The following is a 57,671-nucleotide window of genomic DNA, read 5'->3' as shown; positions in this document are numbered from 1 at the left end:
TTATATCGTTGACGAAGTGCAGGACGTTTATCGTCTGCAGGGCGTGAAGATTAACGACAAGCACATTGAAGTGATTGTGCGTCAGATGCTGCGTCGCGTTCAGATCGTCAATGCCGGCGACACCAACTACATCGTTGGCGAGCAGGTTGAGCGTTCGGAACTGCTGGATGAAAACGATCGTGTGAATGCGGAGAATAAGATCCCTGCAACCTACGAAAACGTTCTGCTGGGTATTACCAAGGCATCCTTGTCGACCGATTCGTTTATCTCGGCCGCATCGTTCCAGGAAACCACCCGCGTTCTGACGGAAGCCGCGATCATGGGCAAGCGCGATGGTCTGCGCGGTCTGAAAGAAAACGTCATCGTTGGTCGTCTGATTCCAGGCGGCACCGGTCTGGCATTCCACCGCGCTCGCAAAGAGAAAGAGCAGTGGGAAGTGGAAGAGCGTCAAGCTCTGCTGCTGGCAGAAAAAGCCTCGATGTCCGGCGGCGATGTGGAAGCGACCGAAACGGTTGCCCCGCACGACGGCGAAGCGTAATAGAAATAAAGCGCAATATAGAACGGCACCTTCGGGTGCCGTTTTTTATGCCCGCGTTATTTAGATTTGCCCATAGAAAGGCTATCCGCAAAAGCGGTTAAATGGCCTACGGAAACAAAGAACAAACACCACGGAAACCCCAAAAAAACAAACACCAAGTAGGCCCCCAAAAACAAACACCAAGGAAAGCAAAACCACCACGATTCCACGTAGGGCGGATTAGGCGGACCGCCGTAATCCGCCAAGCGCCGCCGACACCGTCAACCGCGCCGCGCGCGCCGTCCTACGGCATAGTTCGTGTAGCATTGTTAGACTTGACCCCCGAGTGATGATGGACCTGACCCCGGAGTTTGCGCCAGCAATTAGTTCGTTCATGCTAAGATCTGGCTCATGATCGCCCAAGCCCTCTTCACTCCCGCCCAGCAAAAACTGCTGGGCTTGCTGTTTGTACGTGTCAATCAAGGTTTCCACTTGAACGAGATCATGCGCCTGACCGGTCTGGGCAGCGCGTCGGCCCAGCGCGAACTCAAACGCCTGCACGAGTCCGGCGTGATCACGTCCGAACGCATCGGCAATGTGCGCCGCTTCAAACCCAATAAGGATTGCATCGTCTTCGGCGAATTAAGCAGCCTGGTGAAGAAAACCTTCGGCCTCGTCAGCGTGCTTAATTCGGCGCTGTCGCCGCTCCAGCATGTGCTGAACGTGGCCTTTGTTTATGGCGCGACGGCCAAGGAGCACGAGGGCATGGATACGCCGGTGGAGTTATTGTTGATTGGAGATAACACCAGCTACGGTGAATTGTTATCCCGCTTGCCGGTCGCCGAGCGTTTATTGCGGCGCAAGATCAATCCCAACCTGTATTCGATCCCGGACTTTAAGCGCCGGTTGCGCGAGCAGCAGCCTTTTATTCTGCAGGTATTACGCGAGCAGAAAATATATGTGTTGGGCGATGAAACCGATCTGGAAAAAGTCAGCAGCGATGAAGCGCCGGTTTAACAGGCATCTTTAATATTCCATCGCTTGCTCATTCGCCCACCCGGCTGAAACCTGTTTTTGCGGGAACGATAAGGAAAACCGCGTGTAACGTCCGGCCTGCGATTCGCAATGAATCTTTCCGCCGAATGCGGTAATCACCTGCTGGCAAAACGCCAGACCCATGCCGGTGCCGCCGCCATTATGCCGCGTGCTGTAAAACGGTTCAAAGACGTGGGGCAGCACATCGGCCGGAATTCCGGAGCCGGTATCGGTGACCAATAACCTTTTATCGGCGCCGTCGATAAAGAACGATATCTCCAGTTCCCCCCGGCCGGCCGATTTGATCGCGTACAGCGCGTTCTTGAACAGGTTGTACAACACGTAGACCAGCAGCACGTCCGAGCCGAAGAACGTGAAATCGTGCCCGGCCTTGACCACCACCTTGTTCCGCATCGAACTCTCGAACGGATAGCAGGCCAGCGCTTCTTCCACGCATTTCTTTATTGAATGATTGGCGAAATCACTACGGCTGAGCATGCCTGCGCGCGCCGAAGCGAGCATCATGTCGACCACGAAGTTCGAGCGGCTGATCTCGGCGTCGATGTGCTGGGTCAGCTTGCCGAGGTAGTTCAGTTGTGCCGGTTGCATCGTTGGCTCGATCAGCTTGTGCTCGACCGCCAGGTGGTAGCCGGCCAGCAGTTCCGGCAGCGATTTGGCCAGCACCCGCGACTGGCTGCGAATGGTCGCCAGCGGCGTGCGCATTTCGTGCGCGATCGAGGCGGCCACCTCCATCGGGTCGGCCAGCAGGTTGTGCCGCACCATCGCCTGGGCGATCAGGCCGAGGCTGGCCGCGACGAACAGCACCCCCGGCGGATAGAATTGGACGCCGTAGTTGCACAGATAGTCGACCGAGGCGAAAAAATAAATCAGCATGCTGACCAGGCAATAGCGCAACCGGGTCTTTTCGGTCGAGACGGCTAATTGCTGGCGCCGGTACAGCAGCCACAGGCCGCGCCCGATGACGATGGCCGTGTGCAGCAGGTGCACCACGTGCAGCGGGCCGGCCTTGGGATAAAAGCCGAAAAAATAGGTGTAGAGGCCGGCGACGATCCAGTTGCTGCTCAGCAGGATCACGCCCAGCAGGCCGGCGAACAGGTAGGACAGTTCGACCCAGCGCCGTTCGCCCCGGTGGGCGGTGAGCTCGGCGATGAAGTGGTACAGGGTAGTGGGCAGGAACAGGATCAGCAGATAACCGAGCTTGGCCGCCGCCAGCGCTTCGTCGGGGTCGCGGATCTGGAACAGGATGGCCCAGGAAAATTGCCAGCAAAAGGTGGTGGTGCAGAGCAGAAACAGTGTCAGGCTGATGCGGCTGACGCCTCGCGAATGCAGCACGTAGACCCCGTAGCTCAGGAACAGAAGCGAGACGACGGCGGGCAGGAGAGAGTGCATGTGCGCATTCAACAGGCAATGATGATAGTCGCAGTATTGCGCGAGCCGGAAGTGAGCGCTTGTATTTCGGGATGGTTCTTGCGTTAGATCAAAGTGGCGCCATAAAGCGTCCAGGACGAAACAGGGGGCCGTCGCGATGTCCTCCGCGACGGCCGGTGACGCTTAGCGCTGCGAGGCGATCCAGCGATCGACTTTTTGCTCCAGCAAGTCCAGCGGCACGGTGCCGTCGCTGAGCACCACCTCGTGGAATTTCGGCAGGCTGAAGCGGTCGCCCAGGGCGTCGGCCGCGCGCTGGCGCAGTTCGGCGATCTTGAGCGAGCCGATCTTGTAGCCCAGCGCCTGCGCCGGCCATGCCATGTAGCGCTCGGTTTCGGTCTTGGCGTAGTCGTCGTAGCCCAGGGTGTCGCGCATGTACTGGATGCTTTGCTCACGCGTCCAGCCCTGTGCGTGCATGCCGGTGTCGACCACCAGGCGCGTGGCACGCAGCAGCTCGTCGTTCAGGTGGCCGAAATATTGCGCCGGATCGTCGAACAAGCCCATTTCCTTGCCCAGGGTTTCCGCGTACAGCGCCCAGCCCTCGGTGAAGGCGTTGTTGCCGCCATATTTGCGGAAGTCGGGCAGGTTCAATTCCTGCATCAGCGCGATGTGGAAGTGGTGGCCCGGCTTGCCCTCGTGCAGGAACAAGGTCGTCATGCCGGTGCTGCCGTACTTGACTGGATCGTTGACGACCGACCAGAACACGCCCGGCCGCGAGCCGTCGCCGGCCGGCGCCGTGTAATGGTCGGACGCGGTGGCGCGGCTCAGCTCGGGCTCAAGACGCAGGTCCAGCTTGGCCTTCGGCATCAAGGTGAACATTTGCGGCAACTTGGTGTCGAGCACGTCGTTCAGCTTGTGGAACACGGCCTGCACTTCCTGCTCCGTCTTGAACGGGCGGAACTTGTCTTGCGCGGCCACCCACACCGGCAAGCCCTTGGCCGGGCCGTTGTAGCCGAGCTTGGGACCGAGCACGGCGAACTGTTGCTGGATGCGCGCGACCTCGCGCAGGCCGATGGCGTGGATGGCGTCGGGCTTGAGCGTGGTGGTGGTGGCGTTGGCCACGCGCGCCTGGTACCAGGCGGCGCCGTCGGGCAGCGCGCCCAGGCCGGTCGAGGTGCGGCAGGCCGGCAGGTAGTCCTTTTCCAGGAAGGCGGCCAGTCGCGCCAGCGCCGGCATGACGTCGTCGCCGACGGTCTTGCGGTAGGCGGCCGTCAGGCGCTGCTTGTCGGCGTCGCCGAAGCTGGCCGGCAGTTTCTTGATCGGCGTGTAGAAGATATTGCTTTCCGGCGTGTCGCTGAGCAGTTTCTTGAACTGCGGCAGCGCCGACACCATGATGGCCTTCGGCTGCGTGATGCCTTTCTTCATGCCGTCGCGCATGTTGGCGATGGCTTGGTCGATCCAGGCCGGCAGCTGCGCGACGCGGCTCAGGTAGGCGTCGTATTCCTTGACCGTGGCGATCGGCTGCGAGGCTTCGCCGCCGGCGTAGTTGGCCAGCACGACGGGCACGCTGTCCATCTGGTTGATAGGCAGCAAGTGCTCGGGGAAGCGCTCCATCGCCAGCAGGCCGCGCAGTTCGTAGGCGAGGATGTCGTAGTTGAGGCGGTCGTCGGCGTTCAGGTTGGCGCGCTTGATGGTCTTGAGGCGCTTGCTGAAATCGCGGTACATCTTGAACTGCAACGCGCGCTTGCCCGGCGAGATGCTCAGGCCCAGCTGGTCGTCGTAGCGGTTGTCGCCGTTTTCGGTCGCGGCGATCGGCTCGTAGCGGGCCACGGCGTCGTAGTATTGGTCGGCGATGGCCAGCAGCGCCTGATGGGCCGGGGTGGCGCTGACGCGCGGCACGGCTGTGGCCGGGGCCGCCATGCTATTGCTGATTGGAACGAACACCAGCGCGAGCGCGGCCGCGACGCTGGCAAGACGGGATGCATGCTTCATGTTTTGTTTCCTGGTCGATGAGAACTCTGGCGGCGACTAGCATAAGCGATAGCGCCGCCGGGCCACGAAACAAATTGTATCAAGCAGGATTCGGACTCGTCTGATCGTCTGAACCACGTAGGGCGGATTAGCGCAGCGTAATCCGCCATTGCGTGCGTCATCGGCGGCGCATGCAATGGCGGATTACGGCGTTCCGCCTAATCCGCCCTACGTGTTTCAGATGACGCCGCCAGCCGCGTTACGCCGCCGCTTCGGCGAAGCGGCTTTCGTACAAGGCCGCCACCAAATCCGATTGCGTGATGATGCCGGCGAAGCGCTGCTCGGCATCGACCACCGGAATGTGGTGGAAGCCGGAGTCGGCCATCAGCGGCACCAGGTCGACGATCGGCGTGTCGAGCCGCGCCGTGGTCGGGTGGTGCGTCATGATCTGGCCCACCACCTCGGCTTTTTCGGTGTGCGTCACGCCGCTCTTGCGCAGGAAGCGCTGCAGCTGCCGGCGGATGTCGCCGTAGCTGTCGAGGCCGCCGTGGTCGAGGAAGTCGGTCTGCGTGACGATGCCGATCACGCGGCGCGCGCGGTTGAGCACCGGCAAGGCCGCCACGTGGTGGCGCCGCATCAGCTGCCATGCCTCCTCCAGCTCGGTGGCGAATTCGGCGCTGACGATGTCGCGCGACATGATGTCCTCGCAATTGATGATGCCGAAGCGGCGCTGGTAGGCGCGCTGCTCGGTCTTCATGAACAGCGATTCGAGGTCGTCGCGGCTGATGTCGAGCACCTGGTCGTGTTGCTTGAGCACGGCGTCCAGATCCTCGGGCTTGAAGCCCAGCCGGACGGTCGGCACCGCGTCCTTGGTGCCATGCGGATTCGGATGGGCGGCTTGCTGCGTGTGCGGATAGCGGCGGCCGGTCAGGTTGTTGTAGATGATCGCCATGCCCACCAGCAGCGAGGTGTTGACCAGCACCGTCAGCAGCGCGAACTCGAAGCCGGCCGCGTGCACGGCCGGGCCGCCGATGACGGTGGTCAGCGCCACCGCGCCGCCGGGCGGGTGCAGGCAGCGCAGCGCGAACATGGCGGCGATCGCCGCGCCGGCGGCCACCCCGCACAGCAGCGGCAGCGGCAGGCTGTCGCCGAACCAGCGCACGCAGGCCGCGCCCACCAGGCCGCTGACGACGTTGCCGCCGATGGCCGACCACGGTTGCGCAAGCGGGCTGGCCGGCAGCGCGAACAGCAGCACGGCCGAGGCGCCCACGGGCGCGACCATGAAGATCGTGGCGCTGCTGGACGACAGCACAAAGTGGCTGAGGACGGCGGTGATCAGCAAGCCGGCCAGCGCGCCGGTGGCCGCGCGCAGCCGTTCGGCGCCGCTGGCGGTGGTGGGGCTGGGCAGCCAGCGTTGCAGGAAAGCGCGCATGGGGCTTAATGAGTATTTGAAATGGGACTATTATCCCACGCCGAGGCCGCTCGTGCAGCGTTGTTGCACCTTATTGGTGCGACACCAATTCGAGCGGCAACGCCGTCGTGAATTTGATCTGTTCCATCGAGAACGCCGACGACACGCCCGTCAACTGGCCGACCTTGATCAGGCGCTTGTAAAAGGCGTCGTAGCCGTCGATGTCGGTGGTGACGACCTTGAGCAGGTAGTCGACGTCGCCGCTCATGCGGTGGAATTCCTGCACTTCCGGCAACGCCATGACGGCGGCGGCGAAGCGGTCGAGCCACTTGGCGTCGTGCTGGCCGGTGCGCACGCTGACGAACACCGTCACCGGCAGCCCGACCTTGCGGCGGTTGACGATGGCGACGCGGCTTTCGATATAGCCTTCCTCCTCCAGCCGCTTGACGCGTTTCCAGCAGGGCGTGCTGGACAGGCCGACTTTCTCGCTGAGGGCGGCGATCGACAGCGTGCCGTCGACCTGCAGCGCGGCCAGGATGGCACAGTCGAATTTGTCGAGTGAGTTCATGGATGGGAGCGCAAGATAAGATTCATTCTCCATTCTACGATAAAGCAGCATGAAAATGCTTGCAGAGTAGAAATGACAGGGCAGTTTTGGCATATTTTCTCCAGCGCGGCTAGTTAAACTGTTCACTTGACCGAACCTTCCCCGCAGCCCACGCCATGACCACTGAAATCTACCTCGACGGCAACGCCACCACCGCTGTCCTGCCCGCCGCCATCGATGCCGCCATCGACGCCATGGGCCGCCGTTTCGGCAACCCCAGCAGCACCCACGCCACCGGGCTGCAGGCCAAGGCCATGCTGGACCAGGCGCGCGCGTGCGCGGCGCGGCTGCTGGGCGTCGGCGCCGGCCGCCTGATGTTCAACAGCGGCGCCACCGAAGGCATCCAGACCTCGGTGCTGTCGGCGCTGGTGGCGGTGCGCGAGCGCCGGGCGCGCGGCGAGGCCGTCGGCGATCTGCTGGTCTACGGCGCCACCGAGCACAAGGCCGTGCCGGAAAGCCTGGCGCACTGGAACCGCCTGCTGGGCCTGAATCTGACCTTGCATAAATTGCCGGTCGACGGCGACGGCGCGCACGACCTGGCGCACCTGCGCCACGTGGCCGGCTCGGCCGCGCTGATCTGCACCATGGCGGCCAACAACGAAACCGGCGTCGTCAGCGACCTGGCCGGCATCGAGGCGGTCATCCGCGAGACCGGCACGGCCGCCTACTGGCTGGTCGATTGCGTGCAGGCGCTGGGCAAACTGAGCCTGGAGCTGGCGGCCACCCGCATCGACTACGCGCCGTTCTCCGGCCACAAGCTGTACGCGCCCAAGGGCGTGGGCATGCTGTACGTGCGCGCCGGCGCGCCGTTCACGCCGCTGGTCATGGGCGGCGGCCAAGAGTCGGGCCAGCGCTCCGGCACCGAGAACATGGCCGGCATCGCCGCGCTGGGCGTGGTGCTGGCCGCGCTCGAACGGGGCGACACCTTCCGCACCCATGACGAGCTGTGGGGTTTCCGCGCGCGCCTGGCCGACAGCCTGCGCGCCGCCTTGCCGGGCGTGGTGTTCAACAATCCGTTCGACAAGGCCTTGCCGACCACGCTCAACTTTTCCGTGCCGGGCCTGTCGAGCCGCGAGCTGATGGACGTGTTCGACGCGGCGCAGGTGCGCGTCAGCGCCGGCAGCGCGTGCTCGTCGGCCAAGGCCGCGCCCAGCTACGTGCTCGACGCGATGGGCGTGCCGCTGTGGCGCAGCGCCGGCGCCATCCGCATGTCGTTCGGCCCGCTGGCCGACGAGGCCACCATCAGCGCCGCCTGCGCCCGCATCGAGCGCTGCGGCGCCGCGCTGCGCGCCGCTTGCCTGATTCCGTCCGAACGCGCCGCCGTGCCGCACGACGGGCTGCTGCAATTGGGCGTCGAGGGCGCCTGTTGCTGGCTGGTGCTGGACGCGGCCAGCAGCAGCTGCGTGGTCATCGATCCGTTGCCGGAGATGACTGCGCGCATCGCCTCGTATGTGCGCTGCCAGAACTATCGGGTGCTGGCCGTGGCTGGCACCTCGGCCGGCGCCGGGCGCCAGCCGCTGATCGAGGCGCTGGGCGGGCACTATGTCGCCGGTCCGGTCGACCAGTACGGCTGGCCCGCCGCCGCGCGGGCGCTGACGCTGGAAAACGGCGCGGCGGCGACGGCCATCGACGTCGGCGCGCAAGTGCTGGCCGGAATGTCCGCCGGCGCCGACGCGTCGCGCGCCTATCTGCTGGGGACGGTGGACGGCGGCCGCTTGCCTGCCTCGGCCGTGCGCTTCGCGTTCAGCGCCGGTCCGCTGGACGAAGCGACGCGCGCCGCCGCCAGCGCGCAAACGCTGCTGTGTCCGACCCGCGACGACCACAATCAGTTTTGCGCGAGCATGACGCAGCACTCCGCGGCAATCTTGACTGCCGAGGCGCAACGCGCGCCGGCCGACATGCAACTCGATAGCGCCGAGCTCGATGAATTCCTGCGCGCCCATCCGGAAGCGTTGCTGATCGATGTGCGCGAGCCGTACGAGTTCGCGGCCACCGCCGCGCCCGGTCCCGGCGGCCGCGCCGCCCGCAGTGTTCCGTTGAGTCAGATCGCCGGACAAGCCGCCGAATGGTTGCGCGGCGAGCAGCGGCCGCTAGTGTTTTTCTGCCGCAGCGGCAATCGCAGCATGAAAGCGACGCAATGCCTGCGCCGCCTGGGCCACCAGCAATCGTACAGCCTCAGCGGAGGCCTGGCGTTGGCCGCGTGACACGCGCAACCGCAACAACGCAAGTCACTCCAAGGGCCCGCGCGGCCCTTTTCTTTCGCCCCACACCCCACACCAGCGCCTGTATGTTCGCCACCGTACAGTCCCCTGTCGTGCGCCCCAGTACGATGCCTTAGCACATAATTTCCCATTCGCAGATTCGTCGCGCCCTCAGCCGGAGCGCGGCCGCGTCTCGCACGCAATAAAGCGAGGTATAAGTTGAAAAAGTCCAATCCCCTACTGCCCGAGATGACGCTCGGCTTCCGCGAATCGACCACGGCCTCCCTGGTCTCCGACGAAGATGACGAAGACCTGCCGCTGCGCGCCGAGCTGTTCAGCGCTGCGCAAATGGGCGCGCACGGCAAGACGCTGGCGGCCCACCACGAGCTGAGCACGCGCGGCGGTCCCGACCAGTTGCTCTCGCGCCTGTCGGAAAACGCCGACTTCATCAACACCACCTGCGACGAATTGACCGAGGCCGTCAAGGCCGGCCGGCAGATCACGCCGGCGTCCGAATGGCTGCTCGATAACTTCTACCTGATCGAAGAGCAGATCCGCATCGCCCGCCGCCACCTGCCCAAGGATTACAGCAAGGAGCTGCCGCGCCTGAGCCGCGGTGCGCCCGAGGGCTGCCCGCGCGTCTACAAGATCGCGCTGGAGATCATCTCGCACGGCGACGGCCGCGTCGATCCCGAATCGCTGTGCCGCTTCGTCGACGCCTACCAGGAAATCGCACCGCTCAAGCTGGGCGAGTTGTGGGCCATTCCCATCATGCTGCGCCTGGCGCTGATCGAGAACCTGCGCCGCGTGGCCGTGCGCGTGGCCGACAACCGCGCCGACCGCGATCTGGCCAACAGCTGGGCCGACCAGATGACCGAGGTGGTGGAGAAAAATCCCAGCGGCCTGATTTTGATGGTGGCCGACATGGCCCGCTCCAATCCGCCCATCACCAGCGCCTTCGTGGCCGAACTGGCGCGCCGCCTGCAGGGCCAAAGCTCGGCGCTGACCCTGGCGCTGTCGTGGATCACGCACCGCCTGGCCGAATCGGGCCACACCATCGAGCAGCAGATCCAGGCCGAGATCCAGCAGCAGGCGGCCGAGCAGGTCTCGATCGCCAACAGCATCGGCAGCCTGCGCTTCCTCGGCACCATGGACTGGCAGGAGTTCGTCGAGACCATGAGCGTGGTCGAACAAACGCTGCGCCAGGACCCGGCCGGCGTCTACGGCCGCATGGAGTTCGCCACGCGCGACAACTACCGCCACTCGGTCGAGAAGATCGCCAAGCATTCGCGCCTGTCCGAGGTGGAGGTGGCGCAGCAAGCCTTGCAACTGGCCGTCACGCACGCCAACAGCGGCGACGAGCGGCACAGCCACGTCGGCTTTTATCTGATCGGCGGCGGCCTGGCCGCGCTGGAAAAGCAGACCGGCATGCGCCGTCCGTGGCGCGAGGTGTTCCGCCACACGTCGGGCGCCTCGCCGCTGACGTCCTATCTGGGCGCGATCGCCGCCATCACCTTCGTCGCCACCGCGCTGCTGCTCGAGCGGGCCTCCTTCCACGGCGTGCACGGCGCGGTGCTGGTGGCGCTGGGCGTACTGGCGCTGCTCGGCAGCAGCCAGCTCGCGCTCAGCCTCGTGAACTGGGTGACGACGCAGATCACCCATCCCAATCCGCTGCCGCGCATGGACCTCGAGGGTGGCATTCCGGCCGAGGGCCGCGCGCTGGTGGTGGTGCCGACGCTGGCCTACAGCAAGGACAACATCGAGGACCTGTGCGAGCAGCTGGAGGTGCGTTTCCTGGCCAACCGCGATCCCAATCTGGTGTTTTGCCTGTTGACCGACTTCGCCGACGCCCCCGCCGAGAGCTTGCCGGGCGACGCCGCGCTGCTCGAGCAAATGGCGTACCGCGTCGAACAGCTCAACCGCAAGTACGCCTTCCATCCGAACGGCGAGCCGGCCACCCCGTTCCTGCTGATGCACCGCCCGCGCCTGTGGAATCCGCAGGAGGGCGCGTGGATGGGCTATGAGCGCAAGCGCGGCAAGCTGCAGGACCTGAACCGCTTCCTGCGCGGCGGCGCGCGCGACAAATTCTCGCTGGTCGTCGGCGATGTCAGCGCGCTCGAAAGCATCAAGTACGTCATCACGCTCGACACCGACACCCAGCTGCCGCGCGACGCGGCGGCGCAGTTCATCGCCACCATGATGCATCCGCTGAACCGCCCGCGCGTGGACGCCGCGCGCGGCTGTGTGGTCGACGGCTACGGCATCCTGCAGCCACGCGTGGCCGTCAGCCTGCCGAGCGAGAACGCCTCGCGCTACGAAAAACTGTGTGGCGGCGAACCGGGCATCGATCCCTACACCCGCACCGTCTCCGACGTTTACCAGGACGTGTTCCTGGAAGGCTCCTTCATCGGCAAGGGCATCTACGACGTCGACGTGTTCGAGCAGGTGCTGGGACACCGGCTGCCCGACAACCAGGTGCTCAGCCACGACCTGCTGGAGGGCTGCTACCTGCGCGCCGGCCTGCTGAGCGACGCCCAGCTGTACGAGGAATACCCGAGCCGCTACAGCGACGACGTCAGCCGCCGCCAGCGCTGGATACGCGGCGACTGGCAGTTGATCTCCTGGCTGTTCGGCCGCGTGCCGGGACCGGGCCGCAAGCGCGAGAAAAATCCGCTGTCGCTGCTGTCGCGCTGGAAGCTGTTCGACAATCTGCGCCGCAGCCTGACCGCGCCGGCGCTGGTGCTGTCGCTGATCGTCGCCTGGCGCTGGCTGCCCGACCCGTGGCTGTGGACCGGCGCCGTGCTGACCGTGATCTTCCTGCCGCCGTTCGTGAGCGCGCTGCACGACCTGCTGCACCGTCCCAAGGACACTTTGTGGAGCCAGCACCTGCGCGCCACGCTGCGCCGCACCGGCCTGCAGTTCTCGCACGCGATGCTGATGCTGGTGTTCCTGCCGTACGAGGCCTACTTCAGCATCGACGCCATCACCCGCAGCGTCTACCGCATGCTGGTGTCGCACCGCCACCTGCTCGAGTGGCGCGCCTCGGCGCTGTCGCGCGCGGCCTCCGGCAAGACCAGCACCTGGGTGACCATGTGGCCGGCGCCGGTGCTGGCGCTGTTCATCGGCGGCATGCTGCTCGGTTGGCGTCCCGCCAGCCTGGCGCCGGCCGCGCTGTTCCTGCTGGCGTGGCTGGTGGCGCCGGCCGTGGCGGACTGGATCAGCCGTCCGATCAAACGCAAGGACGCGCAGCTGTCGCCGGACCAGCAGGTGTTCCTGCACAAACTGGCGCGCCGCACCTGGGCCTATTTCGACCGTTTCGTCGGCCCGGACGACAACTGGCTGCCGCCCGATAACATGCAGGAGCAGCCGGTGCAGGTCATCGCGCACCGCACGTCGCCGACCAATATCGGCATGGCGCTGCTGGCCAACCTGAGCGCCTGCGACTTCGGCTACATCACGGTGGCGCAGCTGATCGCGCGCACCACCGCCACGATGGCGGCCATGGATAAGCTGGAGCGCCACCAGGGCCACTTCTACAACTGGTACGACACGCAGACCCTCAAGCCGCTGCACCCGATCTATATTTCGACGGTCGACAGCGGCAATCTGGCCGGCCACCTGCTGACGTTGCAGCCCGGCCTGACCGGCATGTTCGAGCAGCCGATCGTCGGCCCGCAGATCGTCGACGGCCTGCTGGCCACGGTGCGCGTGCTGGAGGAGACGCTCGGCGAGGCCGCCAGCACCGGCGCCGTCGTGACCAACGCCTCCGGCGCCGACGGCGCAGCACCGGCCCTCGCCGCCAAGGGCGCCGAAGCGGAAGCGGCGACACTGGACCTGGCGCCGATGCTGGCGCTGCTGGCCGCCAGGCCCGACGCCGGCCACCTGCAGCAGCTGAACGCGTGGCTGACGCTGGCCGCGCAGGCGGCCGAGGCGTTGCACGCGCAGGTCGATCCGCAAGGCGACGCCGCGATGTGGACCGCTTCGCTGGTCCGGCAAAGCCACGCCGCGCTCGACGAGCTGGCGTTGCTGACGCCTTGGGTCAACCTGTCGGCCGACACGCTGTTCGACACCAGCATGACGCGCATGCCGACCCTGCGCGAACTGGCCAGCCTGGCCAACGCCACCGCCGCCATTCCGCTGACCGACCTGGCGCCGGTCGAGCGCGAGCGCCAGCAGCAATTGGCGCAGTTGCTTGAACAGGGCAGCGCCGCCGCGCATGAGCGCATGCGGGTGCTGGCCGAACTGGCGCAGCGCAGTTGCGCGTTCGCCCAGATGGAGTACCGCTTCCTGTACAACCCGACCACCAATCTGCTGGCGATCGGCTACAACGTCAGCGAACGCCGGCTCGACGCCAGCTACTACGACCTGCTGGCGTCCGAGGTGCGCCTGGCCAGCTTCATCGCCATCGCCCAAGGCCAGCTGCCGCAGGACCACTGGTTCGCGCTGGGCCGCCAGCTGTGCATCGTCGCCGGCAAGCCGGTGCTGCTGTCCTGGAGCGGCTCGATGTTCGAGTACCTGATGCCGCTGCTGGTGATGCCGAACTATCCGAGCACCTTGCTCGACCAGACCTACAACGCCGTCATCGACGCGCAGATCGATTACGGCAAGCGCCGCGGCGTGCCGTGGGGGATCTCCGAATCTGGCTACAACACCGTCGACGCCAGCCTCAATTACCAGTACCGCGCGTTCGGCGTGCCGGGCCTGGGCCTCAAGCGCGGCCTGGCCGACGACCTGGTGATCGCGCCTTACGCCACCATGATGGGACTGATGGTGCAGCCGGAGGCGTCGTGCCTGAACCTGCAGAAGATGGCGGGGCTGGGCTTCATGGGACGCTACGGTTTCTTCGAGGCGATCGACTACACCGCCGCGCGCCTGCCACGCGGGCAGAGTTTCGCCGTGGTGCGCTCGTTCATGGTCCACCACCAGGGCATGGGCCTGCTGTCGCTGAGCTATCTGCTGCACGACCGGCCGATGCAGCGCCGCTTCGAGTCCGATCCGCTGCTGCAATCGACGCTGCTCGTGCTGCAGGAGCGCAGCCCGCAGGCCGGCGCCTTCTACTCCAACACCACCGACCTGGCGGTGCTGCGCTCGGCCGCGCCGGACCAGCAGGCCGCGCCGATGCGCGTGCTCACCCAGCACAGCACACCGGTGCCGGAAACCCAGTTGCTGTCGAACGGCCGCTATCACGTCATGGTCACCAACGCCGGCGGCAGTTACAGCCGCTGGCGCGACCTGGCCGTGACGCGCTGGCGCGAGGACAGCACCCGCGACAACTGGGGCAACTTCTGCTACGTGCGCGACCTGGACGACGGCCAGTTCTGGTCCACCACCTATCAACCGACCCTGGTCGACCCGCGCAACTACGAGGTGATCTTCTCCGAGGGGCGCGCCGAGTTCCGCCGCTCCGACCGGGGACTGGACCTGTACACCGAGATCGTGGTCTCGCCGGAAGACGATATCGAACTGCGCCGAACCCGCATCACCAACAAGAGCGACAGCGTACGCACCATCGAGGTGACCAGCTACGCCGAGGTGGTGATGGCGCCGGCGGCGGCGGACGCCGCCCACCCCGCGTTCAGCAAGCTGTTCGTGCAAACCGAGATCCTTCGCGACGAGCACGCGATCCTGTGCACGCGCCGTCCGCGCGGCGCCGATGAAGCCATGCCTTGGCTGATGCACTCGATGACGGTGCACGACGCGCCGGTGGTGGCGGTGTCGTACGAGACCGACCGCTCGCGCTTCCTCGGCCGCGGCAACACCGCCGCCGCGCCGCGCGCGCTGCTCGAAAGCGGCGCCCTGAGCGGCGCCGAGGGTTCGGTGCTCGATCCGGTGGTGGCGATCCGCTACACCATCACGCTCAAGCCCGACCAGACGGCCATCGTCGACATCGTCACCGGCATGACCGAGCAGCGCGACGCCGCGCTGCACCTGGTCGACAAATACCAGGACCGCCATCTGGCCGACCGCGTGTTCGAACTGGCCTGGACCCACAGCCAGGTCGTGCTGCGCCAGCTCAACGCCAGCGAGGCGGACGCGCAGTTGTACGGCCGCCTGGCCAATTCGGTCATCTATCCGAACGCCACGCTGCGCGCCGACGTCGGCACCCTGGTCAAGAACCATCGCGGCCAGTCCGGCCTGTGGGCGTACGCCATCTCCGGCGACCTGCCGATCGTGCTGTTGCAGATCAAAGACCCGGCCAACATCGATCTGGTGCGCCAGATGGTGCAGGCGCACGCCTACTGGCGCCTCAAGGGCCTGGTGGTCGACCTGGTGATCTGGTACGAGGACCAGTCGGGCTACCGCCAGCTGCTGCACGAACAAATCATGGGCCTGATCGCCTCCGGCATCGACGCCCAAGCGGTCGACCGTCCGGGCGGCATCTTCGTGCGCCTGGCCGACCAGATCTCCAACGAGGACCGCATCCTGCTGCAGTCGGTGGCGCGCGCCATCCTCAGCGACAGCCGCGGCACGCTGGCCGAGCAGATCAAGCGTCCCGGCCAGCAAACCATGCGCATGCCGCCGTTGCTGGCGGACGGCCGCGGCGACTATGGCGACGCGGTTCCGGCGCCCCGTCCGGCGCGCGCGCTGATGCTGGAAAACGGCATCGGCGGCTTCACGCAGGACGGCCGCGAATACGTCATCACCACCCGCGAGGGCCAGCGCACACCGGCGCCATGGTCCAACGTGCTGGCCAATCCGCAGTTCGGCAGTGTGATCTCGGAAAGCGGCCAGGCCTACACCTGGCACGAGAACGCCCATGAATACCGGCTCACGCCATGGCACAACGATCCGGTCAGCGACGCCAGCGGCGAGGCCTTCTACCTGCGCGACGAGCAGACCGGCGAGTTCTGGTCGCCCGCCGCGCTGCCCGCGCGCGGCATCGGCGACTACGTCACGCGCCACGGCTTCGGCTACAGCGTGTTCGAACACAGCGAAAACGGCATCGCCACCGAGATGACCACCTTCGTCTCGACCGACGCGCCGATCAAGTACACGGTGCTCAAGGTGCGCAACGATACGCTGGTGGCGCGCAAGCTCACCGTCACCGGCTATGTCGAATGGGTGCTGGGCGATATGCGTTCCAAGTCCGGCATGCATATCCTCACCGAGGTCGATCCGGTCAGCGGCGCGATGTTCGCGCGTAATCCGTACAACACCGAGTTCACCGGCCGTGTCGCCTTCTTCAATTGCGACGCCAGCCTGCGCTCGATCACCGGCGACCGTGCCGAATTCCTGGGTCGTAACGGCTCGCTGGCGGCGCCGGCGGCGCTGCGCCGCGCGCGCCTGTCCGGCAAGGTCGGCGCGGGGCTCGACGCCTGCGCCGCCATCCAGGCGCCGTTCGACCTGCTGCCCGGCCAGGAGCGCGAGATCGTCTTCGTGCTGGGCGTGGCGGGCCGCCGCAACGCCGACGCCAGCGGCATGGTGCAAAAACACCGCAGCGCCGGCGCCGCGCAGGAAGCCCTGGCCGCCGTGCACGCGCACTGGGAGCAGACCCTGGGCGCGGTGCGCATCGACACGCCGGAACCGGAGCTCGACGTCATCGCCAACGGCTGGCTGATGTACCAGACCATCGCCTGCCGGATTTGGGCGCGCAGCGGCTACTACCAGTCCGGCGGCGCGTTCGGCTTCCGCGACCAGCTGCAGGACGCGATGGCGACCATCCACACGCAGCCGCACCTGCTGCGCGACCAGCTGCTGCTGTGCGGCGCGCACCAGTTCATCGAGGGCGACGTGCAGCACTGGTGGCATCCGCCGTCGGACCGCGGCGTGCGCACGCATTGCTCGGACGATTATCTGTGGCTACCGCTGGGGGCCTGGCGCTACGTCGCCACCACCGGCGACATGAGCGTGCTGGAGGAAAGCCTGCCGTACCTGGAGGGCCGCGCCGTCAAGCCGGAGGAGGACTCCTACTACGACATGCCGAGCCGCTCGGGCCAGAGCGGGACCCTGTACGAGCACTGCGTGCAGGCGATCCGCCATGGCCTGCGCTTCGGCGAGCACGGCCTGCCGCTGATCGGCTCCTGCGACTGGAACGACGGCATGGACAAGGTGGGCGAGCATGGCAAGGGCGAGAGCGTGTGGCTGGCCTTCTTCCTGTGCGAGGTGCTGCAGCGCTTCGCCGACGTCGCCGACATGAAGGACGACACGGTGTTCGCCGCCGAGTGCCGCGAGGAGGCCAGGAAGCTGGCCGCCAACGTCGAACTGAACGCCTGGGACGGCGAGTGGTACCGGCGCGCCTATTTCGACGACGGCACGCCGCTCGGATCGCACACCAACGAGGAATGCCAGATCGATTCGATCTCGCAGAGCTGGGGCGTGCTGTCGGGCGCCGCCGATCCGGCGCGGGTGCGCGGCGCCATGGAGCAGGTCAACCAGCGCCTGGTGCGGCGCGATTCGGGCATCATCCAGTTGCTCGATCCGCCGTTCGACAAGGCCGGGCCCAACCCCGGCTACATCCGCGGCTACGTGCCGGGGGTGCGCGAAAACGGCGGCCAGTACACCCACGCCGCCATCTGGACCGCGATGGCGTTCGCCCGCCTGGGCGACACCGAGCGGGCTTGGGAGCTGGCGCGCATGATCAATCCGGTCATGCACGGCGGGACGGCGGAGGGCACGGCCAAATACAAGGTCGAGCCGTACGTGGTCACGGCCGACGTCTATGCGGTGGCGCCGCACGTCGGGCGCGGCGGCTGGAGCTGGTACACCGGCTCGTCGGGCTGGATGTACCGCTTGATCATCGAGTCGCTACTGGGCCTGACGCGCAGCGCGCAGCAACTGACGCTGGCGCCGCGCATGCCGGCCGGCTGGACCACCTTCACGCTGACGTACCGCTATCGGACGGCGACGTACGTGATCCGCGTGCTGCACGACGAAGGCGCCGGCTTGGTGCCGTCGCTGACGGTCGACGGCGTGCCGCAGCAGGAATCGGCGATCGCGCTGGTCGACACCGGCATGACCCACCAGGTCGAGCTGCGCCTGCCGGCGCGGCCGGCTATTCCCTGAAAGGAACTACCGTAATGATTTACTCAATTTAGTGGCTTAATGTATCAATAGGCAATAAAAATCGAATTTGTCGGTCATATTCCCGTCATGCATAGTTGGCAGAATTTTAGGATTCCCAACCGCTGAAAGAAGATGACATGAACAAGTTCGCGCCGCTGTCGAAGTTGATGTCGAAGTTGATATACACGCTGATGCTGACCGCCGGTTTCGCCGGCGCGGCGCAGGCGTCCAAGGCCGACCACCAGGAATTCGAGGCGACGCTGCACGCGCCGTTCCTGGCCGACGCCAGGGCCACGTCCGAGCTGCCGGAGGCGCGCACGTTCACGCTGTCGTTCGATTATCCGTTCCTGGAGCAGGCCAAGTCGGTCAGCTGGACGCTGGAGGTGGTCAGTCCGGACGGCGTGACCGTGCAGCGCTGGACGGGCCAGCGTGCGCTGGCGGCCAAGCCGGTCGACGTGCGCGTCGACTGGGACGGGCGCGGCGACGGCGTGATCCTGTCGGACGGCGTCTACCAGGTGCTGCTGCGCGCCAGCGACGGCGACGGCGAGATCGAGCAAAGCTGGGAGATCGGCATCGGCAAGCGCGCGGCGCAGCCGATGCCGGCGTTCGCGCCGCTGCCGGTCTCGCGCCAGCGCGGCGGCGGCAAAGTCAAACCCGGCGCCGCCGCCACGACCCAGGCGACGCTCGACGGCGCGGACGGCGCCGCGACCGTGAACTCCGTGGCGGCGACCGGCTCGCTGCCGTACACCATCTACCTGGGCAATCTGCACAGCCAGACCAACCATAGCGACGGCGGCGGCCCGCTGGCCAGCTGCACCGGCGCGCAGAATCCGCAAAGCGCGGCGCTCGGCCCCGCCGACGCCTATGCCTACGCGCAGGGCAAGGGGCTCGATTTCCTGATGGCCTCCGAGCACAATCACATGTACGACGGCTCCGACGGCACCAACGCCTCGGCCGATCCGGCGGTCGCCAAGGCCTTGTTCCAGTCCGGCCTGACGGCGGCGGCGAACTACAACAGCGCGCACCCGGGCTTCCTGGGGATGTACGGCCTGGAATGGGGCGTCATCAACAACGGCGGTCATATGAACATCTTCAACACCACCGAGTTGCTGGGCTGGGAGAGCAACAGCGCCGGCCAGCTGATCGCCGACACGCTGACGCCGAAGAACGACTACGCCGCCATCTACACGCTCATGCGCCAGCGCGGCTGGGTGGGCCAGTTCAACCACCCGGACAGCTCCGGCCAGTTCCTGGTCAACGGCACGCCGTTCGGCTTCACGGCGGACGGCGACCAGGCCATGGCCCTGTGCGAGGTGCTCAACACGTCCGCCTTCTCGACCAACACCAGCGAGACCGAGACCAGCCGCAGCACCTACGAGGGCGCCTGCAACAAGGCGTTGGAGGCGGGGTACCACGTGGCCTTCTCCACCGACCAGGACAACCACTGCGCCAACTGGGGCGCCTCGTACACCAACCGCACCGGGGTGCTGATCCCGACCGGCACGGCGTTGTCGTCGGCCAGCATGATCGCCGCGATCAAGGCGCGCCGCGTGTTCGCGACGATGGACAAGAGCTCGCAGCTGATCCTGACCGCCAATGGCCACGTGATGGGTGAGCGCTTCAGCAACAGCGGCACGCTGAACCTGGTCGCCAACTTCGCCAGCAGCGGCGGCAAGACGGTATCGGCGGTGAAGATCTACGAAGGTGTACCGGGCCGCAACGGCACGGTGACGCAACTGTCCGCCACCGCCAGCACCACGATCACGCCGGCGGCCGGCGAGCATTTCTACTACGCCAAGGTGACGCAGAACGATGGCAACATCCTGTGGTCGGCGCCGATCTGGGTCACGCAGGGCAGCGGCGGCGGCACCACGCCGCCGGCGGCGACGGAGCTGATCGTCAACGGCGGATTCGAATCGGGCGCCGCGTCTTGGACGGCGACGTCCGGCGTGATCACGTCCGATTCGGGGCAGGCCGGGCATGGCGGCAGCTACAAGGCCTGGCTGGACGGATACGGCAGCGCGCACACCGACACGCTGTACCAGACGGTGACGATTCCGTCGTCGGCCACCAGCGCCAACCTGTCGTTCTGGCTGAAGGTGGTCTCCAGCGAAACCACCACCACCACCGCCTACGACACGCTGAAGGTGCAGGTGCGCAGCACGGCCAACGCCGTCCTGGGCACGCTGGCGACGTACTCGAACCTGAACAAGGGCACCGTCTATGCGCAGAAGAGCTTCGACCTGTCGGCCTACAAGGGCCAGACGGTGCGCATCTACTTCGAAGGAGTGGAGGGTTCGACGGTATCGACGGCCTTCCTGATCGACGACGTCAGCCTTATCGCGCAGTAACAAACATCTCCGTGGGGTCAAGTCTAACAATCGTACACGGCCCCATCCTAAAAAGCGCGGCCATGGCTGAGGCCGTGTATGAATGTTAGACTTGACCCCCGGGGTTAGATGCCGAGGCGGGCGCCGGCGCCCAGCAGGGTCGCCACGCCGAGCAGCGCGAAGACGGCGGCGGCGATGCCGTGCACCAGCTTGAGCGAGACGCGCCCGGCGATCCTGTCGCCCAGGTACACCGCCGGTACGTTGGCGATCATCATGCCCAGCGTGGTGCCGCAGACGACCGCGATCAACGCGTCGTAACGCGCCGCCAGCGCCACCGTGGCCACCTGCGTCTTGTCGCCCATCTCGGCGACGAAGAAGGCGATCAGCGTGGTCAGGAACACGCCGTAGCGGGCCAGCTTGGTGTCCTCGTCGTCCAGCTTGTCCGGCACCAAGGTCCATACGGCCATCGCCAGGAACGAGGCGCCCAGCACCCAGCGCAGCGTGTCGGGACCCAGCAGCCCCGTGATCCAGGTGCCGATGGCCGCCGCGAACGCGTGGTTGGCGACGGTGGCGACGAAGATGGCGGCGATGATCGGCAAGGGACGGCGGAATTTGGCCGCCAGGACGAAGGCGAGCAGCTGGGTTTTGTCACCGATTTCCGCGAGAGCGACGATGCCGGTGGAGACGAGGAATGCTTCCATGAGGATGTGTGAGGTACGCGGGCCGGATACGATTAACCAATGATCCAGGCGCGACTCCGGCCCATCATGGCCGCCCCTCGATCATGGTCTCGTCAAGTTTTTCAACCACCTGCACCACGGTCTGCGGACCGATTATGTTGACACAGGTTCCCGCACCGGGCGGCGCGGGCCGACTACTCCCCAATTACGGCCCGTATTCTAACACAGCCGTTCGGCGAAACATCGGCCGCGCGCGGTGGGTCCGTACACATCCCTGATACATGGCTGTGATATTCTGCATCGCGCTTCAGACCAACATTGAAAAGATCACCATGGCTATCAAGAAGACACTGTCCGCGTTGGTGCTTACCGCACTGATGTCGCTCGCCGCCCACGCCGATCCGCTGAGCTACGCGCGCTACGATCAGGTCCGCACCAGCGACCTGTATCTGGACCTGAAGGCCGATTTCGGCCGCAAGACGCTGGGCGGCTACGCCGAGCTGACCTTGAACTGGATCGACAAGTCGGCCCGCACCCTGGTGCTCGACACGAACGAACTGAGTATCGCCAAGGTGCAGGTGCTCAACCCGAACGGCCGCTGGACCCCGGCCTCCTTCATGCTCGACAAGCTCGATGTGCAGAAGGGCCGGGCGCTGCGCATCGCGCTGCCGTTCCAGCCGCAGAAGGTGCGCGTCTACTACCGCACCGCGCCGTCGGCCGCCGCGCTGCAATGGATGTCGCCGGCGCAGACCATGTCGGGCAAGCGTCCGTTCATGTTCAGCCAGTCGCAGGACATCAACGCCCGCTCGTGGGCGCCGGTGCAGGACACGCCGGCCGTGCGCTTCACCTACAGCGCCCGCATCGACGCGCCGGCCGGCCTGCGCGTGCTGATGAGCGCCGACAACGACCCCGCCGCCACCGGCGACGGCGGCTGGAAGTTCAAGATGGCGCAGCCGATTCCATCGTACCTGCTGGCCATCGCCATCGGCGAGATCGAGGTGCGCAAGCTCGGTCCGCGCTCGGCGGTCTACGCCGAACCGGCCCGCATCGAGGCCGCCGCCAGCGAGCTGGCCGACACCGAGAAGATGATCAACGCCGCCGAGAGCCTGTACGGCCCATACCGGTGGGAGCGCTACGACATGATCGTGCTGCCGCCGTCGTTCCCGTACGGCGGCATGGAAAACCCGCGCCTGACCTTCCTCACGCCGACCATGATCGCCGGCGACCGCAGCCTGGTCGACCTGATCGCCCACGAACTGGCGCACTCGTGGTCCGGCAACCTGGTGACCAACGCCTCGTGGAAGCACATGTGGCTCAACGAGGGCTTCACCACCTACGTCACCACCCGCATCGTCGAAAAGATCTACGGCCCGGAGATCGCCGAGATGAACCTGCAGGTCGAGCAGGAGGAGGCGCTGGTGTCGCTGCTGACGGTGCCGGCCTCCAAGCAGGCCTTGTCCTCGCGCGGCCCGGACACCGATCCGTCGACCTACGCCGACGGCGGCCTGATTTATCCGAAGGGCGCCTGGTTCCTGCGCACCATCGAGCAGCGCGCCGGGCGCGAGGTGTTCGATCCCTTCCTGCGCGGCTGGTTCGACCAGCACGCGTTCAAGTCCGCCACCACCGAGGAATTCGTCGACTACCTGAAAAAGAACCTGCTCGACGCCCACCCCGAGTACATGCCGCAGGCGGAGCTGGAGGAGTGGCTGTACGGCCCCGGCATCCCCGCCAGCGCCGCGCGCGCGGCCTCGCCGCGCCTGGCCGCGCTCGACGCGCAACGCGCCGCGTGGCTCAAGGGCGAGCTGCCCACCGCCGATTTGGGCGGCAAGGATTGGATCGCGCTCGAGTGGATGCACTTCCTGAACGATATCGAGGGCAAGGCCAGCGCCGAGCAGATGCGGGAGCTGGACCAGACCTTCGGCCTGGGCAAGAGCGGCAACAACGAGATCGCGTACCGCTTCTACCTGGGCTCCATCAAGGCGGGCTACAACGTGCGCGAGCCGCTCAACAAGTTCCTCATGAGCGTGGGCCGGCAGAAGTTCGTCGTGCCGCTGTATTCGGCGCTGCTGAAAAACCCGGCCGACAAGGACTGGGCGCGCGCCGTCTACGCCAAGGCGCGCGAACATTATCATCCCGTCACCCAGGCGTCGGTCGATAAACAATTCAAGATTAACCGCTGATGACATTCAACCGCACTTTCGCCGGGGCCGCGCTGATGGCCGCGTTGGGCACGGCGTTTGCCGCCCCCCTCGCCGCTCCCCTCGCCGCCACCGACACCGCCGCCGCGCCGGCGGCGGTCCCCGCCTTCAACCTCGACGCCGACGTCAACCGGGTCCTCAAGACCTTCGACGTGCCGGGCATCGCCATCGCCATCGTCAAGGATGGCAAGGTGGTCGCGACCAAGGGCTACGGCGTGCGCAAGCTGGGCGAACCCCAGGCGGTCGACGGCAAAACGCTGTTCGAGGTGGCCTCCAACTCCAAGGCCTTCACCGCCGCCGCGCTGGCGATGCTGGTCGACGAGGGCAAGATCGCCTGGGACGATCCGGTCACCAAGCACCTGCCGGGCTTCCAGATGTACGACGCCTACGTCACCGGGGCGATGACGGTGCGCGACCTGCTCACGCACCGCAGCGGCCTGGGACTGGGCGCCGGCGATTTGCTGTGGTGGCCGACCACCAGTTTCAGCACCGACGAGATCATTTCGCGGCTGCGCTACATCAAGCCGGCCACCAGCTTCCGCAACAGCTACGCCTACGACAACCTGCTGTACATCGCCGCCGGCAAGATCATCGCCGAGAAGGACGGCAAGCCGTGGGGCGACGCCATCCGCGACCGCATCCTGACGCCGCTGGGCATGGACGGCACCACCACCAGCCAGGCGGCGATGCTGGCCAGCGCCGACCACGCGGCGCCGCACAGCAAGGTCAATGACAAGGCGGTGGCGGTCAAGCCGATCCCGGTGCCGAACGCGGTCGGCGCGGTGGGCATCAACACCAGCGCGGAAGATGTCGCGCGCTGGATGACGTTGCTGCTCAATGACGGCAAGACGGCGGGCGGCAAGCAGCTGATCAGCGCCAAGCAATTGGCCGAGATGTGGACCCAGCAAACGCCGATGCGCATCCGCGAACCGAAACCGGCGCTGGCGGCGACCAAGCCGCAGTTCGCCGCCTACGGCCTGGGTTTCAACCTGCGCGACTACAAGGGCCGCAAGATCGCCATGCACGGCGGCGCGCTGGTCGGCTTCTATTCGACGGTGCTGATGGTGCCCGAGGAAAAACTGGGCATCGCCATCCTCACCAACGCCGAAAACGGCCCGGCGATGGCGGCGCTGTACTGGCGCATCCTCGACCAGTATCTGAACGTGCCGGCCAGCGACTGGATCGCGCTGTACGCGGCGCAGGAGGCGGCGGCCCACAAGGAGGAGCTGGAACGGCAGGGCAAGGAGCGCACGGCGCGCGCGGCCCGGTCGTCGCCGTCGCTGCCGCTGGCGTCCTACGACGGCGCCTACGAGGACCCGTGGTATGGCAAGGTGACGATAGCCGCCGAGGGCGGCAAACGCATCATGCGCTTTGGCCGCACGCCGGACCTGACGGGGGAGCTGGAGCACTTCCAGCATGACACCTTCATCGTGCGCTGGAAGGAGCGCAGCTTCAACGCCGACGCCTATGTCACGTTCGCGCTCAACCCGGACGGCAGCATCGAGCGCATGAAGATGGCGCCGATTTCGGCCGAGACGGACTTCAGCTACGACTTCCGCGACCTGAACTTCACGCCGGTGCCGACGAAGTAGGGGCTAAATCGCCGCCTGAGTCCGGCTAGTGATATGATATCGCCCTCGCATTGCACCGGGTCCCGCAAAGACACTTTGGCAAGCTTGAATGATCATTAATCGAGGGATGAAGAAGATGTCTATGCAACGAGTTATGCTGCGTGCCAAGCTGCACCGGGTTACGGTCACGCAGGCGGATCTGAACTACGAGGGTTCCTGCGGTATCGACATGGATCTGCTGGAGGCGGCCGATATCCTGCCGAACGAGCATATCGATCTGTATAACGTGAACAACGGCGAGCGTTTCGCGACCTACGCGATTCCCGGCCTGCGCGGCACCGGCGAGATTTCGCTCAACGGCGCGGCGGCCCGCAAGGCGCACCTGGGCGACCTGCTGATCATCTGCACCTACGCACCGATGACCGAAGAGCAGATCGCCGGCTACACGCCGAAGATCGTGTTCGTCGATGGCCAGAACAAAATCACCGGCATGAAAAAATAAAGACCGCATCGCGGTCTCGGAAAAAGCGCCCCATGGGGCGCTTTTTTTTCGTCTTGCGGTCCGGCCGGACCGCAAGGCGCGATTACTTCGCTTCGGGCTTGCCGATGAAGCGGTAGATGGCCGCGCCCAGCAGCGCGCCGGCGATCGGCGCGACCCAGAACACCCACAACTGCGCGGTGGCCCAGTCGCCGACGTACAGCGCCACGCCGGTGCTGCGCGCCGGGTTGACGGAGGTGTTGGTGACCGGGATGCTGATCAGGTGGATCAGGGTCAGCCCCAGGCCGATCGGCAGCGGCGCGAAACCCTTCGGCGCGCGTTCGTCGGTCGCGCCCAGGATGATCAGCAAGAACATCATCGTCATCACGACCTCGGTCACCAGCGCGGCCGTCAGCGAGTAGCCGCCCGGCGAGTGCGCGCCGTAGCCGTTGGAGGCGAAGCCGCCGGCCACGTCGAAGCCGGCCTTGCCGGAGGCGATCACGTACAGCACGCCGCCGGCGACGATCGCGCCGAGCACCTGCGCCACGATATACGGCAGCAGCTTATTGGCCGGGAAGCGGCCGCCGGCCCACAGGCCGATCGACACCGCCGGATTGAGGTGGCAGCCGGAGATGTGGCCGATGGCGTACGCCATCGTCAACACCGTCAGGCCGAAGGCCAGCGACACGCCCAGCAGGCCGATGCCGACACCGGGAAAGGCCGCCGCCAGCACCGCGCTGCCGCAGCCGCCGAGCACGAGCCAAAACGTTCCAAAAAATTCCGCGCCATATTGTTTCATTTTCTTCCTTTGATTGAGTGAGGGGTGCGACGCTGTCATGGCAGCTGTGCAACCTTGCCAATTTACATCGAAAGTTAAAGATTGTCGAGTTCGCCACCCCCGCAGCGGTCCGCGCGAAAGTACCGTTTTGCTAGTCTCCATAAGGCTCCGTTTGTGGTTGCGTAGGTGCAACAGGATGTTGCAATCGGCCTATCGGATTTAAACTTTATGGGAACAAACGCCGTTCAAGTGCGATAGAGTTGGACCTTCAGGCGCACCCATCGGCGCGCCTTCGAGCGCTCAGCGAGGTGGGGTTTGGTGAAGACAGATTCGGTTGTATTGGACAGGGGCGTGGTGGTGCCGTTCGCGCTGGCCGGCGCCGGCGCGGTGGGGACGATGGCCGCCGGTTGGGGCGCGTGGGGCTGGTACACGGTGCTGTGGGCCGCGCTGCTACTGGGCGCCGCCGCCTGGTGCGCGTTCGGCCGCAGCGCCACGGACGGTGGCGGCGGCGCGCCGATGATCGACCAGTATCTCGACGGGCGCGAACGCTTCGGCGACGCCGTGCTGCCGATCTGGTGCCGCCATATCGAAAACTCCCGCACGCAGATGGAGGAAGCCGTGGCCGACCTGGCCGGGCGTTTTTCCAGCATCGTCGATAAGCTCGACAACGCGCTGCACGCCGCCAGCCTGGAGGGCGACAAGGGCGCGCCGTCGATGACCGAGGTGTTCGCGCACAGCCAGTCGCAGCTTGGCTCCGTGGTGACGTCGATGAAATCGGCGATGGCGTCCAAGCACTCGATGCTGGCGCAGATCAAGGACCTGGAACGCTTCACCCGCGAGCTGCGCGACATGGCCGAGGGCGTGGCCAGCATCGCCGCGCAAACCAATCTGCTGGCGCTCAACGCCGCCATCGAGGCGGCGCGCGCGGGGCCGGCGGGACGCGGCTTCGCGGTGGTGGCGCAGGAGGTGCGCAACCTGTCGAGCCGCTCGGCCGAGACGGGCCGCAACATCTCCAACCGGGTCGGCTTGATCAGCAGCGCGATCCTCGCCGCCAGCCAGGCGGCCGAGCAGTCGAGCGAGCAGGAAGACCGCTCGATGCAATCGGCCGAGGGCATGATCGAAACCGTGCTGGCCGACTTCCGCGCGATGACCGACGCGCTGGTGCAGTCGTCCGAACTGCTCAAGCAGGAAAGCATCGGCATCCAGGGCGAGGTGGGCCAGGCGCTGGTGCAGCTGCAGTTCCAGGACCGCGTCAGCCAGGTGATGGCGCACGTGCGCGAGAACATGGAACTGCTGCCGGCGCTGCTGCGCGAAAACCGCGGCCGCTACCAGGCCGAACGCGTGCTCGAGCCGCTCGATCCGGCGCCGCTGCTGCAGGAGCTGCAAAAGACCTATGCGATGGCCGAGGAGCACGCGGTGCACAGCGGCTCGAAGCACGCCGCGCCGGCCGCCGCCGAAGCCGACGAGATCACTTTTTTCTGAACCACTGGTAGACAACAAGGTAGATAGAACATGGCAAAAACGATTATGGTGGTCGACGATTCCGCATCTTTGCGCCAGGTGGTGGGCATCGCGCTCAAGGGCGCGGGCTACGACGTCATCGAGGGCCGCGACGGCGTCGATGCGCTGTCCAAATGCACCGGCCAGAAGATCCACCTGGTGGTGTGCGACGTGAACATGCCCAATATGGACGGCATCACCTTCGTCAAGGAGTTCAAGCAGCTGCCGAACTACCGCTTCACGCCGGTCATCATGCTCACCACCGAGTCGCAGGAGGGCAAGAAGGAGGAGGGCAAGGCCGCCGGCGCCAAGGCGTGGGTGGTCAAGCCGTTCAAGCCCGAAGTGCTGCTTGGCGCCGTCGCCAAGCTGGTGCTGCCTTGAGCCTTGCCGCGATCCCGTTCGACCACTGTCCGATTCCGTCCATTCGCCAGGAGAGATCCGCATGTCCCAAGACTCCGACCACGGTGACGCCAATGAGGTCACCCGCATCGCCATCGACGGCGAGCTGACGATCTACCGCGCCGCCGATCTGAAGGTCACCGTGCTGGAGGCGCTGCGCAAGTCGCGCGTGCTGGAGGTCGATCTGTCCGGCGTCACCGAACTCGATACGGCCGGCCTGCAGGTGCTGATGCTGGCCAAGAACACCGCCGCCGCCGACAAGCGCGAACTGCGCCTGCTGAACCACAGCCCCGCGGTCGTCGAGATCGTCGAAATGCTCAACCTGGGCGCCTTCTTCGGCGACGCCCTGCTGATCCACAGCTAATTTTTCATCGAGGGCCCGTCATGAACCTGGACGAAGCGCTACAGACCTTTATCACCGAAAGCCGCGAACTCCTGGAAGACATGGAGAACGCGCTGCTCAACATCGACATCGACGGCGACCAGGGCGAGGCGATCAACGCCATCTTCCGCGCCGCCCACACCATCAAGGGCTCGGCCGGCTTGTTCAGCCTCGATCACATCGTCGCCTTCACCCACGTGGTGGAAAGCCTGCTCGACGAGGTGCGCGACGGACGCGTGGTGCTCAACGACCAAATGATCGTGCTGCTGCTGTCCTGTTGCGACTATTTGTCCGGCATGACCGACGCGCTGGCGGCCGGCCGGCTGGAGGCCGATCCCGACACCGCGCCGGAAGGCGAGATGCTGCTGCACCAGCTGCGCCAACACATGTCGGGCGGCCACGGCGAGGCCGGGCAGGGCCAGGCCGCCGCGCCCGCGCAGTCGCTGACGGTGCGCCCGGAGCCCGGCGTCGAGCGCATCGACAAGGTGGCCGGCGACAGCGACTACTGGCATATCTCGCTGCGCTTCGGCCGCGGCGTGCTGCAGAACGGGATGGACCCGATCGCGTTCCTGCGCTATCTGGCCAAGCTGGGCAAGATCGTCGGCATCGCCACCGTTCCCGACGCGCTGCCGGCGGCCGAGGAAATGGACGCGGAGCTGTGCTACCTGGGTTTTGAAATCGCCTTCGACAGCAACGCCGACCGCGAGGCCATCGTCGGCGTGTTCGAGTTCGTGCAGGACGATTGCGAGATCCGCATCATCCCGCCGCACAGCAAGGTGTCGCAGTACGTGGATCTGATCCGCGCCCTGCCGGAGCTGCCGGCGCGCCTGGGCGAGATACTGGTGATGTGCGGCAGCGTCACCGCCTCCGAACTGCAAGGCGCGCTGCAACAGCAATCCAACAACGAGGCCAAGGGCGAGGACGAGCCGACCCCGCGCCTGGGCAGCATCCTGGTCGCCGCCGGCAACGTGCCGCCGGTGGTGGTGGAGGCGGCGCTGGCCAAGCAGAAGCAGGTGGTCGAACAGAAGGCGCAGGAGAGCCGTTCGATCCGCGTCGACTCCGACAAGCTCGATCGCCTGATCGACCTGGTGGGCGAGTTGATCATCGCCGGCGCGCGCGCCAGCATGATCGGCCAGCAGATACACAACACCGATCTGCAGGAGTGCACGTCGACCCTATCGGGGCTGGTGGAGGAGGTGCGCGACGCCGCGCTCGAGCTGCGCATGGTGAAGATCGGCGCCACCTTCAACCGCTTCCAGCGCGTGGTGCACGACGTCGCGCGCGAGTTGGGCAAGGACATCGGCCTGATGGTCGACGGCGAGGATTCGGAGCTCGACAAGACCGTGGTGGAGAAGATCGGCGATCCGCTGATGCACCTGGTGCGCAACGCCATGGACCATGGCATCGAGCCGGCCGATGTGCGCATCGCGGCCGGCAAGCCGGCCAAGGGCATGATCAAGCTGAACGCCTTCCACGAATCGGGCAGCATCGTCATCGAGGTGAGCGACGACGGCGGCGGCCTGCGTAAGGAGAAGATCCTGGCCAAGGCGGTCGAGCGCGGGCTGGTCGACCCGGAGCGCAAACTGACCGATTCCGAAATCTATAACCTGATCTTCGAGGCCGGATTCTCGACGGCGGAAAAAATCACCAACCTGTCCGGGCGCGGGGTCGGCATGGATGTCGTCAAGCGCAACATCACGGCGCTGCGCGGCAGCGTCGACGTCGGCAGCCGGGAGGGCGCCGGCACCACCGTCACCGTGCGCCTGCCGCTGACCTTGGCCATCATCGACGGCTTCCTGGTGCAGGTCGGCGGCTCGGTGTTCGTCATCCCGCTCGACATGATCGAGGAGTGCATCGAGTTCGCCACCGAGCCGGGACAGGATTACTGCAACCTGCGCGGCCAGGTGCTGCCCTTCATCCGTCTGCGCTCGCTGTTCCGCATCGACGGCGCGGCCACGCGGCGCGAGAGCATCGTCGTGCTCAAGCTGGGCAACACGCGTGCCGGCCTGGTGGTCGATACGCTGCTGGGCGAATTCCAGACCGTCATCAAGCCGCTCAGCCCCATGTTCAGCGAGGTCAAATGCATCAGCGGATCGACCATCCTTGGCAGCGGCGAGGTGGCGTTGATCCTGGACGTGGCCGCGCTGATGCAGGCCGTCGGCGGCAAAGGCACGGTGGCGCTGGCCGCCTAGTGAAACGAGGAGACATATGCACATGGCTAACCAAGCGGCCGCCCCGGCGGCCAACAACATCGTCACCTACGGCAGCAGGGCGATCGCCGCGCTGCAAAGCGGGGCCGCGCTGCCCAGCCAGTACCTGACCTTCATGCTGGCCGAGGAGCAGTTCGCCGTCGGCATCCTGCACATCAAGGAGATCATCGAGTACGGCAGCCTGGCCACCGTGCCGATGATGCCGGCGTGCGTGCGCGGCGTGATCAACCTGCGCGGCGCGGTGGTGCCGGTGATGGATTTGTCGGCGCGCTTCGGCCGCGCCCCCAGCGCCATCACCAAGCGCAGTTGCATCGTCATCGTGGAGGTCGAGGGCGCCGGCGGCGAGGGCAAGCAGGTGCTCGGCATGCTGGTCGACGCCGTCAACGCGGTGGTGGAGATCGCCGCCGGCGATATCGAGCCGGCACCGTCGTTCGGCACCCGCATCCGCCCCGACTTCATCGGCGGCATCGGCAAGGTCAATGGCAAGTTCGTCATCCTGATGGCGATCGACCGCGTGCTGTCGACGGCGGAGGTGGTGGAGATGATGCGCGGCGGCGCCGACGCCGTATCCACGCCGCTGCTTTCCTGATTATTCAGAGTTTTTTGATTGTGACGCATCATGCCTTTGGTAGCCATTTCCGACCGTGAGTTCATGCAGTTCCAGCGCTTCATCTACGACGCCGCCGGCATCACCATGTCCAACGGTAAGCAGGCGCTGGTCAGCGGCCGTCTGGCCAAGCGCCTGGCGCATCACCAGCTCGATAGCTACAGCGATTATCTGCGCCTGCTCGAGAGCCGCTCGGACCCCTCCGAGCTGCAGATGGCGGTCGACCTGCTGACCACCAACGAAACGTATTTTTTCCGCGAGCCGAAGCACTTCTCGCTGCTGCGCGACCTGGCCGTCGACGCCCGCGAGAAGCGCCAGACCATGCGCGTGTGGAGCGCCGCCAGCTCCAGCGGCGAGGAGGTCTACAGCATCGCGATGGTGCTGGCCGACGTGCTGGGCGATGCCGCCTGGGAGGTGCTGGGCACGGACATCAGCATGCGCGTGCTGCAGCGCGCCCGCAGCGGCCACTATCCGATGGAGCGCGCCAGCCAGATGCCGCAGGATTACCTCAAACGCTTTTGCCTGAAGGGCCAGGGCAGCGAGGCGGGCACCATGCTGATCGACCGCTCGCTGCGCCAGCGCGTCCAGTTCCAGCAGGTGAACCTGAACGAGCCGCTGCCCAAGATCGGCTGCTTCGATGTGATCTTCCTGCGTAACGTGATGATCTACTTTAATCTGGAGACCAAGCGCCAGGTGGTGTCGCGGCTGTTGTCGCAACTGCGCCCCGGCGGCTACTTCCTGATCGGCCACTCCGAAACGCTGAACGACATCAACGACACGATGACCGTCGTGGCGCCGTCGATCTACAGGAAGGCTTGAGCGAGCGCCATGCCCGATTCGACATTCACCGATATTTTCCTCATGCCCGGCGATTATTTCGTCGGCGACGAGCGCTATCGCGTACGCACGCTGCTGGGGTCCTGCGTCTCGGTCACGCTGTGGCATCCGTCGCTGCGCATCGGCGCCATGTCGCACTTTCTGCTGCCGGGCACCGCGCATCGGAAAGCGCACGAGAAACCCGGCATGTACGGCGACGACGCGATGCGCCTGCTGCTCGACGGGCTGGCACGCCACGGCGTGGAGCCGGGCCGCTGCCAGGCCAAGATCTTCGGCGGCGGCGCCATGTTCCCGCGCAGCGACAAGGTGCGCGACATCGGCCAGCAGAACGGCGACTTCGCGCGCCGGATGCTGCACAAGCACGGCATCCACGTGGTGTCCGAAAGCCTGTTCGGCGAAGGACACCGCCAACTGATCTTCACCATCCGCAGCGGCGAGGTGTTGAGCCGCCAGATTCCGCCGGAACCGGCAACCGCCCGCGCCAGGGAAAACGCATGAGTGAAATTAACGTGATGATCGTCGACGATTCGGCCGTGGTGCGGCAGGTCCTCAGCGGCTTGCTCAACGCCTCGCCCGGCATCACCGTCAGCTACGCGGTGGCCAATCCGCTGCTGGCGATGGAGCGCATGAAGGTGCAGTGGCCGGACGTGATCGTGCTCGATGTCGAGATGCCCAAGATGGACGGCATCACCTTCCTGCGCAAGATCATGGCCGAGCGGCCGACGCCGGTGGTGATCTGTTCGACCCTGACGGAGAAGGGCGCGCAGACGTCGGTCGAGGCGCTCGGCGCCGGCGCGGTGGCCATCATCACCAAGCCGCGCCTGGACCTCAAGCAGTTCCTGCACGACAGCGCCGACGAACTGGTGTCGGCCGTGCGGGCGGCCGCCGGCGCGCGCGTCGGCAGGCTGGCGGGGCGGACGCCGGCGCCGCCGGTGGCCGCCAAGCTCAATGCGGACGCCGTGCTGCCGCCGGCCGACGCCAGGCCGATGACCGCCACCACCGAGCGCGTGGTGGCGATCGGTACCTCCACCGGCGGCACGCAGGCGCTGGAGGAGGTGCTGACATCGCTGCCGCGCGTCTGTCCCGGCATCGTGGTGGTGCAGCACATGCCGGAGAAATTCACCGCCGCCTTCGCCGCGCGCCTCGACAGCGTGTGCCAGGTGCGGGTCAAGGAAGCGGCCAACAACGACCGCGTGCTGCAGGGCCAGGTGCTGATCGCGCCTGGCGGCAAGCACATGCTGCTGCGCCGCACCGGCGCGCAGTACTTCGTCGAGGTGATCGACGGTCCGCTGGTCAACCGCCACCGGCCGTCGGTCGATGTGCTGTTCCGCTCCACGGCGCGCGCGGCCGGCGCCAACGCGCTGGGGGTGATCATGACGGGCATGGGCGACGACGGCGCCGCCGGCATGCTGGAGATGCTCAAGGCCGGCGCGCGCACCGTGGCGCAGGACGAGGCCAGCTGCGTGGTGTACGGCATGCCCAAGGAGGCCGTCAAGCGTGGCGGCGTCGAAAAAACTGTAACGCTCAATGCGATTTATCGCGAAATCCTGCAGCAGCTATCTTAATAAATCGCGTTTTCAACGAAGGAAAATCATCATGCTATCAACTTTGACGGTCAGGACCAAGATCCTGGCATTGCTGGCGGTGGCCGTTCTGGCGCTTATGGCCGTGGTCTTCATCGCTTTCACCGGATTGAAGTCGCAAGGAGACATGCTCAATGAGCTGGGCAAGAACCGCATGCCCTCCGTGCAGTCCCTGATGGTGATGAACGAGGGCCAGACCGCCCTGCGCTCGTCGAGCCGCTATATGGACGCCATGAGCATGTTCCCCGAGGACGCGAACGAGATCGGCAACGAGGTCAAACGCAAGCAGGACCTGTGGGCCAAGGTCGATGCCGCCGCGAAGGTCTACGAGGCCCTGCCCCAGGAGCCCGAGGAGGCCGAACTATGGAAGACCTTTCTCAAGCAGTGGGATGCGTGGAAGACCCGCGATGTGGTGATCACCGACATCGCGGCGCAGATTGCGCGCGCGGAGCCCGGCAAGCGCAAGGAGCTTTTCGTGAGCCTGCACAAGACGCTGCAGGAAAACCGGCCCGCCTTTGCCGCGGCGTCGGAGAGCCTGACCAAGCTGGTGGCGCTGAATGTCCAGTATGGCGAGGGTAACGTCAAAGCTGCCGACGCTTCGTCGGCCAAGGCGATGACCAGCATGTACACCAGCGCCGCCGTGGCGCTGGCGCTGCTGGTGGCGATCGGCCTGTTCATCCTGCAGGGCATCATGCGCCAGCTCGGCGGCGACCCGTCGTACGCGGCGGAGATCGTGCGCAAGGTGGCCGGCGGCGACCTCAGTGCCGAGGTGCGCATCAGGGCGGGCGACACCAGCAGCCTGCTGGCGTCGATGAAGGACATGATCGACAAGCTCTCGCAGGTGGTGCAGGACGTGAACAACGGCGCCGAATCGCTGGCCAGCGCCTCCGAGGAGGTCAGCGCGACGGCGCAGTCGCTGTCGCAGGCGGCCAGCGAGCAGGCCGCCGGCACCGAGGAGACCAGCGCCTCGGTCGAGCAGATGACGGCGTCGATCTCGCAGAACACCGAGAACGCCAAGGTCACCGACGGCATCGCCAGCAAGGCGGCCGTGGAGGCGGTGGAGGGCGGCGACGCGGTCAAGTCGACGGTGGCGGCGATGCAGCAGATCGCCAAGAAGATCAGCATCATCGACGATATCGCCTACCAGACCAACCTGCTGGCGCTGAACGCGGCGATCGAGGCGGCGCGCGCCGGCGAACATGGCAAGGGCTTCGCGGTGGTGGCGGCCGAGGTGCGCAAGCTGGCCGAACGCAGCCAGATCGCGGCGCAGGAAATCGAGCAGGTGGCCAGCAGCAGCGTCGAACTGGCGGAGAAGGCCGGCAACCTGCTCGACGAGATGGTGCCCAACATCCGCCGCACCTCGAACCTGGTGCAGGAGATCACGGCGGCGTCGGAGGAGCAGTCGGCCGGCGTCGGCCAGATCAACTCCGCCATCACGCAACTGAGCCAGACCACCCAGCAGAACGCCTCCGCCTCGGAGCAGCTGGCCGCCACCGCCGAGGAAATGAGCGGTCAGGCCGAGCAACTCCAGGAGACGATGGCCTTCTTCAAGTTGTCCGGCGCGTCGCGGCCGTTGCGGACGGCGCGCGCGCCGTCCGCACCGGCCAGGGCGGCCAACGGGCGTGCGCGGCCTGGCCGCGGGAGCGGCAAACAGATGATGGAGATGGCCGATCCGGACGAGTCGCATTTCGTTAAATTCTAAGCGAGGCCGATGATGACCACAGTGGAAGGCTCCGAGCCGCAGTTCCTCAGCTTCATGCTGGGACAGGACATGTTCGCGATCGGCATCCTGGCCGTGCGCGAGATACTGGAGTACGCCGGCGTGACGCCCGTGCCGCAAATGCCGGCTTGTATCAGCGGCGTGATCAACCTGCGCGGCACGGCCGTGCCGGTGCTCGACCTGGCGTGCCGGCTCGAGCGCGAGCCGGTCCCGGTCAGCAAGCGCACCTGCATCATCGTGGTCGAAGTCGACGGCGAGCATGGCGCCTTCGTGATCGGCATCCTGGTCGACGCGGTCAACGCGGTGCTCGACATTCCGTCGTCCGAGGTGGAGCCGGCGCCGAGTTTGGGCGCGCAGGTGCGGGCCGAGATGTTGCAGGGCATAGGCAAGGTCAATGGCCGCTTCGTGTTGCTGTTGGATGTGCGGCAGGTGGCGTCGGTCGGCGATCTGGCCGCCATCGCGCCCGCCGCTCTGGAGCACGTGTAGGCCGCGCACCGCGGCCGTACTGACGCATCACCCTGGAGGAGTGCCATGTTTAAACGGATGAAAATGGAGACCCGGCTGCATGCCGGATTCGGCGCCGTCGTGCTGCTGGTGGTGGCGCTGGGGCTTATTGCTTTCGCCAAGCTGACGGCGCTGCATGAGCAGTGGCATAGCTTCGAAACCGTCACCTTGGCGCGCAAGAACGCCGTGCTCGAAGGCGTCATTTCGCATGGCCACGCGGTGCGGCACTTCAAGAACTACGTTCTGCGCGGCGGCGACAACAACACCCAGTTTCGCGCCGAACTGGCCAACATCGACAAGGAGATGGTCAACTACAAGGCGGGCGGAAATCTGAGCACGGAAGAACAGGTGCTGCTCGACGAGGTGTCGGCCGCCGTGAAAAGCTATGTCGAGAGCATGACGCAGTTGGAGGCCATGCAGGCGAAGGGCATGACGCCGGTGGAAATGGACAAGGCCATCAAGGGCGCCGATGCGGCCATCGCCGGCGCCTTCCGCAAGCTGCTCAAGGTGAACGAGAGCGAGACCAAGAGGGAGTCGGCGGCGATGACGGAGGTGACCGATTCGGCCAAGCGGCTGATCCTGTCGGTCGATATCGCGATCGCCATCCTCGGTTGCGTGCTGGCGGTATGGCTGGCGCGCAGCCTGTCGGGCATCGTGCGCGAGGTGCAGCTGGTGGTGGGCGGCCTGTCCGGGGCGTCGCAGGAAGTCAGTTCGACGGCGCAGTCGCTGTCGCAGGCGGCCAGCGAGCAGGCCGCCGGCGTCGAGGAAACCAGCGCCTCGATCGAGCAGATGACGGCGTCGATCGCGCAGAACACGGAGAACGCCAAGATCACCGACGGCATCGCCACCCAGGCGGCGGTGGACGCGGCGCGCGGCGGCGAGGTGGTCAAGGCGACGGCGGCGGCGATGCGGCAGATCGCCAGCAAGATCGGCATCATCGACGATATCGCCTATCAAACCAATCTGCTGGCGCTGAACGCGGCGATCGAGGCGGCGCGCGCGCATGAACACGGCAAGGGCTTCGCGGTGGTCGCGGCCGAGGTGCGCAAACTGGCGGAACGCAGCCAGGTGGCGGCGCAGGAGATCAGCAAGGTGGCGGCCGACAGCGTCGATCTGGCCGAGCAGGCCGGCCAGATGTTCGATGCGCTGGTACCGAACATCCGCAAGACGTCTGACTTGGTGCAGGAGATATCGGCGGCGTCGGAAGAGCAAAGCTCCGGCGTTCGGCAGATCAACAGCGCGGTCAGTCAACTGAGCCAGACCACGCAGGTCAACGCGGCCAGCTCGGAAGAACTGGCGGCGACCTCGGAGGAAATGAGCGCCCAGGCCGAGCAACTGGGCAGGTTGATGGAGGTGTTCAAGCGCTATGCGGTCGACGAGCACGCACCCGCGCGCAGGCCGGCCTCCGCGAAAGGCGGCGCCGGGGCGGCGCCGCTGCCGCGCGCCGCGCGCTCCGTATCGGTGGCGGCCCAGGGCGCGCCGGACGAAAACAAGTTCACCCGGTTCTAAACGGACCGGCGTAATCCCCCCAAGCGCCGCCACCGGCGCTCTTTACATCACGGCTTGACGAACCTGAGCGTCATACGGTCGCTCTCGCCGATGGCCTGATACTTCGCGCGGTCCTCGTCCTTGTTGGCGTAGGTTGGCGGCAGCGCCCAAACACCGCCTTTGTGGTCGGCGGTGTCTTTCGGGTTGGCGTTGACCTCCGACTTCGCCGCCAGCTTGAAGCCCGCCGCCTCGGCCAGGCCGATCACATACTTCTCATGCATGTAGCCGCTGCTGGCCGTATCGTCCTGGGTCTTGTTGGCCGGCAGGCGATGCTCGACCACGCCGAACACGCCGCCCGGCTTCAACGCCGTGTACACGCTGGCGAACAGCGCTTTCATGTTCTCGGGCCCCGCCGGTATCCAGTTGTGGATGTTGCGGAAGGTGAGCACCATATCGACGCTGCCGGCCGGCGCGAATTCATATTTGCGCGGCGGCGAGAACACGCCCAGCGCCACCTTTTTGTACACCGGATTGGCGTTCAGGCGGGCCATGAAGCGCTCGGCCGCCTTGCGTTCGCGTTCGTCCGGCGCGGCCAGGTCGTTGCCGGCGACGATCAGCTTGCCGCTGTCGCGCAGATACGGCGCCAGGATCTCGGTGTACCAGCCGGCGCCCGGCGCCAGCTCCACCACCGTCATGTTCGGGCGGATGCCGAAGAACGACAGCGTTTCGTACGGATGGCGATAGACGTCGCGCTCCACGTTGGCCGGCGTGCGCGTGCTGGCGGCGATGGCGGACTTCAGTTTTGCGTCGGTGGCTTCGGCGGCGGCGATCGCGCCGCCCGCGGCGAACAGCGTGGTGGTGGCCAGGGCGGCCACGAGATATCTCTTCATGCAAACTCTCCTGAGGGTCGAAGGGCGGCGCGCGCTCGCCCGCCCTGCGCGATCATCGGCCATGCATGCGAAGAGGTCAAGCGAATTGCGACGACCGCACCAGCGAAGTGCGCCGCCGCGCCGGGCCGCGACCGGCGGACACTCGCGGACACCGGCCGGACACTTCACGGACACTTTTTCGGACACTTTTCCCCGCTCGGACGGGGCGCGAGGGGACTCTTGTAACACAGTGTTTCGTTGTGGTGGATGGCATACATTTTGCCTATCCCGATTCTTAATCCGGCGCTAATATTGGCAATCCACTGAAAACGGCGACGGATATTCAGGTGTCACGTAAAGAAGCAAGCGCTATAAGAGTTGTACACGCTAGAAGAGCAAATAAAAGCAAAGCATAACCTTGGGCGGTTGGCCCACAATCATTGCCTTACGTTTGGAGATACGATGGAACGACGTGCATTCCTCAATATTAGTAGTCTGGCCCTGGGCACGATGCTGCTGCCCGCCTTCGGCCGCGCGATAGCGGCGGAGGAGCTGCTCGCGCCGGTCGCCCTGCAGTTCAAGAAAATGCTGGCCGATACCGCGATGACGGCGGCCACGCAGGCGGGCGCCACGTACTGCGACGTGCGCGTCGGCCGCTATCTCAATCAGTTCATCACCACGCGCGACCTGAATGTCGAAAACGTCGTCAACACGGAATCGGCCGGCGTCGGCGTGCGCGTGATCGCCGGCGGGGCCTACGGCTTCGCCGCCACCAACGACATGACGCCGGACGGCGTGGCCGCCGTGGCCCGCCAGGCGGTCGCCATCGCCAAGGCCAACTCCAAGCTGCAGACCGAGCCCGTTATCCTGGCGCCGGTCAAGGGCGTCGGCGAAGTGTCGTGGGCGACCCCGATCGTCAAGGACTGGCGCACGGTTCCGATCAAGGACAAGGCGGAGCTGCTGATCGCCGCCAACAAGGCCGGCATGGACGGCGGCGCGAGCTTCATGCAGTCGTTGCTGTTCCAGGTGAACCAGCAGAAGTACTTCGCCTCCACCGACGGCTCCTACATCGACCAGGACCTGCACCGCCTGTGGATGCCGGTGTTCGCCACCGCCGTCGACAAGAAGACCAACAAATTCCGCTCGCGCCAGGGCTTGTCCTCGCCGGTCGGCATGGGTTACGAATACCTCGACGCGCGCCCGGAGCACAAGATCAAGGCCGCCGGCGGCGTGACCACGCTGTACACCGGCTCCTATGATCTGATCGAAGACGCGCGCGCCGCCGGCAAACAGGCCAAGCAAAAGCTCACCGCCAAGTCGGTCGAACCGGGCAAGTACGACATGGTGCTGTCGCCGGAACACCTGTGGCTGACCATCCACGAATCGGTCGGCCACCCGACCGAACTCGATCGCGTGCTGGGCTACGAGGCCAACTTCGCCGGCACCAGCTTCGCCACGCTGGATAAATGGCAAAGCAAGAAGTTCAAATACGGCTCCGACATCGTCAACATCGTCGCCGACAAGACCACGCCCGGCTCGCTGGCCAACGTCGGCTACGACGACGAAGGCGTCAAGTGCAAGCGCTGGGACATCATCAAGGACGGCATCCTGGTCAACTACCAGGCCACGCGCGACCAGGCCCACATCATCGGCGAAAAAGAATCGCACGGCTGCTCGTACGCGGACAACTGGAGCAGCGTGCAGTTCCAGCGCATGCCCAACGTCTCCCTCCAGGCGGGCAAGAAGAAGATGACGCCGGACGAAATGATCAAGGACGTCAAGAAGGGCATCTACATCGTCGGCGACGGTTCCTTCTCGATCGACCAGCAGCGCTACAACTTCCAGTTCGGCGGCCAGCTGTTCTACGAAATCAAGAACGGCAAGATCGGCCAGATGCTCGAGGACGTGGCCTACCAGTCCAACACGCAGGAATTCTGGAACGCCTGCGCCGGCATTTGCGACGAGCGCGATTGGCGCATGGGCGGCTCCTTCTTCGACGGCAAGGGCCAGCCTTCGCAGTCGTCGGTGGTGTCGCACGGTGCGAGCACCGCGCGCTTCAACGGCATCAACGTCATCAACACCGCACGCAAAATCGGCTAAGCCTGGAGAACAGAGAATATGAAGAATTTGAGTCAAGAAGAGACCAAGCGTATCTGCGACAAGGTGCTGTCGCTGACCAAGGCCGACCAGTGCGAGGTGAACCTGACCGGCAGCCGCAAGGGCAATATCCGCTATGCGCGCAACGCGGTGTCGACCGCCGGCTTGATCGACGACACCCAGCTGATCGTGTCGGTCGGTTTCGGCAAGAAGCAGGGCATCGCCACCATCAATGAGCTGGACGACAAGTCGCTGGAAAAAGCGGTGCGCCGCGCCGAGGACCTGGCCCGCCTGGCGCCGGAGAATCCGGAGTACATGCCGACGCCGTCCAAGCAGGAGTACAAGGCCAGCGAAACGTTCTTCCAGAAGACCGCCGATATCGATCCCGAGTTCCGCGCCCAGGTGGCGGCGTACAGCATCGAGAACAGCAAGAAGAACAACCTGGTGGCGGCCGGCTTCTTCACCGATACGTCCAGCTTTACCGCCATCGCCAACTCGAACGGCGTGTTCGGCTACCAGCGCGATACGGGCCTGGACTTCAGCGTCACCGTGCGCACCGAGGACGGCCGGGGTTCCGGCTGGGCCAAGCGCAGCGTCGGCGACGCTAGTCTGTTCGATGCCCGTGAAGCGTCCAATGTGGCGATCGAGAAGGCGCTTAGGTCGGTCGAGGCCAAGGCGCTGGAGCCGGGCCGCTATACGGTGATCCTGGAGCCGGCCGCGACGTCCGACCTGCTGGCCTACATGTTCAGCGGATTCGACGCGCGCCAGGCCGACGAGGGCCGCAGCTTCCTGTCGAAAAAGGGCGGCGGCAACCGCATGGGCGAGAAGCTGTTCGACGAGCAGGTCAACGTCTGGGCCGACCCGTGGGACAAGAACGTGGCGGTGCTCCCTTGGGACAACGGCACCATGCTGGCGCGCGAGCGCCAGGACCTGATCAAGGACGGCAAGATCAGCGCCTTGAACTATTCGATGTACTGGGCCAAGAAGCAGGGCAAGCGCGCGGTCGGCGCCCCCGGCAACATCATCATGGCCGGCACCAACAAGTCGACCGAGGAGCTGATCGCCAATACCAAGAAGGGCGTGCTGGTCACCCGGACATGGTACATCCGCATGGTCGACCCGCAGTCGGTGCTGCTGACCGGTTTGACGCGCGACGGCACCTTCTACATCGAGAACGGCAAGATCAAGCACCCGATCAAGAACTTCCGCTTCAATGAAAGCCCGGTGACGATGTTGAACAACATCGATGAACTGGGCAAGCCGGAGATCTTGTCGGGCGACGAGTCGGAGTACCAGCTGCTGATCCCGGCGATGCGCGTGCGCGATTTCAACTTCACTTCGTTGTCGGACGCGGTGTAGCGCACGCATTGGCGGATTACGGCGTTCCGCCTAATCCGCCCTACGCAAGGATATTGTTTTCGGCGCGGCGTGCGTCACGCGGAGCCACGTAGGGCGGATTAGCGCAGCGTAATCCGCCATCTACGCGCCGTCGGCGGCGTATGTATTGGCGCCGCCCGGCGCGGCCCCAATAAATTTTTCAGGAGTTTTTGTGGAACGTCGTTCATTTCTAAAAGTCGGCGCGGCCGCCGGCGGCAGCTTGTTGATACCGGTGTTCGGCAACGCCATCGCGGCCGAGGATCTGCTCAATCCCATGGCAGTACAGTTCAAGAAATCGCTGGCCGACGCCGCGATGAACGCTGCCACCAAGGCCGGCGCCAGCTATTGCGACGTACGCATCGGCCGCTACCTGAACCAGTTCATCACCACGCGCGACCTGAACGTGGAAAACATCGTCAACACCGAATCCTCCGGCGTCGGCGTGCGCGTGATCGCCAACGGCGCCTACGGCTTCTGCTCCACCAACCTCATGACGTTGGACTCGGTGGCGGAAGCGGCGCGCCAGGCGGTCGCCATCGCGCGCGCCAACGCCAAGCTGCAAACCGAGCCTGTCGTGCTGGCCCCCGTCAAAGGCGTGGGCGAAGTCGCGTGGGCCACGCCGTTCAAGAAGGACTGGCGCACGGTACCGATCAAGGAAAAAGCGGAGATGCTAATCGCCGCCAACAAGGCCGGCATGGACGCCGGCGCCAACTTCATGCAGTCGATGCTGTTCCAGGTGAACCAGCAGAAGTACTTCGCCTCCACGGACGGCTCCTACATCGACCAGGACATGCATCGTCTGTGGTCGCCGCTGACCGCGACCGCCGTCGACAAGGCCACCAACCGCTTCCGCACACGCGACGGCCTGTCGTCGCCGGTCAGCATGGGCTACGAATTCTTCGACGCCAAACCGGAAAACAAATTCAAGGCCGCCGGCGGCGTCACCACGCTGTACAAGGGCGCCTACGATCTGATCGAGGACGCGCGCGCCGCCGGACGCCAGGCGCGCGAAAAACTGACCGCCAAATCGGTCGAACCGGGAAAATACGATCTGGTGCTGTCGCCGGAACACCTGTTCCTGACCATCCACGAATCCGTCGGCCACGCCACCGAGCTCGATCGCGTGCTCGGTTACGAGGCCAATTACGCCGGCACCAGCTTCGCCACTCTGGATAAATGGCAAAGCAAAAAATTCAAATACGGCTCGGACAGGGTCAATTTCGTAGCCGACCGCACCACGCCAGGCTCGCTGGCCTGCGTCGGTTACGACGACGAGGGCGTGCCGGCCAAGCGCTGGGACATCATCAAGGACGGCATCCTGGTCAACTACCAGGCCACGCGCGACCAGGCCCACGTCATCGGCGAGAAGGAGTCGCACGGCTGCTCCTACGCGGACAGCTGGAGCAGCGTGCAGTTCCAGCGCATGCCCAACGTCTCCCTGCAGGCCGGTAAGAAGCCGCTGACGCCCGACGACATGGTCAAGGATGTCAAGAAGGGTATCTATATCCTGGGCCGCGGTTCGTTCTCGATCGACCAGCAGCGTTACAACTTCCAGTTCGGCGGGCAGCTGTACTTCGAGATCAAGAACGGTAAGATCACCAATCCGCTGGAGGACGTGGCCTACCAGTCGAACACCCAGGAATTCTGGAACGCCTGCTCGGCGCTGTGCGACGAACGCGATTGGCGCATGGGCGGATCGTTCTTCGACGGTAAGGGCCAGCCCAGCCAGGTCAGTTGCGTCTCGCACGGCTCGCCGACCACGCGCTTCAACGGCATCAATGTGATCAACACCGCCCGCAAGATAGGATAAACGATGAAGATGCTCAATCAGCAGGAAGCGAAAGCCGTTTGCGACAAGGTCATGGCGCTGTCCAAGGCCGACGAGTGCCGGGTCCAAATCAGCGGCAACCGTCGCGGGAATATCCGCTACGCGCGCAACAGCGTGTCGACGGCGGGCTTGGTGGAGAACACCCAGTTGACCGTCAGCGTCGCCTTCGGCAAACGCCAGGGGACGGCGTCGGTCAATGAGTTCGACGACAAGTCGCTGGAAAAGGCCGTGCGCCGCGCCGAGGAAGTGGCGCGGCTGGCGCCGGAGAATCCCGAGTTCATGCCGGCGATTAAAACGCAGCTGTACAAAGGCTCGGCCACCTACAGCGCCGCCACCGCCGCCATCGATCCGGAATACCGCGCCGAAGTGGCGGCGCAGAGCATCAACTCCGCACGCAAGAAGGGACTGGTGGCCGCCGGCTTCTTCAGCGACACCACCGGGTTCGAGACCGTGGCCAACTCAAACGGCGTGTTCGGCTACCAGACCCTGACCAATCTGGGCTTCACCGTGACCACCCGCACCGAGGACGGTCGCGGCTCCGGCTGGGTGACCCGCTCGGCCAACGACGCCGGCAAGTTCGATGCGCGCGAAGCATCCGATATCGCGATCGAAAAGGCGTTGAAATCGGTGGACGCCAAGGCCTTGGAACCGGGCCGCTACACGGTGATTCTGGAACCGGCTGCGACATCGGAAATCATCGGCCGCATGTTCGGCGCCTTCGATGCGCGCCAGGCCGACGAGGGCCGCAGCTTCCTGTCGAAAAAGGGCGGCGGCAACCGCCTGGGCGAGAAGCTGTTCGACGAGCAGGTCAACCTGTGGGCCGACCCGTGGAACGCGGACGTGCCGGTGTTGGCGTGGGATAGCGCCTCGATGCTGGCGCGCGAGCGCGCGGACGTCATCAAGGGCGGCAAGATCGAATCGCTCGATTACACGCAGTACTGGGCGCAAAAGCAGGGCAAGCGCGCCGTCGGCCGCCACGGCAATATGATCATGTCCGGCGGCGACAAGTCCATCGAGGAGTTGATCGCCTCGACCAAGAAGGGCGTGCTGGTCACGCGCACCTGGTATATCCGCATGGTCGACCCGCAATCGCTGCTGCTGACGGGCCTGACGCGCGACGGCACCTTCTACATCGAGAACGGCAAGATCAAGCACCCGATCAAGAACTTCCGTTTCAACGAAAGCCCGGTGACGATGTTGAACAATATCGACGAACTGGGTAAGCCGGTCGTCATCGGCGGCGACGAGGTGCGCTTCCAGATGATGATCCCGCCGATGAAGGTTCGCGATTTCAACTTTACCTCGCTGTCGGACGCGGTGTAAGGGCGGGGACCGCGCGTGGCCAACTACGATTTCTACTTCACCCGCCTGACTTACGAGTCGGGCGACTGGGACGTCGATGTCCGCATGCCGAGCAATGTGCTCAATTCGCTGGTCGAATACACGACCTTGCGGGTCGATCCGGTCGAGCGCATCGTCGCGCTGTCCGACCCCAAGATGCTGGAGGCACCATTCTGCTATTTCGCCGGCCACAAGCTGGTGCAGTTCACGGCCGCCGAACGCAAAAACCTGGAGCGTTATATCAAAGGCGGCGGCTTCCTGTTCGTCGACGACTGCAATCACGACATCGACGGCCTGTTCGCCAAGTCGTTCGAGGGAGAGATCGCCAGCATCTTCGGCAAGAGGGCGTTGCAGAAGATCCCGAACAACCATCCGGTGTATTCGAGTTTCTTCAAGTTCGACGGCCCGCCCAACACCAGCGTGGAGCTGAACGGCTGGGGCGACGATCTGGTGCACGACTATTTGAAGGCGGTGGAGATCGGCGGCCGCCTGCGGCTTTTATACAGTAACAAGGACTACGGCTGCGAGTGGGACTATGACTTCCGCAACAAGCGGTTCCTCGCGATCGACAACACCCGCTTTGCGGTCAATATCATTCAATATGCTTTGGGAGCTTGAAGATGGGCGCAATCGCCTGGAGTGAAAGTGAAATCGGCGCGCTGGGCGCCAAGGTGGCGGCGCTGAAGGCAAGCATGTCGAAGGTGATCATCGGCCAGGAGAACGTGATCGATTCGCTGATCATCTGCCTGCTGGCCGGCGGCCATGCGCTGGTGGAGGGCGTGCCTGGCCTGGGCAAGACGCTGCTGGTCAAGTCGCTGTCGCAGGCGACCGAGATGGACTTCCACCGCGTGCAATTCACGCCCGACCTGATGCCGTCCGATATCGTCGGCACCGAGATCCTCGAGGAGGACCACGCCACGCGCAAACGCGAGTTCCGCTTCCAGCAAGGCCCAGTGTTTACGCAGGTGCTGCTGGCCGACGAAATCAACCGCGCGCCCCCGAAGACGCAATCGGCGCTGCTGGAGGCGATGCAGGAACGCAGCGTGACCTTCGCCGGCCAAACGCACGTGCTGCCCAAGCCTTTCTTCGTGCTGGCGACCCAGAACCCGATCGAGCAGGCCGGCACCTATCCGCTGCCGGAAGCGCAGTTGGACCGCTTCCTGCTGCGCATCGACGTGGTGTATCCGACCGAAGCGGAAGAGATCATGATGGTGTCGGCCACCACCAACGCCGGCCTCAAAGACGCCGAGCCGGTGATGGACGTGGCGACCCTGCTGCGCCTTCAGCAGCTGGTGCGCGATATCGAGATCGGCGACCATCTGCTGGCGTATGCCACGCGGCTGGTGCGCGCCACGCGGCCCGCGCTGACCACGGTGCCGGCGGTGAAGAAGCATGTCGGCTGGGGCGCGGGTCCGCGCGCGGGACAGGCGCTGGTGCTGGCGTCGAAGGCGCGCGCGTTGATGCACAACCGGCTGGCCGTCACGCGCGAGGACATTGGCGAGATGCTGTTGCCGGTGCTGGCGCACCGCGTTATCCGCAACTTCGAGGCGGAAGCCGATGGCGTGGCGATCGCCGACATCCTGCTGGCGCTGCGCGAGCATATTCGTCCGGACTGATATCAGTGACCACAAAGTTGTCCGACGCCGCCAACCTCGCCGCGATGATGGCGCAGACCAAGGATCTGGAGCTGGTGATCCGTCACGTGCTGGCGGGCCTGGGCCATGGCCTGCACGCGGGCAGGGAGCGCGGCGCCGGCGTCGAGTTCTCCGAGTACCGAGCGTACGCGCCTGGGGACGAGTGGCGCCGGGTCGACTGGAAGCTGCTGGCGCGGGCCGACCGCTATTTCGTCCGCGAGGCGGAGCGCGACAGCCACGTCGCCACCTGGCTGTGGCTCGACGCCACCGCGTCGATGGCGGAGCCGAGCCGGGAGATCAACGGCATCAATAAACTCTGGTTCGCGCGCACCCTGCTCGCCTGCGTGGCGGCGATCGCGCAGCGCCAGGGCGACGCCTTCGGATTGGTGGTATGCAGCGGCGGCAAGGTCGAGTTCACGCAAGCTTCGCGAGGACCGCGCCAACTGCAGCGCGTGCTGGCGCAACTGGCCAAGGCCAGGCCGGAGGGCGTTTTGCCCAGCGCGGAGGTGTTGAGGGCGAACCTGCACTTCGCCCGGTCGCCGAGCCTCATCTTCGCCGCCAGCGATTTCCTCGACTGGCCGTCGCCTCTGAGCGAAGCGCTGCTGCGCTTGCGCAAGCTGCGCCACGATGTGCGTTTGCTGACCCTGCGCACGCAAGCGGAGGTCGATGCCAGCTTCAAGTCCGGCGCCGGCTATCGCGATCCGGAACAGAGCGACGGGTTGCACCGCATGAGCAATCGCGACCGCGAAAGCTATCAACAGCAAAGCCGCGCGCACTTCGACGCCGTGGCGAGCGGCTGCCGTCAAAACAATATCGTCCACTACGAGGCGCGCATCGAGCAGACGCTGGGCGCGGTGCTGAGCAGCTGGCTGCGGCTGGCGGGGGCGCGCGCAAAATGAAAAATGTGATGGGTCGCCGATGCTGAGTTCTTATCCGTTCTGGTGGTTCGCGCTGCCGGTGTTGCTGTTGCCGATATGGTGGCATCGCCAGAAGCGGCAGCGGTTAAAGGCCGAGCCGCTGGCCACGGCGCGTTTTCTGCCCGTCGCCGCGCCGGAGCAGCTACGCGTATGGCGGTGGCGCGACCGTATCCTGCTGCTGGTGCGCTGTCTGCTGCTGATCGTGTTGATCGCCTGGCTGGCCGCCACCATCTTCCCGTGGCGCGGCGATACCGTCTTGCTCGACGCCGGACTCGATAAGGCGTGGGCGGCGCGTGAGATCGGACGCGCCGGTTTCGCGGACGCGGCCCGCATCGAGCTGCCGCCGGACGCGCTTCAGTGGCTGCGTGCGCATGAGCGTGACTGGCGTCCGGGTGCCAGGCTGTTGATCGTTGCGCGCGCCGAAAGCATCGCCATGCCGGCCCGCGTGCCACGCTTCAGCCACGCGGTGGAACTGCGAACGATGTCTGGTGCCCCCAGCGCCGCTGCGTCGCGCATCTTGCGGCACCAAGTGGCGCTTGCCGCACCGTCCGAGCGCGACGCCGCTTGGCGCTCGATGTTTGCCGCATTCGACCACGCCGGCGATGGCGCGAATCGCTACGTTACCGTCGCCGAGCCGAATGCAGATACGAAGCTGATCGTCTGGGACACGCCGAGCGCCGCGCCTGTCGCCGGCTGGCGCGCCCCCGATTGGTGGATCGCGCCCGCCTCCGCCACGCGCGCGGCTTTTCCGGAACTTGAGAAGGCCGGCACCCTCACGATCAACGGCGTCTTACTGAAATATGCGGATGGTCCGCGAGGACGCCTCTGGACATCGAACGCCTTCCCGCCGCGCGACGCCGATACCGCGCGTGCGCTTTACGAGGCGTGGCAGTCCCTGGGGACCGCACCCGCGCCGGCGTATCCCGCGGCGTCGCAAGCGCTGGATATCGCGCGCACCTCTTCGTCGGCTATCATCGATGCCAAGTCTGCGGCTTTGTTGGGCTACGCTTTGCTCGCGCTGTTTTTACTGGAACGGATACTTGCCCATGCACGGCGAAACTGATTTCCTCCGCCGCCGCCTGTGGGCCGCCGTATTGCGCCGGCGCTTGCCGCAATGGCTGGCCGTGCTGGCGCCGCTGGCGCTTGCCGCCTGCGTGTTGCCCGCCGCCCGATTGCTCGTGCTGGCCGCCATCATCATCTGGGTGGTCTGGCTCGCTGCCGACATCTATCGCTGGCGCCGGCAGATAGCATGCCAGTGGGCTTCATGGCTGAACGCAGCCATTCCGGCGCTCGAAGACAGCAGCGCGCTACTCGCCGCAGACGCCGGGACCCCGATCGCGCGCTTGCAGCAGCAACGCCTGCAATCCCGCCTGGCCCGGGTGCTGACCGGTGACGACTATCGGAACATTGCGCGTAGCCGCGTGCGATTCGGCCTGCTGCCGCTGGTGGCAAGCCTGATCGCCGCCGGCGCTGCCTGGGGCTTTCAGGAGAAGCCGGTTGCCGCCAACTTGCCGAGGGTTGCCGGCCCGGCAAATAAACCGATTGTCGATGGCGAGGTGTATTTGCGCGTCGCGCCGCCGGCCTACACCGGCGTCGCGGGGTTCGAGACCGCCGCCCGCGACATCCAGGTTCCTCAATACTCGGAAGTCCGCTGGTGTGTGCGCGAGCCCGTCGGCGCGCACCCGGTGGTGGAGCTGGGCGATGGACAAACGCTGGCCATCACCAGCGATTGCGTATCCAAACGCGTCGAGGACTCGCTGTTCTGGCGCGCTCGCGGTGGGGCCGGCGCACGTTACAATATTCGTGTCACGCCCGACCAGCCGCCGCAAGTGACGATCGTCGAACCGGCGGAGCTCATTCACCTGCTCCCCAAGGATGCCAAAGCGGTGGGGCTCTCCGTGCTGGCGCGTGACGATTACGCGATATCGCGTGCCAGTTTGCACATGACGCTTGCGCGCGGCAGCGGTGAAAACGTCCGCTTCACCGACCGCGAAGTACCGCTGCCGAAATCGGCGGACCCGAAATCGCGTGGCTGGAAAAAGCAGTGGACGCTGGAGGAGTTGGGCATGGAGCCGGGCGATGAACTGTACTTCTTCGTCCGTGCCGCCGACAACGCGCCGGATAATCCACACACCACGCAATCGCCGACTTACACGCTGCGCCTGCTCGGGCCCGATGCCGAAAGCCTGGATTCGACCGCGTTGCCAACGATGGTCAAGCCTGAGAATTTGCGCAGCCAGCGCCAGATCATCATCGATACCGAACAACTGGTCGCCGATCTGCAAACGAATCCCAAGATGCCGGCAGCCGTGCTGCGGTCGCGCAGCGAGGGCATCGCCGCCGACCAGGCCGCGCTGCGGTTGCGTTACGGCCAGTTCCTCGGCGAGGAATCGAGCTTGTTCGGCGACGAACACGGACATGGGGCCGAGAGCCATAAGGAGGAAGAGCACGCCGGGGAGGAACATCACGGAGGGGCGGCCAAGATGGGCAGCGAAGTGGAGGCGATGCATCAATTCGGACACGTTCACGATCAGGAGGACAACGCCACCATCTTCGATCCGCAGACCAAGGCGATCCTCAAGCGCGCACTGTCGGCGATGTGGGACGCCGAAAAGTCGTTGCGCGCGGTCTCGCCCAAACCGGCGCTTGCGCCCGAGTACAAGGCGCTGGAGGCGATCAAGGAGCTGCAGGCGGCGGAGCGGGTTTATTTGCACCGCACCGCTTTCGCTCCGCCCGCGCTGAAAGAAGAGAAGCGCATGAGCGGCGATATCGTCGGCGCGATGAGCTACAAGCGCGCGCAGGGCGCAGCCAGCGACAGCGTGCCGGCCGAGGTGCGTGAACTGGTTCAAGCGTTGGCGCGGGACGGCGCGCTGCCGGCGTTGTGGAGCAAATCCGCGCGCGATACCATCGCCGCCCGCATCACCGATCAAGAGCGGAGACTGAGCGCACAGCGTGCCGTGCAGGACGTGATGGACGGCTGCGTGCCATGCCGCGCGGAGCTGCGCGCCTGGCTGCGTGGAACGCTGTCCGACGCGCCGGTCCTGCTGCAGGCGCGGCCCTCCGTCGATAGCCCGTTCGTTCAGGCATTGCGGGGCAAGGAGCAGGTACGATGAGCGGCGCGATCTCCATCATGAACGTGGCCACGGTCGGTGCCGACACGCTGGTCCTACCCGCGCTGGCACTAACCTGCGGCCTGGTGAGCGCCGTTCTTTTTGGCGGCAAGCGGCAGTGGGTCAACGCGTTGCTGGTGACGGTCGGCGCGGTGGCGTTGGCGGCCGCGCTGGCCGATATCCGTGTGACGTCCAGGGACGGCGGTGCTTTGGCAGTCGTCACAGATCCCAGTGGCCGGATCGACGAGGCCACATTGCGCGCGATACCCGGTGCCGGCGCCATCGCCCTGACCGGGGATGGCCTGCGCGAGGCCGAGTGGCGCGATCTGCCGGCGCGTCCGCTGCAATGGAAGCCGGCGCAGGCGGATCTGCTGTCGCTCGATTTCCCCCGCACGATGCCGCTGGGCCGCATCTTCACGCTGACCGTGCGTCGTCCGCAGGTGTCGACAGGTTGGCGCTTGCAGCTGCTGGCTGAAAACAAGCAGGTGCTGGCGGACTCCGGGACCATCGTCGCGGGCAGCGCGCCGGCCGCGCAGCTGTCGGTTCAATGGCTGCCGCCGGTGGCCGAGGCGATGGTGCTGAGCGCCCGCCTGCTGGACGCCAAAGGCAAGATGATCGCGGAGGGGCCGCTGCCGCTGCAGGTAACCGAGGCCGTGCCGTTGCAGATACAGGGGCGTTTCGACGCGGCGTCGTTCGACGCGAGGGCGTTGAACCGGCTGCTGTCCGACAGCGGCGCGCTTGTCGATTGGAGCGTCACGCTGGGCAAATCCATCGTTCGCGGCGAGACGGCGCGCGAGCCGCTGAGCGCGCCGAACGCGATGTTCATCGATGCCGCTTACATGGAAAAGCTGACGTCGTCCGCGCGCGCCGCGCTGCTGGCCGGTACGGGGCAGGGCGTGCCGCTGGTGATCCTGGGTGCCAACGCCGCCGACGCCGGTTTTTGGCAGCGCGAGCTGGGATTGCGCCTGCGGCCGCAATCGCCGACGACGGAGAAAGAGGACCAGCGCCAGTTCAGCGTTGGAGGTGTTTCGATGGTCATGCCGCCGGCGGTCCTGAATCCGGCCGATAGCGGTGACGGGACGTGGGCGGTGCTGGCGCGCGATGTCCACGGCCAGCCGTGGCTGTGGCAGCGGGATTTGCGTCAAGGGCGAGTGATTTGGGTTGGCGTATCGGAGTGGCACCGATACGCGATCAGCGCACCGCAGGCGTTGACGTTGTGGTGGCAGGATGCCATGGACCGGATGGTGTTGGCGGGTGTGCGCAAAACCGAATGGCGCTTCCCCGATCCGATGCCGGTGGTTGGCTTGCGCAGCGAGGTATGCGCGCAGGGAGCGGATGCGGGGGCTTTGGTGGACGTTGAAGGCGGCTCCGCGCTGCAGTTACGGGCGCGCAGTGACAAGGCGGACGGGCGTTGCGCGGCATGGTGGCCGCGGCGCGCCGGGTGGGCGCGATTCAGCGCGGCCGGAATGGCCGCGCCGGCGATGACATATGTGTATGCGGCCGACGATTGGCCGCTGTGGCAGCGCTCCTTGCGCCGCGAGGCGACGGCGCAATACGCGGCGCGGGCACGGGCGGCGGGCGTGACGGGAACAACGGAACGCCCGTTGTCACCGACGCCGTTCGCGTTGCTGTTCGCCCTCTGTATGCTGACCCTCTGGTACCGAGACCCCAAAGCCACCGCGGAACAACCACGGAAAGACCACGGAAACACCACGGAAACACGTAGGGCGGATTAGCGAAGCGTAATCCGCCATGCATGCGCCGTCGACGACGCATGCATGGCCCCCATCAGAACTTGTAATTCACCCCAAACAAAACAGTACGTCCGTATTTGGCATACTCCAGCTGACGGTCCTTGCTGTTGGCATAGGTCTCATACGCCTCGTTGGTCAGGTTATTGACCTGCAGGAGCACCCCCAGCCCCTTGTACATGCCATCGTTAAAGGTGTAGCCGATCTGGAAATCGACCGGGCTGTCGCCGACCACATAACGCAACTGACGGTCGCCGGCGAAGTTGCCGATCTCACCCACATAGTCCGAGCGCCGCCGCGTGCTCACGCGTGTCGAGAAGCCTGCCTTTTCGTAGTACAGCGTGACGTTGGTGACATGCCGCGACATACCCGGCAACTCGATCTTGCCGATCGACGCATTGACCTCCTTGATGTCGATGCCGCTCTTGGTGTACGAAGTGCTGGCCAGGACGCCGAAGCCGTCGAGCACCGGCGTGACCAACTCCAGCGGCACCGACACCGACAGCTCCGCCCCTTTGAGCGAACCGCCGTTGCCGTTATAGGACGTGGTGTACTGCCCCGAGTTGCTGATGGCGATGGTGCCCGGCGTGTACTGCGAGAAGTCGCGCGTTTCCGAGAACTTGTAGATGTAGGTGTCGAGCTTTTTGTAGTAGCCCGCCAGCGCCACATAACCCTTCTTGGCGAAGTACTTTTCCCACGAGAGGTCGACCGCCTTGGCGCGCCACGGATCGAGCTTGGCGTTGCCGCCGCTGCCGCTCGGCAGACGCGTACCGGTATCGACGGTGAAGTTGAAGCCGGCGTTGAGTTCATCCACGCGCGGGCGGGCGATCTGCTTGGCCAGCGAGAAGCGCACCGTCTGATCCGACGGCAGGCCGAAGGCGAGGTTCAGGCTTGGCAGGACGTCGTTATAGGTCTTGCCGTCGCTGTACGGATGGGCCACGCCGGCGGCGTCGGCGTACAGCGAGTCCGACGACTGGTCGGTGCGCAGCAGTTGCGCGCCGACGTTGCCGCGCACGGAGACCGCGCCCCATTCGCTTTCGATGTTGGCGCGCGCGTAGCCGGTGGTGATTTTTTCGTGCACGTCCCACGCGCGGCTAATGGTGCCGGCGTTGTTGGCCAGGCTGTAGTTGATCGGGTTGAAGTACTTGGCGATCACCGCCGGCACATTCCACGACGGGACCACGCCGGCGCCGGCGAAGCCCAGGTCCACCGGCGCGTACAGCAAATCGCTGGAGATGGTCGGATTCCCGGTGGCGAACAGGTCGCCGGACGGCTGGCGCTTGGTCTTGGTGCGGTCGCTGTAGTTGATGCCGACATCGAAGCCGCGCAGGTAGGCGTCCAGGCTTTCCGGCGCCGGCAAGGTGGCGGCCAGCTTGAAGCTTTTGAGCGTGTCCTTCAGATGCGGCGAATAGGTGCTGCCGTAGCCGTAGATCGAATTCCCCGTAAACAGCTTGGTCGGATCGCTGTAATCGAGCTTGCCGGCGATGGTGGCGAAGCGGCCCATGTTCCAGCCCACCGTCATCAGCGGATCGTTGAAGGCGCCGCCCGTCGCGCTTTGCAGCTGCAGGTTGTTTTCGAGGTAGGTTTCATCGCGCTTGGCTTCCGAATAGTTCGCGTCCGCCAGCAGCGACCAGCCGCCGAAGTTGAACTTGTTGGCCCAGCCGGCGGTGCGGATCTGGTCCTTGCGGTGGTTGTACTGGCCGCGCACCAGCGGGTAGGCGCCGGTGGCGGTGCCGCCCAGCAGCGTGCCGTTGACGATATTGGTGCTGGTGTAGTTGAAGCCGACCGGGTTGTTGCTGCCGTTGTAGCCGCCCAGATTGACCTCGAACTGGTTGTTGGTGTCCACCTGTTTGAACTCGGAGGCGAAGACGTCGATGGTGCTGGACCACTGCTTCGACGGCCGGTATTCCAGCACGCCGATCAAGCCGGTGCGTTTGAGCGTGCCGCTCTTGGCCAGCGCCTTGACGCCGGCGGTGACGAAGGTGCCGGCGGGGACGCCCGCCACGCGGGTCTGGTCGAACGGCTCGTAGGTGCCGGTCTGGTTTTCCAGGATCGGCGTCTCCAGGCTGGCGACACCGAGCGCGATGCCGACGGTGCGGTTCGCGAACTGGTCGATGTAGCTGGCGCTGAGGCGGTGGCCGGTGTCCTTGGTGTCGGCGATCTTGCCCATCGAGTTCTTCTCGCCGCGCACATTGATCGAGAAGGTGCGGCCCGGGAAGGCCAGCGGACGGACGGTCTGCATGTCGATGGTGCCCGACAGCCCCTGGCCCACCAGGCCCGCGTCCGGCGTTTTATAGACGGTGACGCCGCTGAGCAGCTCCGACGGATACTGGTCGAATTCGACGCTGCGGTTGTCGCCCGTGCTGACCTGCTCGCGGCCGTTCAGCAAGGTGGTGGCGAAGTCCGGCGACAGGCCGCGAATGCTGATCACCTGCGCGCGGCCGCCGACGCGCTGCGCGGCCAAGCCGGGCAAGCGCGCGATCGATTCGGCGATGCTGACATCGGGCAGCTTGCCGATGTCCTCGGCGGAGATGGATTCGACGATGGAGGTGGAATCCTTTTTGACGGAGATGGCGTCCTCGATGCCGCGCCGGATACCCGAGACCACGACCTTGGAGATTGCCGCCTCGCCGGTTTGCGCGGCGGGCTCGGTCTGCGCGTGCAGCGGGGAGGAGAAGGCGGCGATCAGCACCGCGCAGGCGGCGGCGACGGGCGTGAGGGGAAGCGCGGCGTGGGCGCCGCGCGGGTGTGGACTAACTTGCATTGTCTGTCTCCAGATGTTTTAAATGGGGTCGGATGTCGGCGTTCTATCGACGCCTGAGTCCGATCTTGTATTAAAACTAGAAAACAAGTCAAATTAAGTTTTATCTAATGACATCAAAATACAGGCATTTTTTGCAAATCCTCCTATGGAAGCCGGCCTGGTTGTATTTTTGCTACACTTCTGTGTTGGTTTGTGTAGTAGTACTACATGTCCACTTCTGGACATAGTCCGGCTCCTCGACGGTGCATGCGGCATCGCGCTGCGGCGCCGTCGGGGTGCGCGCCCAAGGCAGCACGCCCGCCCACACCGGCCATTCCATGTCCTCCTCGTCGTCGTTCGGACCGCCGGTGCGGACCTTGCACGCGGCTTCGTCCAGCGGAATGCGCATGATGGTGGTGGCCGCGTATTCCTTGTCGTTGCCAGGCCGGACCTGCGCTTGACGCCCCGGCGCCAGCTTTTCCATGAACGCCTCCAGCGAGCGATGGCGTTCCCCTTCGTCGTCGACCACCTCGAAGCGGCCGTAAATCATCGCCGAGCGGTAGTTCATCGAGTGGTTGAAGGCCGATCGCGCCAGCACCAGGCCGTCCAGATGCGTGATGGTCACGCAGGTCTCGCTTTCCGTCAGGCGCTTGAGCATGCGGCTGCCGTTGGAGCCGTGGATGTACAAATGGCCTTCCTCCCGCCAGCACGCGGTTGGAATGCAGTGCGAGCCCTTGTCGTCGGCGAAGGCGATGTGGCACAGGTAGGCGTCGTCGACGATCGCGTGCAGGGTGGCGGTGTCGTATTGCGCGTTGGCGGCGCCGCGGCGTACGCGGGTGCGTTCGCTCGGCGCGGCGGGGCTGGCGGGGTGGGTTGCTGCGGTCATGATCTCCATCCAAAATGAGTGAAACAACAATATAATGGCTCGCTGGCCCTGAAAACAGGTCCAGAAATACCTGATTTGATGGAGCCACGAATGGATTTGTCCCTGCTGATCACCGGCTACGCGGCGCAGCACAGCCACAGGAGCTGGCCGCGCCAGCGCATGCTGCACGAATGCCTGCGCGCGGCGATCCGCAACGGCACCCTGGCGGCGGGCACTCGGCTGGCCGCTTCGCGCGCGCTGGCCGAGGAGCTGGGCCTGGCGCGCAACACGGTGCTGTACGCGTACGAGCAGCTGGCCAGCGAAGGCTTCGTCACCACCGACCGGCGCGGCACCGTGGTGGCGACGATCGCGGCGGAGCGTAAGCCGTCCGCGCCGCCGCGCGCGTCGGCGCGGGCGGGCCTGTCGCAGCGGGCGCGCGGGTTGCGGCCCTTGCCGGGTCCGGCCGAGATGATGGGCGCCTTCGTTCCCGGCGTGCCGGCGTTGGACCACTTTCCGCTGACCTTATGGCGCCGCATGCTGGAACGCGCATCGCGCTCGCTGACGGTGGCGCAGCTGAACTACGGCGATCCCGCCGGCGAGCCGCTGCTGCGCGAGGCGATCGCCGACCATTTGCGCGCCGCCCGTGGCGTGGTCTGCGACGCCGGCCAAGTGTTCATCACCGACGGCACGCAGAGCAGCCTGGATCTGTGCACGCACGCGCTGGCCGACGCCGGCGATACGATCTGGATCGAGAGTCCCGGCTATGGCGGCGCGCTGGCGGCGTCGCGCGCGGCGGGGTTGAACGTGGCCGGGATCGAGGTGGACGACGATGGCATCGCGCCGACTTCGCAGGACTGGTTGCTGCGGCCTCCGCGCCTGATTTACACGACGCCGTCGCATCAGTATCCGGTTGGCAGCGTGCTCAGTTTGCGCCGCCGGCTGGCGCTGATCGAGGCGGCGCGCGCTGCCGGCGCGCTGATCATCGAGGACGATTACGACAGCGAGTTCCGGCACGACGGCGCGCCGCTGTCGGCCATGCAGGGGTTGGCGGCGGATGCGCCGGTGGTGTACCTGGGGACGTTTAGCAAGACCATGTTCCCGTCGCTGCGCATCGGTTTTGCGGTGGTGCCGCCGGCGCTGGAGGCGGCGTTCGCGTTGATGCGGGCGCAGTCGCATGCGGCCGGACGGGTGGCGGAGCAGTTGGCGCTGGCGGAGTTTTTACGCAGCGGGCAGTTCGCGCTACATGTGCGGCGCATGCGCAGGCTGTACCGGCAGCGGCGCGACGCGCTGGTGGCGGCGTTGGATCGGCATCTGGGGTCGGTGGCGACGGTGCATGGGGGATCGGCCGGCATGCATCTGGCGTTGCGGTTCAGGGATGGGGCGATGGATGATGTGGCGATCAGCGCGCGGGCGCTGGAGCACGGGATCGTGGTCAACGCGTTGAGCCGGCACGATACGCACGGCACGTCCGGGTGGCGGGGACTGATGCTCGGCTACGCGCAGGTGCCGGCCGAGGAGATGGATGAACTGGTGAAGCGGTTGGCGGCGGTCGTGCATATGGCGGCGTTCAGTGCGGGGCGCGTTGCCCGGTAATCCGCCATGCATTGGCCGCGAACGGCGCATACATGGCGGATTACGCTGCGCTAATTGTGATGTTTCAATAGGTTGTTGTGGTTCATTCGGACTAGACTTGAGAACTTGGAAATCGCCAAACCCCCAATTCTCAAGGAGCTAGCCGAATGA

Annotated in this window: 39 protein-coding genes and 1 riboswitch (1 of these 40 running past the window's edge); of the genes, 30 read left to right on the top strand and 9 right to left on the bottom strand. The window is 65.5% G+C overall.

What is annotated here, in order from left to right; all coding sequences use genetic code 11:
* Positions 1-538, top strand: the 3' portion of a protein-coding gene (gene rpoC, locus JOD97_RS17310) for a DNA-directed RNA polymerase subunit beta' (RefSeq protein WP_209720654.1). Its footprint begins 3,695 nt before the window's first position; only the last 538 of its 4,233 coding nucleotides appear in the window; its start codon lies beyond the left edge, outside the window; it ends in the stop codon at positions 536-538.
* A 390-nt stretch (positions 539-928) separates the two neighbouring features.
* Positions 929-1,534, top strand: a complete 606-nt coding sequence (locus tag JOD97_RS17305; protein WP_209720651.1) for an ArsR family transcriptional regulator — start codon at positions 929-931, stop codon at positions 1,532-1,534.
* 9 nt (positions 1,535-1,543) lie between these two features.
* Here JOD97_RS17305 and JOD97_RS17300 read toward each other — a convergent pair whose 3' ends face one another.
* The 4 genes from JOD97_RS17300 to JOD97_RS17285 all read right to left on the bottom strand — a co-directional run bounded on the left by JOD97_RS17300 (position 1,544) and on the right by JOD97_RS17285 (position 6,888).
* Positions 1,544-2,962, bottom strand: coding sequence for a sensor histidine kinase (locus tag JOD97_RS17300; protein WP_209720648.1), 1,419 nt, complete (start codon positions 2,960-2,962; stop codon positions 1,544-1,546).
* A gap of 162 nt (positions 2,963-3,124) precedes the next feature.
* Positions 3,125-4,930 (bottom strand): DUF885 family protein, encoded by a 1,806-nt coding sequence (locus JOD97_RS17295; protein ID WP_209720647.1) that lies wholly within the window; start codon positions 4,928-4,930, stop codon positions 3,125-3,127.
* A 238-nt stretch (positions 4,931-5,168) separates the two neighbouring features.
* Complete coding sequence (locus tag JOD97_RS17290) at positions 5,169-6,341, bottom strand: HPP family protein (RefSeq protein ID WP_209720644.1); 1,173 nt, start codon at positions 6,339-6,341, stop codon at positions 5,169-5,171.
* Positions 6,342-6,411: 70 nt separating this feature from the next.
* A complete protein-coding gene (locus tag JOD97_RS17285; RefSeq protein ID WP_209720641.1) occupies positions 6,412-6,888 on the bottom strand; it encodes an Lrp/AsnC family transcriptional regulator in 477 nt (158 codons plus the stop codon).
* Between the two features lie 155 nt (positions 6,889-7,043).
* Here JOD97_RS17285 and JOD97_RS17280 point away from each other — a divergent pair, with 155 nt between their 5' ends.
* The 3 genes from JOD97_RS17280 (at position 7,044) to JOD97_RS17270 (ending at position 20,482) form a co-directional block, all read left to right on the top strand.
* Positions 7,044-9,131: an aminotransferase class V-fold PLP-dependent enzyme gene (locus tag JOD97_RS17280; RefSeq protein WP_209720638.1), complete on the top strand. Its 2,088-nt coding sequence runs from the start codon at positions 7,044-7,046 to the stop codon at positions 9,129-9,131.
* A 246-nt stretch (positions 9,132-9,377) separates the two neighbouring features.
* Complete coding sequence (locus JOD97_RS17275; protein WP_209722607.1) at positions 9,378-18,131, top strand: GH36-type glycosyl hydrolase domain-containing protein; 8,754 nt, start codon at positions 9,378-9,380, stop codon at positions 18,129-18,131.
* Positions 18,132-18,268: 137 nt separating this feature from the next.
* Positions 18,269-20,482 (top strand): CehA/McbA family metallohydrolase, encoded by a 2,214-nt coding sequence (locus tag JOD97_RS17270; RefSeq protein ID WP_209720635.1) that lies wholly within the window; start codon positions 18,269-18,271, stop codon positions 20,480-20,482.
* A gap of 104 nt (positions 20,483-20,586) precedes the next feature.
* On the opposite strand, the gene JOD97_RS17265 is transcribed toward JOD97_RS17270, so the two are convergent.
* Positions 20,587-21,162: a TMEM165/GDT1 family protein gene (locus JOD97_RS17265; RefSeq protein WP_209720631.1), complete on the bottom strand. Its 576-nt coding sequence runs from the start codon at positions 21,160-21,162 to the stop codon at positions 20,587-20,589.
* A gap of 17 nt (positions 21,163-21,179) precedes the next feature.
* A riboswitch (yybP-ykoY riboswitch) is annotated at positions 21,180-21,356 on the bottom strand.
* A 117-nt stretch (positions 21,357-21,473) separates the two neighbouring features.
* On the opposite strand from JOD97_RS17265, the gene JOD97_RS17260 reads away from it, so the two are divergent.
* The 3 genes from JOD97_RS17260 to panD all read left to right on the top strand — a co-directional run bounded on the left by JOD97_RS17260 (position 21,474) and on the right by panD (position 25,412).
* On the top strand, positions 21,474-23,321 hold the full coding sequence (locus JOD97_RS17260; RefSeq protein WP_209720628.1) for a M1 family metallopeptidase: 1,848 nt from the start codon (positions 21,474-21,476) through the stop codon (positions 23,319-23,321).
* Entirely contained in the window at positions 23,321-24,931 is a 1,611-nt protein-coding gene (locus JOD97_RS17255) for a serine hydrolase (RefSeq protein WP_229264543.1), read from the top strand. Before JOD97_RS17260 ends, JOD97_RS17255 begins: the two co-directional genes overlap by 1 nt.
* Before the next feature lie 121 nt (positions 24,932-25,052).
* Positions 25,053-25,412 (top strand): aspartate 1-decarboxylase, encoded by a 360-nt coding sequence (gene panD, locus JOD97_RS17250; protein WP_209720625.1) that lies wholly within the window; start codon positions 25,053-25,055, stop codon positions 25,410-25,412.
* 82 nt (positions 25,413-25,494) lie between these two features.
* On the opposite strand, the gene aqpZ is transcribed toward panD, so the two are convergent.
* Positions 25,495-26,226: an aquaporin Z gene (aqpZ, locus tag JOD97_RS17245; protein ID WP_255585564.1), complete on the bottom strand. Its 732-nt coding sequence runs from the start codon at positions 26,224-26,226 to the stop codon at positions 25,495-25,497.
* Positions 26,227-26,484: 258 nt separating this feature from the next.
* Between aqpZ and JOD97_RS32720 the strand changes: the two genes are divergently transcribed.
* From JOD97_RS32720 to JOD97_RS17190, 11 genes are all read left to right on the top strand, one after another.
* Positions 26,485-27,648, top strand: coding sequence for a methyl-accepting chemotaxis protein (locus tag JOD97_RS32720; protein ID WP_373999881.1), 1,164 nt, complete (start codon positions 26,485-26,487; stop codon positions 27,646-27,648).
* 30 nt (positions 27,649-27,678) lie between these two features.
* Positions 27,679-28,047 (top strand): response regulator, encoded by a 369-nt coding sequence (locus tag JOD97_RS17235; protein ID WP_090325726.1) that lies wholly within the window; start codon positions 27,679-27,681, stop codon positions 28,045-28,047.
* A 61-nt stretch (positions 28,048-28,108) separates the two neighbouring features.
* Positions 28,109-28,429, top strand: coding sequence for a lipid asymmetry maintenance protein MlaB (locus JOD97_RS17230; protein WP_209720618.1), 321 nt, complete (start codon positions 28,109-28,111; stop codon positions 28,427-28,429).
* A 20-nt stretch (positions 28,430-28,449) separates the two neighbouring features.
* Positions 28,450-30,639 (top strand): chemotaxis protein CheA, encoded by a 2,190-nt coding sequence (locus JOD97_RS17225; RefSeq protein WP_209720616.1) that lies wholly within the window; start codon positions 28,450-28,452, stop codon positions 30,637-30,639.
* A 22-nt stretch (positions 30,640-30,661) separates the two neighbouring features.
* Positions 30,662-31,246 (top strand): chemotaxis protein CheW, encoded by a 585-nt coding sequence (locus JOD97_RS17220; protein WP_209720613.1) that lies wholly within the window; start codon positions 30,662-30,664, stop codon positions 31,244-31,246.
* A 30-nt stretch (positions 31,247-31,276) separates the two neighbouring features.
* Positions 31,277-32,083, top strand: coding sequence for a protein-glutamate O-methyltransferase CheR (locus JOD97_RS17215; protein ID WP_209720610.1), 807 nt, complete (start codon positions 31,277-31,279; stop codon positions 32,081-32,083).
* Positions 32,084-32,092: 9 nt separating this feature from the next.
* Positions 32,093-32,599, top strand: coding sequence for a chemotaxis protein CheD (locus JOD97_RS17210; protein WP_209720607.1), 507 nt, complete (start codon positions 32,093-32,095; stop codon positions 32,597-32,599).
* A complete protein-coding gene (locus JOD97_RS17205) occupies positions 32,596-33,666 on the top strand; it encodes a chemotaxis response regulator protein-glutamate methylesterase (protein WP_209720604.1) in 1,071 nt (356 codons plus the stop codon). The genes JOD97_RS17210 and JOD97_RS17205 overlap by 4 nt, the downstream gene beginning before the upstream one ends.
* A 31-nt stretch (positions 33,667-33,697) precedes the next feature.
* Complete coding sequence (locus tag JOD97_RS17200; protein ID WP_209720601.1) at positions 33,698-35,386, top strand: methyl-accepting chemotaxis protein; 1,689 nt, start codon at positions 33,698-33,700, stop codon at positions 35,384-35,386.
* A 9-nt stretch (positions 35,387-35,395) separates the two neighbouring features.
* Positions 35,396-35,890, top strand: a complete 495-nt coding sequence (locus JOD97_RS17195; protein ID WP_209720598.1) for a chemotaxis protein CheW — start codon at positions 35,396-35,398, stop codon at positions 35,888-35,890.
* A gap of 45 nt (positions 35,891-35,935) precedes the next feature.
* Complete coding sequence (locus JOD97_RS17190) at positions 35,936-37,417, top strand: methyl-accepting chemotaxis protein (RefSeq protein ID WP_209720595.1); 1,482 nt, start codon at positions 35,936-35,938, stop codon at positions 37,415-37,417.
* Positions 37,418-37,464: 47 nt separating this feature from the next.
* Here JOD97_RS17190 and JOD97_RS17185 read toward each other — a convergent pair whose 3' ends face one another.
* Positions 37,465-38,286 carry a class I SAM-dependent methyltransferase gene (locus tag JOD97_RS17185; RefSeq protein WP_209720593.1) on the bottom strand — a complete coding sequence of 274 codons (822 nt, stop codon included), beginning with the start codon at positions 38,284-38,286 and terminating at the stop codon, positions 37,465-37,467.
* A 441-nt stretch (positions 38,287-38,727) separates the two neighbouring features.
* Between JOD97_RS17185 and JOD97_RS17180 the strand changes: the two genes are divergently transcribed.
* From JOD97_RS17180 to JOD97_RS17135, 10 genes are all read left to right on the top strand, one after another.
* Positions 38,728-40,365, top strand: a complete 1,638-nt coding sequence (locus JOD97_RS17180) for a TldD/PmbA family protein (protein ID WP_209720590.1) — start codon at positions 38,728-38,730, stop codon at positions 40,363-40,365.
* An 18-nt stretch (positions 40,366-40,383) separates the two neighbouring features.
* Complete coding sequence (locus JOD97_RS17175) at positions 40,384-41,721, top strand: TldD/PmbA family protein (RefSeq protein ID WP_209720587.1); 1,338 nt, start codon at positions 40,384-40,386, stop codon at positions 41,719-41,721.
* 190 nt (positions 41,722-41,911) lie between these two features.
* Entirely contained in the window at positions 41,912-43,549 is a 1,638-nt protein-coding gene (locus tag JOD97_RS17170) for a TldD/PmbA family protein (protein WP_209720584.1), read from the top strand.
* A gap of 3 nt (positions 43,550-43,552) precedes the next feature.
* Positions 43,553-44,890, top strand: coding sequence for a TldD/PmbA family protein (locus JOD97_RS17165; RefSeq protein WP_209720582.1), 1,338 nt, complete (start codon positions 43,553-43,555; stop codon positions 44,888-44,890).
* Positions 44,891-44,905: 15 nt separating this feature from the next.
* Positions 44,906-45,526, top strand: coding sequence for a DUF4159 domain-containing protein (locus tag JOD97_RS17160; RefSeq protein WP_209720579.1), 621 nt, complete (start codon positions 44,906-44,908; stop codon positions 45,524-45,526).
* Between the two features lie 2 nt (positions 45,527-45,528).
* Positions 45,529-46,524 carry a MoxR family ATPase gene (locus JOD97_RS17155; RefSeq protein WP_209720576.1) on the top strand — a complete coding sequence of 332 codons (996 nt, stop codon included), beginning with the start codon at positions 45,529-45,531 and terminating at the stop codon, positions 46,522-46,524.
* Between the two features lie 5 nt (positions 46,525-46,529).
* Positions 46,530-47,441: a DUF58 domain-containing protein gene (locus JOD97_RS17150; protein WP_373999880.1), complete on the top strand. Its 912-nt coding sequence runs from the start codon at positions 46,530-46,532 to the stop codon at positions 47,439-47,441.
* 19 nt (positions 47,442-47,460) lie between these two features.
* Entirely contained in the window at positions 47,461-48,522 is a 1,062-nt protein-coding gene (locus JOD97_RS17145; RefSeq protein ID WP_209720573.1) for a hypothetical protein, read from the top strand.
* The gene (locus JOD97_RS17140) at positions 48,506-50,572 is read left to right on the top strand and encodes a DUF4175 family protein (RefSeq protein ID WP_209720570.1); all 2,067 of its coding nucleotides are present in this window, start codon (positions 48,506-48,508) and stop codon (positions 50,570-50,572) included. The genes JOD97_RS17145 and JOD97_RS17140 overlap by 17 nt, the downstream gene beginning before the upstream one ends.
* On the top strand, positions 50,569-52,305 hold the full coding sequence (locus tag JOD97_RS17135) for a hypothetical protein (protein ID WP_209720567.1): 1,737 nt from the start codon (positions 50,569-50,571) through the stop codon (positions 52,303-52,305). Before JOD97_RS17140 ends, JOD97_RS17135 begins: the two co-directional genes overlap by 4 nt.
* Positions 52,306-52,357: 52 nt before the next feature.
* On the opposite strand, the gene JOD97_RS17130 is transcribed toward JOD97_RS17135, so the two are convergent.
* Positions 52,358-55,084, bottom strand: a complete 2,727-nt coding sequence (locus JOD97_RS17130; RefSeq protein WP_209720564.1) for a TonB-dependent receptor — start codon at positions 55,082-55,084, stop codon at positions 52,358-52,360.
* 172 nt (positions 55,085-55,256) lie between these two features.
* A complete protein-coding gene (locus JOD97_RS17125; RefSeq protein ID WP_209720561.1) occupies positions 55,257-55,958 on the bottom strand; it encodes a pyridoxamine 5'-phosphate oxidase family protein in 702 nt (233 codons plus the stop codon).
* Between the two features lie 81 nt (positions 55,959-56,039).
* On the opposite strand from JOD97_RS17125, the gene JOD97_RS17120 reads away from it, so the two are divergent.
* Positions 56,040-57,521, top strand: coding sequence for a PLP-dependent aminotransferase family protein (locus JOD97_RS17120; RefSeq protein ID WP_209720558.1), 1,482 nt, complete (start codon positions 56,040-56,042; stop codon positions 57,519-57,521).
* The last annotated feature ends 150 nt before the right edge of the window (positions 57,522-57,671 follow it).

The sequence above is a fragment of the Duganella sp. 1411 genome, assembly GCF_017833525.1.
In the GTDB taxonomy this organism is placed as follows: domain Bacteria; phylum Pseudomonadota; class Gammaproteobacteria; order Burkholderiales; family Burkholderiaceae_D; genus Rugamonas.
Note: the sequence above shows the minus strand (reverse complement) of the source record. Positions and strands in the feature narration are given on the sequence as shown.

What these genes read in the sequence shown, in the direction of transcription:
- JOD97_RS17305 (WP_209720651.1), top strand. Translation starts at nt 929, where the DNA reads ATGATCGCCCAAGCCCTCTTCACTCCCGCCCAGCAAAAACTGCTGGGC.
- JOD97_RS17300 (WP_209720648.1), bottom strand. Translation starts at nt 2,962, where the DNA reads ATGCACTCTCTCCTGCCCGCCGTCGTCTCGCTTCTGTTCCTGAGCTAC.
- JOD97_RS17295 (WP_209720647.1), bottom strand. Translation starts at nt 4,930, where the DNA reads ATGAAGCATGCATCCCGTCTTGCCAGCGTCGCGGCCGCGCTCGCGCTG.
- JOD97_RS17290 (WP_209720644.1), bottom strand. Translation starts at nt 6,341, where the DNA reads ATGCGCGCTTTCCTGCAACGCTGGCTGCCCAGCCCCACCACCGCCAGC.
- JOD97_RS17285 (WP_209720641.1), bottom strand. Translation starts at nt 6,888, where the DNA reads ATGAACTCACTCGACAAATTCGACTGTGCCATCCTGGCCGCGCTGCAG.
- JOD97_RS17280 (WP_209720638.1), top strand. Translation starts at nt 7,044, where the DNA reads ATGACCACTGAAATCTACCTCGACGGCAACGCCACCACCGCTGTCCTG.
- JOD97_RS17275 (WP_209722607.1), top strand. Translation starts at nt 9,378, where the DNA reads ATGACGCTCGGCTTCCGCGAATCGACCACGGCCTCCCTGGTCTCCGAC.
- JOD97_RS17270 (WP_209720635.1), top strand. Translation starts at nt 18,269, where the DNA reads ATGAACAAGTTCGCGCCGCTGTCGAAGTTGATGTCGAAGTTGATATAC.
- JOD97_RS17265 (WP_209720631.1), bottom strand. Translation starts at nt 21,162, where the DNA reads ATGGAAGCATTCCTCGTCTCCACCGGCATCGTCGCTCTCGCGGAAATC.
- JOD97_RS17260 (WP_209720628.1), top strand. Translation starts at nt 21,474, where the DNA reads ATGGCTATCAAGAAGACACTGTCCGCGTTGGTGCTTACCGCACTGATG.
- JOD97_RS17255 (WP_229264543.1), top strand. Translation starts at nt 23,321, where the DNA reads ATGACATTCAACCGCACTTTCGCCGGGGCCGCGCTGATGGCCGCGTTG.
- panD (WP_209720625.1), top strand. Translation starts at nt 25,053, where the DNA reads ATGCAACGAGTTATGCTGCGTGCCAAGCTGCACCGGGTTACGGTCACG.
- aqpZ (WP_255585564.1), bottom strand. Translation starts at nt 26,226, where the DNA reads ATGACAGCGTCGCACCCCTCACTCAATCAAAGGAAGAAAATGAAACAA.
- JOD97_RS17235 (WP_090325726.1), top strand. Translation starts at nt 27,679, where the DNA reads ATGGCAAAAACGATTATGGTGGTCGACGATTCCGCATCTTTGCGCCAG.
- JOD97_RS17230 (WP_209720618.1), top strand. Translation starts at nt 28,109, where the DNA reads ATGTCCCAAGACTCCGACCACGGTGACGCCAATGAGGTCACCCGCATC.
- JOD97_RS17225 (WP_209720616.1), top strand. Translation starts at nt 28,450, where the DNA reads ATGAACCTGGACGAAGCGCTACAGACCTTTATCACCGAAAGCCGCGAA.
- JOD97_RS17220 (WP_209720613.1), top strand. Translation starts at nt 30,662, where the DNA reads ATGGCTAACCAAGCGGCCGCCCCGGCGGCCAACAACATCGTCACCTAC.
- JOD97_RS17215 (WP_209720610.1), top strand. Translation starts at nt 31,277, where the DNA reads ATGCCTTTGGTAGCCATTTCCGACCGTGAGTTCATGCAGTTCCAGCGC.
- JOD97_RS17210 (WP_209720607.1), top strand. Translation starts at nt 32,093, where the DNA reads ATGCCCGATTCGACATTCACCGATATTTTCCTCATGCCCGGCGATTAT.
- JOD97_RS17205 (WP_209720604.1), top strand. Translation starts at nt 32,596, where the DNA reads ATGAGTGAAATTAACGTGATGATCGTCGACGATTCGGCCGTGGTGCGG.
- JOD97_RS17200 (WP_209720601.1), top strand. Translation starts at nt 33,698, where the DNA reads ATGCTATCAACTTTGACGGTCAGGACCAAGATCCTGGCATTGCTGGCG.
- JOD97_RS17195 (WP_209720598.1), top strand. Translation starts at nt 35,396, where the DNA reads ATGATGACCACAGTGGAAGGCTCCGAGCCGCAGTTCCTCAGCTTCATG.
- JOD97_RS17190 (WP_209720595.1), top strand. Translation starts at nt 35,936, where the DNA reads ATGTTTAAACGGATGAAAATGGAGACCCGGCTGCATGCCGGATTCGGC.
- JOD97_RS17185 (WP_209720593.1), bottom strand. Translation starts at nt 38,286, where the DNA reads ATGAAGAGATATCTCGTGGCCGCCCTGGCCACCACCACGCTGTTCGCC.
- JOD97_RS17180 (WP_209720590.1), top strand. Translation starts at nt 38,728, where the DNA reads ATGGAACGACGTGCATTCCTCAATATTAGTAGTCTGGCCCTGGGCACG.
- JOD97_RS17175 (WP_209720587.1), top strand. Translation starts at nt 40,384, where the DNA reads ATGAAGAATTTGAGTCAAGAAGAGACCAAGCGTATCTGCGACAAGGTG.
- JOD97_RS17165 (WP_209720582.1), top strand. Translation starts at nt 43,553, where the DNA reads ATGAAGATGCTCAATCAGCAGGAAGCGAAAGCCGTTTGCGACAAGGTC.
- JOD97_RS17155 (WP_209720576.1), top strand. Translation starts at nt 45,529, where the DNA reads ATGGGCGCAATCGCCTGGAGTGAAAGTGAAATCGGCGCGCTGGGCGCC.
- JOD97_RS17145 (WP_209720573.1), top strand. Translation starts at nt 47,461, where the DNA reads ATGCTGAGTTCTTATCCGTTCTGGTGGTTCGCGCTGCCGGTGTTGCTG.
- JOD97_RS17140 (WP_209720570.1), top strand. Translation starts at nt 48,506, where the DNA reads ATGCACGGCGAAACTGATTTCCTCCGCCGCCGCCTGTGGGCCGCCGTA.
- JOD97_RS17135 (WP_209720567.1), top strand. Translation starts at nt 50,569, where the DNA reads ATGAGCGGCGCGATCTCCATCATGAACGTGGCCACGGTCGGTGCCGAC.
- JOD97_RS17130 (WP_209720564.1), bottom strand. Translation starts at nt 55,084, where the DNA reads ATGCAAGTTAGTCCACACCCGCGCGGCGCCCACGCCGCGCTTCCCCTC.
- JOD97_RS17125 (WP_209720561.1), bottom strand. Translation starts at nt 55,958, where the DNA reads ATGGAGATCATGACCGCAGCAACCCACCCCGCCAGCCCCGCCGCGCCG.
- JOD97_RS17120 (WP_209720558.1), top strand. Translation starts at nt 56,040, where the DNA reads ATGGATTTGTCCCTGCTGATCACCGGCTACGCGGCGCAGCACAGCCAC.